The organism is Pedobacter nutrimenti (assembly GCF_032678445.1).
GTDB lineage: Bacteria > Bacteroidota > Bacteroidia > Sphingobacteriales > Sphingobacteriaceae > Pedobacter > Pedobacter nutrimenti_A.
The window spans coordinates 400,935-458,605 of the sequence record NZ_JAVTSQ010000003.1; the positions used below are offsets into that span (position 1 = coordinate 400,935).

General features: G+C 37.5%; 55 protein-coding genes and 1 pseudogene (2 of these 56 cut by a window edge). 19 read left to right on the forward strand and 37 right to left on the reverse strand.

Annotation, left to right across the window (positions count from 1 at the left end; genetic code table 11):
• From R2S08_RS06905 to R2S08_RS06920, 4 genes are all read right to left on the reverse strand, one after another.
• Positions 1 to 752 carry the beginning of a restriction system-associated AAA family ATPase gene (locus R2S08_RS06905; protein ID WP_316834464.1) on the reverse strand. The gene continues 1,075 nt to the left of window position 1, outside the view, so 752 of the gene's 1,827 nt are visible here — the first part of the coding sequence; it begins with the start codon at positions 750 to 752; its stop codon lies beyond the left edge, outside the window.
• Entirely contained in the window at positions 739 to 2,352 is a 1,614-nt protein-coding gene (locus R2S08_RS06910) for a restriction endonuclease subunit S (protein ID WP_316834465.1), read from the reverse strand. Before R2S08_RS06910 ends, R2S08_RS06905 begins: the two co-directional genes overlap by 14 nt.
• Positions 2,352 to 4,019 (reverse strand): N-6 DNA methylase, encoded by a 1,668-nt coding sequence (locus tag R2S08_RS06915; protein ID WP_316834466.1) that lies wholly within the window; start codon positions 4,017 to 4,019, stop codon positions 2,352 to 2,354. The genes R2S08_RS06910 and R2S08_RS06915 overlap by 1 nt, the downstream gene beginning before the upstream one ends.
• 363 nt (positions 4,020 to 4,382) lie before the next feature.
• Complete coding sequence (locus R2S08_RS06920; protein ID WP_316834467.1) at positions 4,383 to 7,178, reverse strand: DEAD/DEAH box helicase family protein; 2,796 nt, start codon at positions 7,176 to 7,178, stop codon at positions 4,383 to 4,385.
• 786 nt (positions 7,179 to 7,964) lie between these two features.
• Between R2S08_RS06920 and R2S08_RS28860 the strand changes: the two are divergent.
• From R2S08_RS28860 to R2S08_RS06930, 3 genes and pseudogenes are all read left to right on the forward strand, one after another.
• Positions 7,965 to 8,042, forward strand: a pseudogene (locus R2S08_RS28860) (AbiH family protein); the annotation flags it as partial.
• A 15-nt stretch (positions 8,043 to 8,057) separates the two neighbouring features.
• Positions 8,058 to 8,207: a hypothetical protein gene (locus R2S08_RS06925; protein WP_316834468.1), complete on the forward strand. Its 150-nt coding sequence runs from the start codon at positions 8,058 to 8,060 to the stop codon at positions 8,205 to 8,207.
• A 746-nt stretch (positions 8,208 to 8,953) separates the two neighbouring features.
• On the forward strand, positions 8,954 to 10,093 hold the full coding sequence (locus R2S08_RS06930; protein ID WP_316834469.1) for a hypothetical protein: 1,140 nt from the start codon (positions 8,954 to 8,956) through the stop codon (positions 10,091 to 10,093).
• A gap of 195 nt (positions 10,094 to 10,288) precedes the next feature.
• On the opposite strand, the gene R2S08_RS06935 is transcribed toward R2S08_RS06930, so the two are convergent.
• The 9 genes from R2S08_RS06935 to R2S08_RS06975 all read right to left on the reverse strand — a co-directional run bounded on the left by R2S08_RS06935 (position 10,289) and on the right by R2S08_RS06975 (position 19,991).
• Complete coding sequence (locus R2S08_RS06935) at positions 10,289 to 10,930, reverse strand: hypothetical protein (protein ID WP_316834470.1); 642 nt, start codon at positions 10,928 to 10,930, stop codon at positions 10,289 to 10,291.
• The gene (locus R2S08_RS06940) at positions 10,917 to 11,915 is read right to left on the reverse strand and encodes a hypothetical protein (protein ID WP_316834471.1); all 999 of its coding nucleotides are present in this window, start codon (positions 11,913 to 11,915) and stop codon (positions 10,917 to 10,919) included. Before R2S08_RS06940 ends, R2S08_RS06935 begins: the two co-directional genes overlap by 14 nt.
• Before the next feature lie 332 nt (positions 11,916 to 12,247).
• Entirely contained in the window at positions 12,248 to 13,054 is an 807-nt protein-coding gene (locus tag R2S08_RS06945) for a hypothetical protein (RefSeq protein ID WP_316834472.1), read from the reverse strand.
• 52 nt (positions 13,055 to 13,106) lie between these two features.
• On the reverse strand, positions 13,107 to 13,766 hold the full coding sequence (locus R2S08_RS06950; protein WP_316834473.1) for a hypothetical protein: 660 nt from the start codon (positions 13,764 to 13,766) through the stop codon (positions 13,107 to 13,109).
• Positions 13,763 to 15,931, reverse strand: a complete 2,169-nt coding sequence (locus tag R2S08_RS06955) for a hypothetical protein (RefSeq protein ID WP_316834474.1) — start codon at positions 15,929 to 15,931, stop codon at positions 13,763 to 13,765. Before R2S08_RS06955 ends, R2S08_RS06950 begins: the two co-directional genes overlap by 4 nt.
• Positions 15,928 to 16,779 (reverse strand): hypothetical protein, encoded by an 852-nt coding sequence (locus tag R2S08_RS06960; protein WP_316834475.1) that lies wholly within the window; start codon positions 16,777 to 16,779, stop codon positions 15,928 to 15,930. Before R2S08_RS06960 ends, R2S08_RS06955 begins: the two co-directional genes overlap by 4 nt.
• Positions 16,780 to 16,950: 171 nt before the next feature.
• Positions 16,951 to 17,535: a hypothetical protein gene (locus R2S08_RS06965; protein ID WP_316834476.1), complete on the reverse strand. Its 585-nt coding sequence runs from the start codon at positions 17,533 to 17,535 to the stop codon at positions 16,951 to 16,953.
• Between the two features lie 507 nt (positions 17,536 to 18,042).
• Entirely contained in the window at positions 18,043 to 19,068 is a 1,026-nt protein-coding gene (locus tag R2S08_RS06970; protein WP_316834477.1) for a hypothetical protein, read from the reverse strand.
• Between the two features lie 98 nt (positions 19,069 to 19,166).
• Positions 19,167 to 19,991 carry a hypothetical protein gene (locus R2S08_RS06975; RefSeq protein WP_316834478.1) on the reverse strand — a complete coding sequence of 275 codons (825 nt, stop codon included), beginning with the start codon at positions 19,989 to 19,991 and terminating at the stop codon, positions 19,167 to 19,169.
• Between the two features lie 602 nt (positions 19,992 to 20,593).
• Between R2S08_RS06975 and R2S08_RS06980 the strand changes: the two genes are divergently transcribed.
• The 7 genes from R2S08_RS06980 (at position 20,594) to R2S08_RS07010 (ending at position 29,565) form a co-directional block, all read left to right on the forward strand.
• A complete protein-coding gene (locus R2S08_RS06980; protein WP_316834479.1) occupies positions 20,594 to 22,279 on the forward strand; it encodes a tetratricopeptide repeat protein in 1,686 nt (561 codons plus the stop codon).
• Positions 22,280 to 22,287: 8 nt separating this feature from the next.
• Positions 22,288 to 22,956: a response regulator gene (locus tag R2S08_RS06985; protein WP_316834480.1), complete on the forward strand. Its 669-nt coding sequence runs from the start codon at positions 22,288 to 22,290 to the stop codon at positions 22,954 to 22,956.
• Positions 22,957 to 23,076: 120 nt separating this feature from the next.
• The gene (locus R2S08_RS06990; protein ID WP_316834481.1) at positions 23,077 to 24,144 is read left to right on the forward strand and encodes a type I restriction endonuclease; all 1,068 of its coding nucleotides are present in this window, start codon (positions 23,077 to 23,079) and stop codon (positions 24,142 to 24,144) included.
• Positions 24,145 to 24,434: 290 nt separating this feature from the next.
• Positions 24,435 to 26,429, forward strand: coding sequence for a phospholipase D-like domain-containing protein (locus R2S08_RS06995; RefSeq protein WP_316834482.1), 1,995 nt, complete (start codon positions 24,435 to 24,437; stop codon positions 26,427 to 26,429).
• Positions 26,429 to 27,364: a hypothetical protein gene (locus R2S08_RS07000; RefSeq protein ID WP_316834483.1), complete on the forward strand. Its 936-nt coding sequence runs from the start codon at positions 26,429 to 26,431 to the stop codon at positions 27,362 to 27,364. Before R2S08_RS06995 ends, R2S08_RS07000 begins: the two co-directional genes overlap by 1 nt.
• 188 nt (positions 27,365 to 27,552) lie before the next feature.
• Positions 27,553 to 28,152 carry a thermonuclease family protein gene (locus R2S08_RS07005; protein WP_316834484.1) on the forward strand — a complete coding sequence of 200 codons (600 nt, stop codon included), beginning with the start codon at positions 27,553 to 27,555 and terminating at the stop codon, positions 28,150 to 28,152.
• A gap of 9 nt (positions 28,153 to 28,161) precedes the next feature.
• Entirely contained in the window at positions 28,162 to 29,565 is a 1,404-nt protein-coding gene (locus tag R2S08_RS07010; RefSeq protein WP_316834485.1) for a DUF4236 domain-containing protein, read from the forward strand.
• A 278-nt stretch (positions 29,566 to 29,843) separates the two neighbouring features.
• On the opposite strand, the gene R2S08_RS07015 is transcribed toward R2S08_RS07010, so the two are convergent.
• Together R2S08_RS07015 and R2S08_RS07020 are read right to left on the reverse strand one after the other, a co-directional pair.
• Positions 29,844 to 31,118, reverse strand: coding sequence for a C1 family peptidase (locus R2S08_RS07015; protein WP_316834486.1), 1,275 nt, complete (start codon positions 31,116 to 31,118; stop codon positions 29,844 to 29,846).
• A complete protein-coding gene (locus R2S08_RS07020) occupies positions 31,115 to 32,014 on the reverse strand; it encodes a hypothetical protein (protein ID WP_316834487.1) in 900 nt (299 codons plus the stop codon). The genes R2S08_RS07015 and R2S08_RS07020 overlap by 4 nt, the downstream gene beginning before the upstream one ends.
• A gap of 208 nt (positions 32,015 to 32,222) precedes the next feature.
• Here R2S08_RS07020 and R2S08_RS07025 point away from each other — a divergent pair, with 208 nt between their 5' ends.
• Complete coding sequence (locus tag R2S08_RS07025) at positions 32,223 to 32,378, forward strand: hypothetical protein (protein ID WP_316834488.1); 156 nt, start codon at positions 32,223 to 32,225, stop codon at positions 32,376 to 32,378.
• A gap of 183 nt (positions 32,379 to 32,561) precedes the next feature.
• Here the strand turns inward: R2S08_RS07025 and R2S08_RS07030 are convergent, their stop codons facing one another.
• The 8 genes from R2S08_RS07030 to R2S08_RS07065 all read right to left on the reverse strand — a co-directional run bounded on the left by R2S08_RS07030 (position 32,562) and on the right by R2S08_RS07065 (position 36,894).
• Positions 32,562 to 33,683 carry a tetratricopeptide repeat protein gene (locus R2S08_RS07030; protein WP_316834489.1) on the reverse strand — a complete coding sequence of 374 codons (1,122 nt, stop codon included), beginning with the start codon at positions 33,681 to 33,683 and terminating at the stop codon, positions 32,562 to 32,564.
• Between the two features lie 194 nt (positions 33,684 to 33,877).
• Positions 33,878 to 34,126, reverse strand: a complete 249-nt coding sequence (locus R2S08_RS07035) for a hypothetical protein (protein WP_316834490.1) — start codon at positions 34,124 to 34,126, stop codon at positions 33,878 to 33,880.
• Positions 34,123 to 34,401 carry a hypothetical protein gene (locus R2S08_RS07040; protein WP_316834491.1) on the reverse strand — a complete coding sequence of 93 codons (279 nt, stop codon included), beginning with the start codon at positions 34,399 to 34,401 and terminating at the stop codon, positions 34,123 to 34,125. Before R2S08_RS07040 ends, R2S08_RS07035 begins: the two co-directional genes overlap by 4 nt.
• A 17-nt stretch (positions 34,402 to 34,418) precedes the next feature.
• Positions 34,419 to 34,814 carry an SET domain-containing protein-lysine N-methyltransferase gene (locus R2S08_RS07045; protein WP_316834492.1) on the reverse strand — a complete coding sequence of 132 codons (396 nt, stop codon included), beginning with the start codon at positions 34,812 to 34,814 and terminating at the stop codon, positions 34,419 to 34,421.
• Positions 34,811 to 35,224 (reverse strand): SET domain-containing protein-lysine N-methyltransferase, encoded by a 414-nt coding sequence (locus tag R2S08_RS07050; protein WP_316834493.1) that lies wholly within the window; start codon positions 35,222 to 35,224, stop codon positions 34,811 to 34,813. Before R2S08_RS07050 ends, R2S08_RS07045 begins: the two co-directional genes overlap by 4 nt.
• Entirely contained in the window at positions 35,224 to 35,697 is a 474-nt protein-coding gene (locus tag R2S08_RS07055; protein ID WP_316834494.1) for a hypothetical protein, read from the reverse strand. Before R2S08_RS07055 ends, R2S08_RS07050 begins: the two co-directional genes overlap by 1 nt.
• 10 nt (positions 35,698 to 35,707) lie before the next feature.
• Positions 35,708 to 36,313 (reverse strand): hypothetical protein, encoded by a 606-nt coding sequence (locus R2S08_RS07060; RefSeq protein WP_316834495.1) that lies wholly within the window; start codon positions 36,311 to 36,313, stop codon positions 35,708 to 35,710.
• 392 nt (positions 36,314 to 36,705) lie between these two features.
• The gene (locus R2S08_RS07065; RefSeq protein ID WP_316834496.1) at positions 36,706 to 36,894 is read right to left on the reverse strand and encodes a hypothetical protein; all 189 of its coding nucleotides are present in this window, start codon (positions 36,892 to 36,894) and stop codon (positions 36,706 to 36,708) included.
• A gap of 403 nt (positions 36,895 to 37,297) precedes the next feature.
• Here R2S08_RS07065 and R2S08_RS07070 point away from each other — a divergent pair, with 403 nt between their 5' ends.
• Positions 37,298 to 37,876, forward strand: a complete 579-nt coding sequence (locus R2S08_RS07070; protein ID WP_316834497.1) for a Crp/Fnr family transcriptional regulator — start codon at positions 37,298 to 37,300, stop codon at positions 37,874 to 37,876.
• A gap of 89 nt (positions 37,877 to 37,965) precedes the next feature.
• Positions 37,966 to 38,376, forward strand: coding sequence for a VOC family protein (locus R2S08_RS07075; protein ID WP_316834498.1), 411 nt, complete (start codon positions 37,966 to 37,968; stop codon positions 38,374 to 38,376).
• A 67-nt stretch (positions 38,377 to 38,443) separates the two neighbouring features.
• Here R2S08_RS07075 and R2S08_RS07080 read toward each other — a convergent pair whose 3' ends face one another.
• The 7 genes from R2S08_RS07080 to R2S08_RS07110 all read right to left on the reverse strand — a co-directional run bounded on the left by R2S08_RS07080 (position 38,444) and on the right by R2S08_RS07110 (position 46,103).
• Complete coding sequence (locus tag R2S08_RS07080; protein WP_316834499.1) at positions 38,444 to 39,001, reverse strand: papain-like cysteine protease family protein; 558 nt, start codon at positions 38,999 to 39,001, stop codon at positions 38,444 to 38,446.
• Between the two features lie 8 nt (positions 39,002 to 39,009).
• On the reverse strand, positions 39,010 to 40,353 hold the full coding sequence (locus R2S08_RS07085) for a hypothetical protein (RefSeq protein WP_316834500.1): 1,344 nt from the start codon (positions 40,351 to 40,353) through the stop codon (positions 39,010 to 39,012).
• 6 nt (positions 40,354 to 40,359) lie between these two features.
• Complete coding sequence (locus tag R2S08_RS07090) at positions 40,360 to 41,838, reverse strand: C1 family peptidase (RefSeq protein ID WP_316834501.1); 1,479 nt, start codon at positions 41,836 to 41,838, stop codon at positions 40,360 to 40,362.
• A 247-nt stretch (positions 41,839 to 42,085) separates the two neighbouring features.
• Positions 42,086 to 44,203 carry a hypothetical protein gene (locus tag R2S08_RS07095; RefSeq protein WP_316834502.1) on the reverse strand — a complete coding sequence of 706 codons (2,118 nt, stop codon included), beginning with the start codon at positions 44,201 to 44,203 and terminating at the stop codon, positions 42,086 to 42,088.
• A gap of 139 nt (positions 44,204 to 44,342) precedes the next feature.
• Positions 44,343 to 44,981, reverse strand: coding sequence for a class I SAM-dependent methyltransferase (locus tag R2S08_RS07100; RefSeq protein WP_316834503.1), 639 nt, complete (start codon positions 44,979 to 44,981; stop codon positions 44,343 to 44,345).
• 237 nt (positions 44,982 to 45,218) lie between these two features.
• On the reverse strand, positions 45,219 to 45,590 hold the full coding sequence (locus tag R2S08_RS07105; protein ID WP_316834504.1) for a DUF1801 domain-containing protein: 372 nt from the start codon (positions 45,588 to 45,590) through the stop codon (positions 45,219 to 45,221).
• Between the two features lie 30 nt (positions 45,591 to 45,620).
• Positions 45,621 to 46,103, reverse strand: a complete 483-nt coding sequence (locus R2S08_RS07110) for a hypothetical protein (RefSeq protein WP_316834505.1) — start codon at positions 46,101 to 46,103, stop codon at positions 45,621 to 45,623.
• A gap of 82 nt (positions 46,104 to 46,185) precedes the next feature.
• Between R2S08_RS07110 and R2S08_RS07115 the strand changes: the two genes are divergently transcribed.
• Positions 46,186 to 47,295, forward strand: a complete 1,110-nt coding sequence (locus R2S08_RS07115; RefSeq protein ID WP_316834506.1) for a DUF4375 domain-containing protein — start codon at positions 46,186 to 46,188, stop codon at positions 47,293 to 47,295.
• Between the two features lie 6 nt (positions 47,296 to 47,301).
• Here R2S08_RS07115 and R2S08_RS07120 read toward each other — a convergent pair whose 3' ends face one another.
• Together R2S08_RS07120 and R2S08_RS07125 are read right to left on the reverse strand one after the other, a co-directional pair.
• Complete coding sequence (locus tag R2S08_RS07120) at positions 47,302 to 47,829, reverse strand: hypothetical protein (RefSeq protein ID WP_316834507.1); 528 nt, start codon at positions 47,827 to 47,829, stop codon at positions 47,302 to 47,304.
• A gap of 16 nt (positions 47,830 to 47,845) precedes the next feature.
• Entirely contained in the window at positions 47,846 to 48,622 is a 777-nt protein-coding gene (locus tag R2S08_RS07125; RefSeq protein WP_316834508.1) for a M15 family metallopeptidase, read from the reverse strand.
• A 134-nt stretch (positions 48,623 to 48,756) separates the two neighbouring features.
• On the opposite strand from R2S08_RS07125, the gene R2S08_RS07130 reads away from it, so the two are divergent.
• Positions 48,757 to 49,446 (forward strand): hypothetical protein, encoded by a 690-nt coding sequence (locus tag R2S08_RS07130; protein ID WP_316834509.1) that lies wholly within the window; start codon positions 48,757 to 48,759, stop codon positions 49,444 to 49,446.
• 5 nt (positions 49,447 to 49,451) lie between these two features.
• Here R2S08_RS07130 and R2S08_RS07135 read toward each other — a convergent pair whose 3' ends face one another.
• Both R2S08_RS07135 and R2S08_RS07140 read right to left on the reverse strand, forming a co-directional pair.
• Positions 49,452 to 50,180 (reverse strand): nucleotidyl transferase AbiEii/AbiGii toxin family protein, encoded by a 729-nt coding sequence (locus R2S08_RS07135; RefSeq protein WP_316834510.1) that lies wholly within the window; start codon positions 50,178 to 50,180, stop codon positions 49,452 to 49,454.
• Positions 50,181 to 50,220: 40 nt separating this feature from the next.
• On the reverse strand, positions 50,221 to 51,246 hold the full coding sequence (locus R2S08_RS07140; RefSeq protein ID WP_316834511.1) for a type IV toxin-antitoxin system AbiEi family antitoxin: 1,026 nt from the start codon (positions 51,244 to 51,246) through the stop codon (positions 50,221 to 50,223).
• A 253-nt stretch (positions 51,247 to 51,499) separates the two neighbouring features.
• On the opposite strand from R2S08_RS07140, the gene R2S08_RS07145 reads away from it, so the two are divergent.
• The 4 genes from R2S08_RS07145 (at position 51,500) to R2S08_RS07160 (ending at position 55,183) form a co-directional block, all read left to right on the forward strand.
• Complete coding sequence (locus tag R2S08_RS07145) at positions 51,500 to 51,946, forward strand: GNAT family N-acetyltransferase (protein WP_316834512.1); 447 nt, start codon at positions 51,500 to 51,502, stop codon at positions 51,944 to 51,946.
• Positions 51,947 to 52,061: 115 nt separating this feature from the next.
• Positions 52,062 to 54,092, forward strand: coding sequence for a S9 family peptidase (locus tag R2S08_RS07150; RefSeq protein ID WP_316834513.1), 2,031 nt, complete (start codon positions 52,062 to 52,064; stop codon positions 54,090 to 54,092).
• Between the two features lies 1 nt (position 54,093).
• Positions 54,094 to 54,408: a GNAT family N-acetyltransferase gene (locus tag R2S08_RS07155; protein WP_316834514.1), complete on the forward strand. Its 315-nt coding sequence runs from the start codon at positions 54,094 to 54,096 to the stop codon at positions 54,406 to 54,408.
• Positions 54,409 to 54,607: 199 nt separating this feature from the next.
• Positions 54,608 to 55,183: a DUF4143 domain-containing protein gene (locus R2S08_RS07160; RefSeq protein WP_316834515.1), complete on the forward strand. Its 576-nt coding sequence runs from the start codon at positions 54,608 to 54,610 to the stop codon at positions 55,181 to 55,183.
• Between the two features lie 611 nt (positions 55,184 to 55,794).
• Here R2S08_RS07160 and R2S08_RS07165 read toward each other — a convergent pair.
• From R2S08_RS07165 to R2S08_RS07175, 3 genes are all read right to left on the reverse strand, one after another.
• A complete protein-coding gene (locus R2S08_RS07165) occupies positions 55,795 to 56,040 on the reverse strand; it encodes a hypothetical protein (RefSeq protein WP_316834516.1) in 246 nt (81 codons plus the stop codon).
• Between the two features lie 705 nt (positions 56,041 to 56,745).
• Complete coding sequence (locus R2S08_RS07170; RefSeq protein WP_316834517.1) at positions 56,746 to 57,459, reverse strand: DUF4262 domain-containing protein; 714 nt, start codon at positions 57,457 to 57,459, stop codon at positions 56,746 to 56,748.
• Between the two features lie 143 nt (positions 57,460 to 57,602).
• Positions 57,603 to 57,671 carry the 3' portion of a hypothetical protein gene (locus R2S08_RS07175; RefSeq protein ID WP_316834518.1) on the reverse strand. Its footprint extends 519 nt past the window's final position, so the window shows 69 of its 588 coding nt (coding positions 520–588); its start codon lies off the right edge, out of view — the gene reads right to left on this strand; it ends in the stop codon at positions 57,603 to 57,605.

The following is a 57,671-nucleotide window of genomic DNA, read 5'->3' on the forward strand; positions in this document are numbered from 1 at the left end:
ATTGGAGACAAGATTGCTTCATCTTGCATTAAGTAATTGGTTAAGAAAATAGCTTGACTGTATTGATTGTCTAAATAAACTAACCGCCCCTCAGGTTGTGAATACCCTGTTTCATTTCGCAACGCATCTTCATATTCATCATAATGAATGAATCGCATTTTGAAAAAGGGTAAGCTTAAAATTTCGTTTTCTCCTGATGAATAGCCAACAACATATTCGGGAAGAATGTCCTTCACTTCAAGTCTTGTCAACTCTAGTTCTGGGTTTTCAGAATCAAACAAGTCTTTGTTCAAACACTTGATTACTGGAGTTTTACCATCTTCTTTTGTTATCTGAATATGAGCTGTTATGTCATCCCATTTAACATCTTCCATTTCTTTGAAAGTCTTATTTACCATCTTCCACTTTACGGGAATTCTATATTCTAATTCAAACTCATTTGGTTTGCATGCATTTGAATCAAAAAAACCTTTTTTTTCTTCCGAATAACCTTCATCAACGTATCCCTCTTCGATATAGCCATTATCATCAAAACCTTCTGGCTTGTTAGTTAAATAAATACACTCGATATGATAGAAGATAGCCGCCAAAGCTTCTAGGATATTGGATTTTCCACTGCCATTTCTACCCACCAAGCAATAGGGCATAAAGTCCCATACCTTCGCCTTGTCAAAATCACGAAGGAAATGTACTTCAAAACCTGCTTGCAGGCTTCTGAAATCGGTATTCAGTTTAAGCCTAAGCAGTTTCATTGACGATTAATTCTATTTGTTTGGTAGATTCATTAAATTGTTGACGAATAAAGGCGTGTTTCTCACCTAGCCATTTGAATAGTATGCTAGAAAATTTGTCATATTCGGGCACGGTTTCAAAAGGAAACGTGGTGATTTCTTCCCATAGCTGATCAAAGGTGAAGGGCTCTTTGAACTTGCCTATTACTAAGCGGTACTTTACATAATCGTCCGAAAAAGGTATTTCACCTTTTATCTTAAGTTCTGCTTCTAATTGCCGAATAGTATTATCAATTTCATCAGGTGCTCCGGTGTGCGGTTGATTTCTGTGGAAAGCCTCAAGTTCCTTATTGATTTTCTTAATCGCGATGATTTCTTCGCTGATCTTAGGTTTAAGCTTAATTTCTCCTGCAATAAATGCTTTTTCAACGATCTTTAATTCTCCTTTTAAAGCTTTTTGAGAAAGCGTGTCCTTTAAATTATCCAATAATAGTGATTGATCATAAAAAAATAATTTGAGTGAATCAATCTTTTTAACTATCTGTTCAAACTGTTTTTGGATGTTTGTATCTGGCACCGGTAGACTTAAATCTCTAAATTTCTTCATAGAGATATTTAACATTGAATCATGCCCTCCAGAAGCTTCTTTTCTTACCACATTTCGATAGTTTTCATTCTTTAATAGAAAATTCATGAAAATGGGCCTTATCTTGGTTTCATCCACAATTAAACTCCATAACTTATCGGGAAGAAATAAAGATGGGTAGTCAGCTTGGATAATACAACAAGCTGCAACAAGCTCTTTTGTATTGGCTCTACTAATGAGAAGCATATCTTTCTTAATAGGAATAACAGCTTTTGTAATTTTTTCTTTCTTGACGGCTTTAAATTCTTTTGGGTTGAAAATTCCCTGGGTAACCGCACTTATTTTTAAAACTCCGAGCTCATCTGAGCTTAGTTTTTCTTTTTCTTTTCCCCCATAGCTTGTGCCTGAAAGAATGTCCTTAACAACAGAATTCATGCTATCAATTTTCCATTGCTTCTGATTTTGTACAGGATCGCCAAACATCTCTAAAAACTTCATTTTCAGAAATTCATCTAATAGCACAATGCTTCTCGCTCTTTTCTTAACGATGTTTGTGACTTTCTCCAACACATCCACAATTCTTTCTTGGTCCTCTAAAGAAGTTGGTATGTGCAGTTTAAAAAGTGATAAATCGCTTTTATTAAAACCCGCTTGTGCTGCTCTTGCTCCAATGTTTAAGATAAAATTCTGGAAATCTTTACCAGTTAATACATAGTATAAATAACGTTTGGAAAGTAACTCTTCATTAGGAATAGTTTTGATAATAGCCACATTGTATGCACCAGCCAAACCAGTCAAGATTTTTCCAACAGATGCTCCGTAGCGTCCAATCAGAACATCATCTTCTTCACACTTATTAAGTTTTTTTGTGTCTTTTACATAACCTACATGTTCTGCTTTATCTTGGGTAAAATCACGAATTTGGAGCATGCGTGCATAGCCTTCCCTTGGCTTAGTAATCCATTCCTCTTTGGGTGGTTGAGTGCCTCCCTGAAAATCACAGATGTCTGTTAATCTATATTCTTTGGTTTGCATCAGGCAATCATGTCTTTTAAGGTTTTTAATTCTGCCTGAATGGTTTCTTCTAACTTTTGCAGTTCTTCAAAAATCAAAGTCGGTTCTGTGTATTCTATTTCTTCAAATACTTGCTTCTGATATTTACTAATATTCAAGTCGTAGTTGTTGTCTTCTATCTCTTTTTTAGGAACAAAGAAGCACTGAGCGGTTCGGTTTGTATGGGTAGCTGTGTTTCGACTTCTGTATTTTGAAACTAGGTCTTGTAAGTCTCCATAGTTCCTAATACCCCCGTCTTTAAATTTTTCAGCACGTCTATCATTCAACTCGTAACCATCATCCTTCATTTCATAAAACCATGTGTTTTCGGTAACCCCACCTTTGGTGAAAATGAGAATGGAAGTACTTACACCAGCATAAGGCTTAAAAACTCCACTTGGCATGGTAATCACTGCATTCAATTCAGCTTCTTCTACCATTTTTTTACGCAGTTGGGTAAAAGCTTTACCTGCACTAAATAATACGCCTTGAGGAACGATGATAGCAGCTACACCGCCCATTTTTAACATTGTGAAAATGCGCTCTACAAAAAGCAATTCTGTTTTCGTAGTTTGCAGTTTCAAGCTTTCGTTAATGTCACCTTTGTCAATACTACCTGTAAATGGTGGGTTTGCCATCACAATATCGTATTGCGCATCTTCATTGTAGGTCTTGCTCAAAGTGTCTTTATAATCGATATGCGGATTATCGATCCCATGCATCATCAGGTTCATAAGACCAAGTCTAACCATGGTAATATCTATGTCATAACCGAAAAAGCTATCTTCCAGAATATGCTTCACTTCTTCTGTTAAAACAGCAGATAGCGTTCCTCTTTCAAAGCCGTCATTGTCTGTGATTAACTTGGATGGGTCCTTCTGACGGACCAAATCACTTAAGATAAACTGAAAAGCACCCAATAAAAATCCACCTGTTCCACAGGCGGGGTCGGCAATTCGTTTACCTAATTTCGGTTCTACCAAATCAGCCATCAATTTAATAATGTGCCTTGGAGTTCGGAATTGCCCATTCTTTCCAGCTGTTGCAATTTCACTCAATAACATTTCGTATACGTCACCTTGTATGTCTTGAAAAGAATGCCCACCTTCGGAGGCATCTTTCTCTATTTCCAGAAAAATTAATTCAATTTGTTTAATTGCTTCAACCAACAACAATGGTTTCTCAATAATGAAAACCGCATTCGCCATGTGTTTGGTAAACGGTGAAGTGCCACCATTTAAAGCTCTGATGAATGGGAAAACATTAAAGCGAACATGTTCCAGCATTTTTTCGGCAGGTGCCATAGTTTTGAAAAACGACCAACGCAATTCGTTTTTATCCCTTGGTTGTTTTGCATTTTGTAGAGCAATCTGAATTTCTTGATTCTCTGTAGGGTTATCTGATACTTCAAGTGGGAAACGTGCCTCGTCAACATAAGGAACGTAACTGCCACTAAATCTAGAAGTATAAGAATCACCTGTAAACTCAGCATCTTTTTCGCGCTTTGATTCCATGTCGTCCAACCGCTTCATGAAAAGCAAATAGGTAATCTGTTCAATTGCTGTTAAAGGGTTACTGATACCACCGCTCCAGAATGTATTCCAAAGACTGTTGATAGTTGATTTTAGATTTGCGTTATTTTGTAACATAAATTTGATGTTATTCCTTAGGTGTTAAATTTGTGAATATTTAAAGATTTCAAGAATCTGTCAATCTTCACAGTTTCCTCTTTTGTATTTGTTTCAATTGTTCTGTATTTCAAATTTTGCCAATTTTCAAGAACATGGTTTCGTTTGTCTTCATTATTTCGAGTCCCTGTTCCAAAGGGTTTAGGAAAGAAAGATTTCATTCGTCTACTACATGTAAATACTTTCTCCATACTGTATAAACTCATTCGGCCCAAAATCCTTTATTTGGTATACACCTGATCCTTTAGGCCCATCAATCAGTCTACAGTTTTCAGGAGATGGCATTGCTTTCCAATCTGACCACTCTAGTTTGTCCATTTCCATTTAGGCAGCCAATAATTTTTGAGTTAAACTTAAAATTTCATCAATCTCTATTGGATTGAATACCCCTCTTATGCCGTCCGGGTGAATCATAGTAAATGGTGATTCAATTAAGTTGCGTTTTTGCAATTCACCTCTTTCTATTATATAGTTTTTGAGCAAGTCCAAAAACTGCAATTGCCGACTGCTTAAATAACTGTGTGTTGTAATAAAATCTGTAAATGTTTTGGAAACGGTTTCAGGAAACGATTCAAGTATTTCAATCCGTAAAATATGTTTTATAAACTGAACCAACTGCGCTTTTCGATGGTTGTAAACTCTGCGTAGAAGGTCAATAGTTATATTGGGATGCTCTTCATAGAGTTGTTCTGCTAATTGCTGCGCTTCCACTTCTGAAATTTGCTCACCATCTTTTATCTTCTTTAAAAGAAAATTTGTCTCCGTGAGCTCGTTGATTTTTTCTTCTACCAACTCTTTGTATCTGCTGATACTTACAGATTCATGTTGAGGGCCGAACTCGACAAATTCTCTTTGAGTGATAATGTCTTGAAAATTGAATTTTGCAGGGCCATTTGTAACCACTGCTGGTTCAATGAATCGCATTAATGGAGATAACTTTTTAATTAGGTCATCATACTTATCCTCGTTGATTGTTAACCAATATTGATTTTTCTGCGCCTGGCGTATCAGGTCAATTTCTTTGGAAACTATATTGATCGATGTAGGCAATTCCATAATGGTTTCAACAATACCTTCTCTGAGTGTATCATATTTTTCTATTTCCTGATTCAATTTTGCTAATGACACTTCCACAATATCTTTTTCAAAACGCATAGCCTTAAAGTCTTTTTCAGAAATAGTCCTCAATAATGGCTTAACTACCATTCTAAGAAATTCGGTTTTATCAGTGCTTAAATAGTTCCAAAATTTTTCATCTTCTAATCGTTGTAGATTATTTTTTGCATCCATTACCACAATCGAGTTTTGTGGCAATTCATCGATTTGCTTTCTCAGTTTTATAGTCTCACGGGAAGCAATTTCGGTTTCATTGATTTGAATTGATTTTTCAATTTTATCCAAGCGTAAACCAAACAATCGAACAGGAAGTGGTATTTGTGATTTTAATTCTTTCCCTTTTGGATTGAATTTGAAATATTCAAAATTGTCCCAGCAATCCATGATTAGGAAAACGTCCTTTTCTAGACACCAAGGTTTCATCTTAGTTGGTTCTAACAGTCGAGTTCCTCTACCAATCATCTGCCAGAATTTAGTGTACGAGAATACTGGTTTAGCGAAAACTAAATTCACTAATTCGCGGATGTCAATACCTGTATCTAGCATATCCACACTAATTGCCACTCTTGGCATATCATTATGGATGAATTGGTCTAATAATCCACCTTTTCCATAAGCTCTTGGATCATCCGAAACTATCACTTTCGCCAATTCACCCTGATATTCAGGATAGAGGCTGTCGAAAATATGCTCGATCTCCCTTGCATGGCGCTTTCCAACACAGAAGAAAATTGTTTTTCCTGGTAAAACTCCATTAGGGTCTTTGATGCATTCCTCCATGAAGATTTTTACAATCAGAGCATTTGTACCTCTGTTGCTTACTGTTTTTTCTAACTCAGTTCCTTCATAATTGATTTCCTCAATTTCTTTTCCTTCAAGGATTAACCTTTTCTGGTCTTCAAGCGAAATGGTTCGTTTGCTAATTCCTTCATCTTGGAACTTTGTTTTAATTTTCATCACTTGAAAATTGCTCAGGTAGGGAGGAATATTGTTTACAGCTTCTTCATATGAATAAGCATAAGTTGGAACCCCTTCTTCACATTCAAAAAGTTCAAAAGTATTATGATCAATAACATCGGTAGGTGTAGCAGTTAGGCCAAGAGTGATTGTATTGAAATAGTCGAGTATCTCTTGATAAGTATTATAAATACTCCTATGACTTTCATCCACAATAATCAAATCAAAGAAATGAGGTGAGAGTAGGCTAGCTTCATCCCTAATTACATTCAACATAGTTGGGTAAGTAGAAATATAAATTCGCCTGTCCTGAGCTATAGATTTCTCACCAACTTTTGGCCATCTTGGTTCATTAGGTAAATGTTCTTTAAATGCATCAAGGGTTTGGTCACGCAAAGCAATTCTATCCACAAGGAATAATACTCGCTCTGCCCACCCCGCTCTCATAAGCGACTCAACCAATGAAATGCAAATTCTAGTTTTGCCTGTTCCTGTTGCCATTACGAGAAGAAACTTTCTTTTACGCTTCTCAACTGCCTCTAATACCGATCTAATGGCTCTTTGTTGGTAATCTCGGCCTGCGATTTTAGTATTAATGAATTCAATAGCTAATGCTTTCCTTGACTGCCGAAGGTTTTTATATCGTTGTAAATCATCTCTCGTCGGAAAACCATGAACTTTTCTGGGAGGATAATTCTCTAAATCCCAAAAGAAGATTTCATGTCCATTTGTGAAAAAGCAAAAGGGCAAATCTACAGCCAAATTTGCCTTGATGTTGTAACAGTATTCTTTAGCTTGTTCTCGTCCTATAGCAGAATCTACCGAAGTTTTCTTCGCTTCAACAACAGCTAGGGGTTTTCCATCCCTTCCTAGCAATACATAGTCACAGAAAGACCGACCGTAAATATTTTTTGATTCATTCAGTTCATTAGACTGGGAAGTGATAAAGAATTCTTCGACTACTTGGGACAGCTCACCAACATTCCAGCCTGCTTGTCTTAAGCGGTGGTCAATTATCTCTTTCCTGGTCTGGCTCTCGTTTTTCACTATAGTTTACTTTCTGCACATTATTACAACAGTCTATACCTAACATGGTTGGCAATTCCAGTTCTTTTGTCCACATCATTCAATACCTGATCTTTTCAACTTAAGGCTTTCCGAACGTGGCTATCTTCTATTCTGAATATACGAACTAACTATGTAACTGTTACATAACTTAGAGCCAACCTTATTGTACTTTTTCGTTCAGAAACCTCTTTGATAAATCATTTAGGCTATGTTGCAAGATGTAAATGTAATTTTTTTTTGGGTTATAATATATCATGAAGTTAGATATTTTGTATTGGCTTTTCATCTGATACTATTAAAAAAAGAATGCTTTTTGAAGATCTGGCTTCCATAGTTACAAAAACACCAACAACATTGCATGTACATATGAGTGGAAACTACTCGATACTTCTTTCCCAACAATTATCCCTTGCAGAGAAAAAATTGCAGTTTTTTTCACAAGAGATTCAGATTTTTCGATACAAAAGGTTAATCTGAAGAAAGCCCCAAGGTATTTCTTCCAAAATACGAAATTATAATGAATCCACCTGGGCAGTTGTAACTATTACTTGAAATTAAGCTATATAAGAAGAAAAGGAGAATGATGATACCGATCTTTCCCCTATCATCTAAATTAACACCCTCGTATATACCTTTTAGCCAAAAATTAAGTTAGGGCTGAGGAATTTTGATTTTCAACGAACACCATCCAGTCCGATCCTGCACCATTTTGCCAACCAATTCCTTTCTACTGAATTAGCCGACAAACTAATACGTTAAGTTCTTATCGGCAATGGTTTCGACCTTGCCAATGGAATGAAAACCAGCTACAATGATTTTCTGTTGTGGTATCTCAAAAAATGTTTCAAGCTTTCTGATATGAAGATCCATTATTTTGATCCTTTGATCGAAATCATTTGTCCATACGTAAACATGAACGAATTAGCACCGAAAGGATTAGGCAATACCGAAGAACTGTTCGACGAGCCTTACCTCAACGCGGGCTCATATCCATTTTTGACAGCATGAAGCTATGGGAGGTTCACCGCACCTCATACCATCATCATTCAACCCGGGTTCTTCGAAAAACCAATTTAGAAACGTACGATGCAAGCTGGGTCGAAATCGAGAACGAATTCTATCACGAACTCAAACGATTACAGGCACTGGATAATAATATTGATGATTGGAAGGCCTCGCTCGGTGGACTTAAACATATGCATAGATCTCATCGTCTTAAAACTGGAGAAATATCTGCTATTGCAGCCACCAGCGGATCCCATTATGAAATACCTAGGATATTAGTCGAATCGATTCGCCAGGGAGAAATACTGTGTACCACATAAACCAAAGAGGTTTATAGAGGACCAAACCGTACCCCATGATGCTAAAATAGTGGATTATACCTGAAAATATGTTAATAAAAATGGTGGCCCAGACAGGCGATTTAATGACAACAGAAAAATACCGATCTGTTTGTATTCACAATATACTTTTAGATCTGGCACAGGGATATATGAAATCATAACAACTTCAAAAGTTGATGGCTTCCATGGCTTTACAAACTTTCTTTTACAGATTGGACGTTTGCAATCAAAAATGAAGCAGGATCGCCCACCAGCACAGTTTAAAAATTTAGTGGAATAGGTATGGGATCTTAGAAAGGTTAATGATTAGGGAAAAGTAAGACGCGACGAATAGAATTGCGACTTTTACTACCTTAGAACCAGGATAAACAAAGGAGTATTGAGTTTTTATACCGACTAGACATTATAATGCCACACCTTATAACTTTGATACATGGAACATTTGCAAAAAAAGCACCCTGGACATTAGATGGCTCAGAATTTTGTGATAATTTAAAATTGCATTTGGGAAATGATATTGTGATTAAAGAATTCCATTGGTCCTGTAAAAATTCACACAAAGCAAGGGTTTCGGCCTCCTTGGATCTTGCTGAAAAATTGAAACAGCAAATGACTTCTCATCCAAATGAACGAAAAATCATTTTAGCCCATAGCCACGGTGGAAATATCGCAATGTATGCTCTAAGAGAACTTAATCTTGCTGGTGATCATAAGGAATTTGAACTGGTTACTATGGCAACACCCTTTCTAAATCCAAAAAAAGGGAGATTAATTGACAATTTAGAACCGTATGTAAAATTGATAGCCTTAAATGCCTTAGTAATTTTTGCGCTTTTGGCAACTATAGTTTTAGTTGTATTAGTTATTGCATTCTATAAGGAACATCCTATATATAGTATTGGTTTCATGGGTATTTCCACCATTTTTGGAAATTACGTATTTGTACCATATATTGAAAAGCATTTGCGACGTAAGTTTGCTCTATTACCTAAAATTATTGATCAATTAGTTTATAGGCTATCCTTCGATCAGTTAAAAAATGGCCTTACCATACTTGTTGTGATAGACCGCTGGGATGAAATTAAATTGTTCTTCTCTGGATTATCCAGGATATGGGGTGCTATTTTTAATTTGTACTTGCTATTGGTTCTTTTTGCGCGCAGATCAGCTAAATTAATTGCCCTATCATTTGTCTTAGTTTTCATCTTTTCAATAATGAGCTATAATTATCCTATTAGCTGGTTATTGATTTTTTGTGCGATGACTTTACTTTTCTGGTTTCTATTTCCAAGTATATCCTTAGCTTTTTCGTTTATACTTTATTTTTTTAGATCTAATATTTTAGCCTTGGGTTGGGAGTCTATATATGAACAGATGTTTATACTAATTAAAACATCAATAACTCCATTTGAATCTAAAAAGCTTTCATTTATCGAATATAAACTAAAAAGAAAGAGTCGATTCTCACTTAAACACAGCATATATAATCATGAAAAAGTTATTAAGGATATATGCGCCTGGATAAAAAGAGATCCTAAAATTAGGTAACATTGAGAAACTACCCATTTTATATTAGATTATTACAAAGAGTTACAAACTTATTTATTAAATGAGAGGTTTCTGAACATTCTCTTCTTGTAATGGCTGCAGTTTAAATAATCTTAAATATCTTCTTTTTTTAACCAAAGGAATTAGTTGGAATTGCATTTCTAATTGGATGATTACCTTGGCATATTTAGGAGATTAAGAGTATTCACGCTTTAAAAAAGAAAATAATGCCCCCAACGAGTATAAAAGCATTAAAAAGAAATCAAATATTAAATAGAGTATTGCAAATCTGACAACCAAAACTACCGAATTATTTAAAAACATTAAAAAAGCGCTAAAATTCATCTGGTTAGTAGATGAAATAAATTTGCTCTCAAATACATCAATAGACATATATTCTGGTAATATGAGTATTAATGACATCAAAGCTATTATTACAGTAGCAACTAAAAGATTTTTCCCCGTCACAAAGGTAAATTGCCTTATAAAGTTCCTCACTTTTTTATCCTCAATCTTCTGATCGTTATTAGCTGTAGGAAGCAGGCGTGGAATTTGCAAATATCGACCATACATAGTTATAACTAAACTTGCAAAAAGCCCAATAAAGATCGAAAGTGCCGCTATCGCATATCCAATGCATTCTGAATTTATACCTTTCTTAAGAATTAGAACAAATATCATCACAGGAACAAAAAGTAAGTATCTTTTCCTCCAACTACAGCGTTTTATTTGCTTATCGGTTAAATTAACCCCACCATTCAGAATATCTTCAAATTCCCATCTAGTTCCTTCGCTTAACAATACGGATATATAATGTCTAATTTTAAGATATTTCATCAGCTTCAGGGTAAATTTCTTCTTTTATATCATCTAGCAGCTCTAAACAAAATTTCTCCAAACTGTCCCACTTAGGACTTCCATCGACCTGAAGATCAACCTTATCATTCAAATAAATTGTTGGTTTGATATCTATTCCTGTCCCCAACTCGAACGAACTTTGATGGGAACCATTGTATAGAGTTCCTGTTTTTCTTTTAAACTCATCTAAAGTTAATGGGTTATTCTTGTCTCCAAAAGTAAATCTTTTCACATAATTTACTAGATTCTGAAGGTTACCTAAACTTTCACCATCTTCCTTTGCTCTAATTGATATATTAATCGTAAAAGCCTCAGTGGAGATACTATGATCATCATCAATATTTTCTACAACTACATCATTAGTGAACTTAAGTTCTTTTACAACACTTGTGGCTTTAAATTCTTGTTGCAGTTTTATTGGACAATATAATTCCAAATTGGGTTTATAAAAACCTTCAGCCTTTAGATTGGCTCGCAACCAACTTATAAAAACATCATTTATTTGATCGTCAGAATAACTCTGTATCATCAATATTCCTTTATTGCTACCGAAGGGAGTATACAACAGGAAATAAAACGTATCCATTACGATATCGGTTGTATTGATCTTTGTATACTTCTGGTTTGGCTTTCTTGTATAACCAATAGACCTTTGTTGGCCATATCTACCTCCTTTAATAGTCCCTGATATTATATGCTTGTTAGTCTTAATTTTTATTGATCTTTCTAAGCTTGCAGTTGAATTTTCGTCAATTCGAAGACCTTTTTTGCGAATATCATTCAGAACAAAATTAGTATCTATCGAAGTAATTAAATCCTGTAGTAGTTTATGATAAGCATCTTTGAGTTTAAAATCTTCAACTGGGTATTTTTTTTCCAAAAACCCACCAAAAGATCTATCAGCGGTCGTAGGTGTCGCACCTATATATACTTTATATACTTCTAATTTCGGTTCATGTGCCATGTTTGTTAGTTTAATTTTGACATGTATTATATTTTCTATCTCTAAATTATCCTTTAAGTATCTTTACCTAGATAGTTTCCTAACAAGTAAATATTCAAATTGCGTAAACTAAAAAAATGTAAAAACAAACACTCTGCAAAGCAGGAACAAACAATAAGATTTTTTCATGATCGAGAGTCGTTAAAATCAGTTTACACCTTGAAGTGCAAATACAATAAAGGCTATTTCAAATCTTGTTATTTTATTCCAAATAAACAATGAGTTGGAACAAATATTTTAAACAGCCAATTGTTCCGGAACGGATTTCGCGGTACCATTGAAATAAGTATCAACTAATTTTCATTGAGATCCCAAACTTTAAGTTTTGTATATCGCTTGTCACCAAATAATTCAAAATGCTCTTTAATAGCATTAATTGTATTTTCACTTTTTTGCGGATTAAAATATCCCGAAGAATAACCACGATATTCTTCCGATAAAGTGATAAGTTTACGGTTGCTGGAATCAAAATTAAGTGCAAAAGCGGTCATCCCAATGTATTTAGGCAATCCGGAAGTGATCATCCTATTCATTTGGTTCTTTATGGACAAACCCGGGAGCCAATCCATTTTAACAATCTCATGTGGATATTCTTCAAAGCTTTTGCCTGGATATGGCCCGGGATCTTTATGAAATCGAATATCAACAAGACTGCTTTCCTTTAAGGGATAACTCATACAAACATGCATTAATCCAATTAACGGGAAACCATCTTCCATCAAGCCCCGAATTTGATCAGTACCTAATGATTTAGAGCTCTTGTTTATTTTTTCTGAATGAGGCCTGGCTATTTTTACTTCCCAAACTGCCGTACGATTAAAAAACACTTGGTTTTGATTGTAGGGAATAAAAACAATATCGATATCCCCCGGAACGATCTTATTGCCTTGCCTTTCTAATTTCAATTCAGATCTTTCTATCATCGTCCCATAATAATACCCCTCATACTCTTCTATACCCTCATATCCTAAGGGATCAAATAAAAGATCGTCAAACAAACTCAGGTCATACCTCTCTTTACCAGGCCTGAAGTCGGTTATTAACTTAATTACTTCTTCTTCCGAAAGCCATTTATCGACAAAATCATGTAGCTTCTTCATATTTAGATATTAAACCACAATATAAGAAAAGCCTGTTTCAGTTGATTTTCATCTAAAATACAGTTACCGTTTTGATCACAAAACCAGAATTAGCTATGGTAACTGAATCAAGTAGTTTAATTTTGGTACCAGTCACACTATCTTTTGCTGATATGTAATATTTCCCTGCATTAAGGTTATACTGTCGAAAAAGTCCATACACATTACTTGTACTGTTAAGATATGCAAACTTTACTGAATCAACCACCGCAGCAGTCCGGCTTGTATATAGCCGGAAAGGATAATTAGATATAGGTCCTCCTTTAGAACTAAATGTTAAGGAAAGGCCATTTTTATATACAGGATAAACATCAAGTCTGACATTCATAGTTCCATCCCCTGACTTTGGGATATTAATAACCCCACTATACTTAACCTTGTTTCTAATGAAATTTGTAAACAGTACTCCTTCCTTTTTATCAAAATATACTAAGGAAAAATGCCCTAAAGAATCTGTTATTGCCTGAACCAGAAATTTACTTGTGTCATTGCCGGTATTGAAATATACTGGCATTTTACTCAGGGGACTCACTATAGGAGTGCTTAGGGTATCATGAACAAAAACATCACCAGATAATCTTGCATCAACTATGTCCTTATATTTATTACACGAAACTATAACAGTTCCTATAAAACAAATCAACAGCAGTCTGCAAAGAGTTATTTTTTTCATTTTGATAGATTTAAAAGCTTTGTTAACTGAGCAATCACAGCAACGTCAGTAGAAATTCCAAGATAAAATCCGGGCCGATATAGAGTTTGATGTGAATTCTGGACACCTCCGGAATAGGTATAATAGTCATATTTATTCCACACAGCGCCGAAATTTATCGAAATACCTGGCCATGGGTCAATTCCTGCTCCCGTATAAATATTGTTCAGTGGTTTTACCAGATCAAACGCAGCATCCAAATGAACTCGCGTCCAAAACAATGGGTGTCCATGAGCATCCTTTTGCGCAATGAAATCAGTATTTCTAATATCTATTTTATTCAGATATACTTTAAGCCCAACAAAAAAATTGGTTTTCTTTTCCGTTGTAACTAATCCTGAGCCATTTTGTGCGCCATTTGGGCTTATAGAACCAAAATTATTGAATGTATAGGCTATTCCTGCCATTGGAAATATTCTATAAAGTTTATTCACTCTATACTTAAATGTATCCACAGGAATGGATGGTGCTGTTTTATTATCAGCGACATCATTTGTAGCCGTTGTCACCGTATAAACGGCTTGCTGACTTCCGCTGGTAACGGGAGTTTTGTCTTTCTGACTATGGTAAATTTCTGAGGTATTTTTTATTTCCTCGACATCAAGCTTGGGACTGGTCTGATTAACGACGTAGTCTATTGAAAGCAAATAAGGAAGTGCAGCCTGAACCTTCGATATTTTTCGGTTAACTTGTGCGGCGAGATTTACTCGCTCTTCATCTTCCTTTCTACCGCCAAAGGTATTCGCCGTCACTCCATCTAAACCTTTTAATGTACTTGTAATTAAGTCTGCAAATTGACTTTGGTCATTTAATATTGGACTATACTTCAATGATATTATAGCTTTTTGGTTGGCTACTAAATTATGAGTAAGGATATAAACGCGGTCTGCTTCTGTATATTCCGCTTCAGTATTACTATTTAAATCTGCCCCCTGGTCAAGTGCATTATGATGTCTCATCCAAAATATCTGTTCTCCCTTTTTTGAAGCAATTAAAATCAGTTTATTTAGTGTTTCTTCTGTGGTGGAAAAATCAGAAATTTGATTTTCATTATTACTTTGGCGATCCTTAGATTTTTTATATGCCTTAATTTGTTTGCTAAGGTCAAGGTTCGAGGCGGCAATCTCTTTTATATATTGTTGAGCAACTCTTTCTGGTGTCTTTTTGTAATCGATGTTTTTTAAAAAATTTTCCTTTGCCAGAATTGACATCCTAAGTGCGGGAAGTCCTAAAGTATCTGGTAATTCAATATCCTCTTCTTTAACAAAAGGAAAGGGATTTAAAACTGGAAAATCATTTTTCGAATACCATAACCAAGACAAAACCCATTCTCTATCAGATGAAAAATCGGTTAGTTTTTTCACTTCGGCTAATACATTCAAAAGGACAGTAAGTTGTTGGTCAAATTTACGCAACTCTACCATATTAGAAATTGTATTATTCTTAACAGCTTTAACCAATACATCGAAATTGACCAATAATAGTTTCGACTTTTCGGCTAAATCTTTTAGACGTTCTCCGTCTGCTTGAATAATTGATTTTTTAAAGATTTTTCTTTTATCTGCATACCACTGATATGTTACATCATTAAAAAGATTTGTTTTTGTTAGTGTAAATGTAAGGCTATTTTGATCCGTATGTTGTAATTCTAATTTTTGAGAAAAGATTGTTGGATTGTTGGCCTTTAAGGAAATTCCAGAGTCTTTAGTATCTCCGGACTCAATTTTGTAATAGTTACTATTTACACCTATACTTGGTACATAGGTATAACCAGTTGTTGTGGGACTTTTGCTAAGCTTATCAAAATCAGCAAGAACTTTATTTAGGTCATTTGAGTCTATATTATAAATCAGTTTAAGTACATGCAGTTTCTCTGGGTCCTTCTTGAGCTTTTCAATTCGTCCGGAACTTTCTTTTATTCTGTTTAAAATTATCTTCTGTTCCTCCGCGGCTAAATCTTTACCATCGATATTAAACACCAATTTAGATTCGGTTATCAGCTTTGTTGGCAGATTACCTCTTACTTGTCCTTTCTGATTAAAAGAGACATTTACCTCTTGCCCGTTTACCATATTCGCTATTATTGTGAATATGGCTAATAGTAAATTATATTTGAAATATTTCATGCTAGGTTACTTGGGTTATTTGGTAATCCATGATACCACAATGCTATTCTGTCTATATTCGGATTAGCTGTATGCTGTCCATCCGGATTATACTTACTATGATCTGCCCAATGGATCGGCATTGGCCCAGCTATTGTATCAATCCGAATTTTATCAATGAGGGTGTAGTTATCAGGAGGATACTCCGCTGAACTTTCTATCGTATATGATTCTAAGACGACAGAACAATCTCTGGGAGCAATAATTGCCTGAAGGCAATCCATTCTTAATTCATTAATCTGCAACCTATAAGTCAAAGCTTGTCCCTCCTGACGTAGCAATGTAATAGATGCCTGTATATTATCACCTGGGTTAACAACCAAATTTGGACTCGTACAGTGAGGGTTACCATTTACCACATGTGTACAGCCTATTGTCCAAACCTGTCCGCCGCCACAAGGCGTACGTCCCCATTGCATCATACATTGAATGAGATCTGTTGAGTTACTTAATCCTATAAAGACGAAAAATAATTGTCCATTTGGTTCAGGTGGATGAGGCACAATCCATTCAGCAGTAAAAGACTTCACGGGGTATTGAGTCGGATTTCGACTACCTACATTCAAAACCCATCCATGGGGGAAATTTGAAGCAAGTTCGGTTTTCGGTTCAATGAAATTATCTGGAAGTTCTTCAATTTGTTTCTCCTCTAAATAAAAATCCATCAATGGCTCTAAAGCCTTTTGATATGCTAGTTTGTCATTTTCGTTTTTCAATTTCTGGGCAACTTCCGACCTCTTTATAACCTTGGATTTTAATGGCTTATCCAATTCTGATGTAGAAGTACTTTTTTTTGTTTTTTTACCCATGATCGAAAGCGTTAATAGATGAAGCAATAACTATGATCCAATTTCGAGAAACACAGCTCGTAAAAAAATAGCTACTTCTAGCTATTTTAATGCACAGACCGTTAGTATGTTTTAAGCATCAGTAAATTAAAAGACTTGGTAAAACTGATAGATTGGTAAGAGTTTTATAAACTAATTCAAAACGATCATATTACCCTCAAAGCTTTCTATTAATTCTTCAAGCCCTTGTGTCAGTTTCACTGCATTAACTTTAAACGGGGGTCTTTCCCAGGTTTCAAAACGATCTTTATCATTAAATCTGGGCCAAAACACAGAATCATAAAAATAATCCCATGCTTTTCTTAGATACTTATTATACGCTAAAGGCATTAAGTATTTATTGCTATCGATCTGATGAACATAATCGCCAAATAGATTAATAAAATTCGTCAAATCTTCCAGGGTTTCCATCTCAAATTCTCGAGCTTTAACAGCGGCATACATTTTAGGCATATCATAGACAGTGACCTCACTGAGGTCTAGATTTTCAAAATCATTTAGCCAGCTTTTAAGGTTCTCAAACTCATTGATGGCATCAAAATTTTGAATTATAGTGGCTTTTAGATCATTTAAGGAATGAGTGGCGAAAATCTCACCTGTTTTAAAGGTGAATAACTTATCTGTGTTTTCCTTATCAGTATCTGTATACCATAATAAAAAAACCGGGGCTGCCCCATGGAGAGGCCAGTATTTTAATATCCAGGTATCGTTGTTCATCTCGTTATTATAGATATAAAGATATAGATATTAAAATAAGCATGCCCTGACCATCCATCCTTATTCCCAATCACATAAACCCTTATCTTTAACCTAATGAGCTACGATGTTTCTTCCATTTTTTCCCTAAAGGGGAGGTATCTCCTCCCCTAATGGCTAAAGCTTCGACATCACACACTCAACAAATGCCTTCCGTGGCCTTGGGGCTTTAATTGTTTCGCAACAGGATTTAATCGCCTTTCTGATAGACTCTTCAGAACTAGATTTGTGTTTTCTAATTTGACGAACCAGGTAATCAACCTCCCACGATTCTTCGCAGGAAAAGAAAAAGCGATCTTCATAACGTTTTTTACGATTGTCATACTCTGACCAATCTTCATTTAATACTCTTTGTGGTATAAATTAATTTTTAATGTTTATAATTTTATAAATGTAAAATGTCAACAGGATTAAAAAATACGGCTTTCCGTAGCGGGGGCTAACAAAACAACTTTAGCAAGTATTCAGCTATTTTGATCTCATTGCCATGAAGCTTAAATAAATTGATTTTAATGGAATTGTCCTATTAAAATGAAGCTTGGGATAAGCACTTTTTATTTTCTTATAGCTCAGAGTTATAAAAAGAACAACTAAAAAAATCATAAGAGTTATTCCTACTGACCAGCCCAAAACGTTCAATTCGTACCTATAAAATGACGAATATTTGTTCAGCATGTACTGGCTTAAGGGTTTCACCTTTCTTGTAGTATCAACCGGGTGAGTTCCACTATCAGTAAAATATTCTAGCTTACCATTAATTTTAGAATACCATACCTTTCCAAGAGAATATTGGGTCAATGTATCAGGATATCTGATTTTCTTAAAATAATTTATCGCATGTATGTTTATTGGGACTAGAGTATGACCTGTGTTGTCGTCGCAATTTGCAGGCTCATATTTGTACCCGTCCCAATACATGCATTGTTCATTTTCGCCTGGCAAATTTGTTCGGGTAAGGTTATTTTCCCATAAAATAAGACATCCACTACCGAAAAGAAGTATACAAATACTGATTAGAGCACTTCTTTTGAAGGATAAAGATTTTGGAGGTAGAACAACTATCGGCCCCTTGGTGGTAGGAGGATCAGTAATAACAGGCGCTGTGCTTGTTCCTCCTGTTGGCTGCACTGTAGTTGGCGCGGGAGCCTCTTTCTTTTTCTGCCAATCACTATACGTATCAAAGCCTATAAGCCAGGCGAGCAGTTTTACGGATAACTCATCTCTAAGTTTAGTTCCTCTTACCAAGAAATTAACCAGCGGTCTAAATTTATCCAATTCAAATTTTTCAATGCTTCTTGCTAAATCTTCATATTCATTCGATGGGTCGAAGAACCGTCTAAGTAACTGCTCGTCCTTTGACCGATTTTTATCCTTAACAGCAATTAAGCATTCTCTTTGCAACTTCTGTCGCCCCGGATGTTCCAGGTTTTCTGAAAGCTGACCAATCGCCTTCTTATAGAATTCTAAAAGCGCCTTTTTATAATCTTCAAACATTGATTTAATACAAACTATTGTAAAAGTAAGAAGGCATTTACTGGAATATTTACGGTTTCCCGGAATTCCAGTAAATTATGAAAAGCTGGAAAACCGAATCACTTACCACTTATATATTTGACATACATATAATTAGTCAAAGGCATTAGCTTTCTTCCGTTACGCACTGGATGAAACCCCGCAGATGTAAATACATCTATCGAATCTGAATTTACTTTAGAATAAAAGATCCTACCTACAGACCATTTTGTAAGTGTATCCTGACGTGTTATTCTCTTTAAGTGCGCTAACTTAAATGTATCTAATGCAATAATAGCGGTATCTCCAACCTTCTCATTGCATGAAATAGTTTGATATGCATTACCTGTCCAGTACATACATTTCTGATCACTACTTACTGACCGCCAATATACCCCCGTGCTTACCGCAGCAATTCCAACAAAAGATATTACAATATTCTTAATCCTCGGTTTTGAGATCCACTCTTTCTTTACACCTATTCTATTTTGTAAAGGCTGAAGGGTATTGTTGTGTATTAAAGAATTCACAACTAGACCCTTATTTATAGTGACATCGGATTTCATGGAATCCTCTCCTTCAAAATTGATCAGCCAGGCTAAAAGTTTATAATTCTTCTCATGAGGCACAGCGTCTTTTTCTCCCTTCAAAAGTTTCACAAGTGACCTGAACCTATCAATATCAATCTTTTCTATATTCTGTCTGTAGTCGCCGTCTTTATCCTTAACACCAAAAAACAATCTCAATGTATTGTCATCCTTATGGCTATATCTTTCTCGATAGACAAGAAGACATTCGTCTTTTAACTTTCTGGGAGTTGGGTTATCTAGATTAGGAGAAAGAGTACGTTCATTTTTCTTCTTCTGATAGGCAAGAATTACTTCTTTTTTATAGTCGTCAAACATTTTTCAAAAGATTATTAAATAAATATAACTGGAATTTCCGGAATTTCTAGGGCATTTCCGGAATTCTATCGGAATGATCGGAAAGACCGGAATAGTTTGATAAACAACCAATTACACTACCATACATTTGCTTCAGAAATTAGTTCAAGTATCTAATAACTATCGAAACAGATTACAAGAATGATTTTCAAAGTGAGAGGAAAGAGCGGTGGTTAGTGGCCGGTTTGGGAAGCAGTTTACAAGCTCCCGCAATTGAATCTCATTACTTCCCAAAAATTTCAGAGGCGCCTCTGATTGCAACTGTAGCAACCCCCGAGATAAGGTTCTCGGGGACCTACCAAGTGATTAACCTTTAAATTTTTGACTCATGTTTTTTCAAATCATTTTAGCAATGTTATTGGGATTGGTATGTCCGCACCATAATAACAATACAAATAATCATAATGGTACAACTGTAACCGCTCAGGATACTCCTGATACACCGCCACCACTACCTGACGGTCCAGGTGGCGAAACAGGGAATAACCCTCCAAGATAATAACTGAAGAACCGGGCAAAATTTGCCCGGTTTTTTTATAAATTAGAGAAATAATTATCATTTCTTGAAAAGATATATAACGCTTCTCCTTATACTACTCACTATTGCTTGTCAGCGAAGCAAGATTACACCGGTTGTATCCAAAGGCAACCCCTATTATGATCAAGCCTGGTACTTCTCAGACCACAATCTTCCTGACAGTAGTTTCATTTACTTTAACAAAGCCAAAGAAAAATCTCTGAAGGATGGAGATAGCGTTAAAGCGGCTAAATCTCTGATCAATATGGCCATCATAAGTGGAGACCGTGGCGACTTCTTTGGAAGCCAGGAAATTTCTCTCTCTGCCATCCAGTACTTGAATCCTGAAGTTGAAAGTGAGAAAGAGATTTTGTCTACCAACTATAATAACCTGGGGAAAATGGCCAATAGATTAAAGGAATATCAGGAAGCTGCCCGATTCTATCTTAAGGCTATTGAACTCTCTAACAAGGAAAACTCCAGAAATATATACTTAAATAACCTGGGTGTGAACTTAATTGATCAGCATAAGTATGACCAGGCATTGAAATATTTCAGTAAGCTGATGACGACCAGCAGTGTACAACAGAATCCGGTTACATTTTCGAGGATATTATCCAATACTGCAAAAACAAAATGGCTGCAAAATCCGGGTTATAATCCGGTACCTGAATTTTTAAAAGCTTATCATATACGGTTAAAGGAAAAAGATTTACTGGGGCAGAATGCCAGCTTAGCCCATCTTGCCGATTTCTATATGGATAAAAAACCGGACTCGGCAATTTTCTATTCGTACAGAATGTATCTTTTGGCCCAGCATATAAAAAGCGCAGACGATCAATTATATGCATTGGAAAGGCTCGTTAAACTGAGCTCGGACCAACAATCAAAGCAATATTTCAGAACGTATAAAAAACTGGAAGATAGTGTAGAAACTGATCGTAATGCAGCCAAGAATCAATTTGCTGTTATCCGTTATGAAACGGAGAAAAATAAAGCAGATAACCTATTGTTACAAAAGGACAATACAGAGAAAAAGTATCAGATCATTAAACAAAAAATAGTTTCCATTAGTACCATCTTTGTACTGGTTGCAGCTTCTATTATCGCTGTTCTTTGGTACAAGAAGAGAAAACAGCGACTGGAATTGGAAGCACAAACGGCCATCCGGGAAAATCAACTTAAAACCTCTAAGAAAGTACATGATGTTGTAGCCAATGGATTGTACAGGGTAATGACAGAAATTGAAAACCAGGAGGAGATTGATAAAGACCGTGTATTGGATAAGATAGAGGATCTGTATGAGAAATCGAGAGATATATCTTATGAGGAGGTTAAATTTACTGATCAGAATTTCCACGAAAGAGTTTCGGAGCTCATTAAATCTTTTGCCACTGAAACAACTAAAGTAGCCTTGGCAGGAAATGATGAACAGTTGTGGAAAAAAGTAACTGCACAAGTAAAATACGAAATTGACAATATACTGCAGGAACTGATGGTGAATATGAGGAAACATAGTGGCGCCAGTAACGTGGCTGTTAGGTTTGAACAGAAACAGAATAAAATCAATATTTATTATACAGATAATGGAATTGGGATGCCTGAGGAAATGAGGTTCAACAATGGGTTGAAAAATACGGGAACCCGTATAGAAAGTATTCGTGGGGAAATTAATTTTGACACCAAAGTTGAGAAGGGGCTGAAAATTCAGATTTCTTTTCCCATTACCTAAATAGAAGAATGATGTTCGAAAGAGTTTTAATTGCAGAAGACCACGAATCTTCCAACATCTCCGTAAGGAAAACATTGGAAGATCTCGGAATAGAAATTGCCCATTATGTATTTTATTGCGATGATGCTTTAACCTGGATACAAAAGGCGCGTCAAAATGACGAGCCTTACGATTTACTGATTACCGATCTTTCTTTTGAAGAGGATCATAACAAACAAAGGATTACGGGTGGTACAGAGCTGATCAAAGCGGTAAGACAGGTACAACCTAATTTAAAGATCCTGGTATTTTCTGCAGAGAACAAAGCTGCTGTTATCGATGCGCTTTATGATGAGCTAGGGATTAATGCTTATGTGCGCAAAGCGCGTAACGATGCTCATGAGCTTAAACTGGCTATAAATACCATTTATAAATCCAACAAATATATTTCTGCTAATTTAAGGCAGGGCATCAAGGCAAAGAATGCCTATGAGTTTGCAGATGTCGACATCGCCATCATTTCATTGTTATCGCAAGGAATTCCTCAGAAAAATATTCCATTTCACTTGCAGGAAAAAGGCATCTCACCTTCTGGTTTAAGTAGCGTTGAAAAACGTTTGAACTCAATGAGAGAGGCTTTAGAGTTTTCCAAGAATGAACAATTGGTGGTGTACTGCAAGGACTTTGGGCTCATCTAACCATAGCTTCAACATTTCGTCGAAATAGCGCCCGGGGTTACGGTTTCCCGTAAGAAAGGCTGCTGCTGCCTGTCTACTTTTGGGAAATAAACAATTTAAACCCTAAAAGCGCAAGCAGAAATGGACCTTAAACTTAAGTTAGAACAGCTTCACCAAAGAGTGGTTGGATTAAAAGACCAGATCAATACCGAGGAGGCAACCAAAAATGCATTTGTAATGCCCTTTATCCAGATTCTGGGCTATGATATTTTTAATCCGACAGAAGTGATTCCGGAGCATATTTGTGACATCGGAACGAAAAAAGGAGAGAAAGTAGATTACGTTATTCGCAATAACAATGAACCTATACTCATCTTTGAATGCAAGCACTGGAAAGAAAACGCCGATGCACACAATTCTCAGCTTCACAGGTATTATCATGTTTCTAAGGCAAGATTTGGTGTATTGACCAATGGTACCGTCTACAATTTCTATACGGATCTGGAAAAGCCGAACATTATGGATGAGAAGCCTTTCTTAACTATTGATATTGAGGATCTGAAGGATAACTCCATCAAAATTCTGGAAAGCTTTACTAAAAATGAATACAACTTAGAAAGCATTCTTGATTCGGCGGAAGGTTTAAAATATATTAAGGCGATCCGAAAGGAATTTGAAAAAGAGATAGATAACCCATCTGATGAAATTGTTAAGTTACTGGTTAATAGATTTTTTGATAAACCTTTAACTGCCAATCGGATGATTGCCTTTAAGGAGTATACAAAGAAGGCTTTAACTGTTTCTATTAATGAATCTATCAGCGACAGATTGAAGTCTGCCTTGAACATCAATGAGAAGATTGAGAAAAAGGACGAGGGTAAGGCCAGTCTGCTTATTGATGATAACAATGAGGCTGGAAAAATTGTGACAACGGAGGAGGAATTGGAGGCCTTTCAGATTGTAAAGGCCATTCTACGGGAGAAGATCCCTTCCAATCGTATTGCTCCACGGGATACACAGTCTTACTTTGGGATCTTACTGGACGATAACAACCGGAAACCAATATGCCGGTTGCATTTTAATACAGCTAATAAATACCTGGAGACATTTCATAAGGGAAAAGATGCCGGTGAGAAAAAGCAGCTGGCCAGCCTTGATGAGATTTATAACTACAGGAATGAGTTGCATCAAACGGTAGATAATTATTAAGATTTAAAGGAATTGCTGTAGTAAATACAGGCAAGTTTATTAGCTCTCAGAAAAATGAAGGGGTTGCATCCAGATTTGCCATTTCTGGCATCGGAGCAATCTCTCATTGTATAAATTCAAAATACTGTATCACAAGTATTTATTCTAAAAACAGCATTACAAAAAACTCCATAAATAGCCGACAGTCTTACGGTTTCCCGTAAAAAAAGCCTCCTACAAGGCTATACTTTTGACGAGACAAATGAATACACCTTCATTGAAATTGGAAATCCTCACTCAAAAAGAAAAAAATGATAGCTCCTGCACAACCCTTTGAACAAGAAGTCCTGCACAATAACAAGGAAATTTTTGCGCGTATTGTCAAAGAACTCGAAAACGCTGAATCTGAAATTCTAATTGCCAGCTCCTGGTTTACGGATGAGGAGCTATTTGACATCCTCAAAAGAAAAACTACTCAAGGTATCAGTATTCAGCTCATCATTGCTGATAATCAGGAAAATTTAAAATTGGACTTTGATGAGCTGGTCTCACTGGGTGTTTCGGTAACCAAAATAAAAAATGTTGGTTACGGTATTATGAACCAAAAATTCTGCATAATTGATAAACAGATTGCATTACACGGTTCCTACAATTGGTCGGTCAACGCGAAAAAAAACAACCATGAAAGCATCATTGTAACCAACCATGCTCAAACAGTAGCGAGTTTGATCGCCAACTTCGATGACATCAACCAGAAGGCTTCTTTACAACGTGGGGAGATAGTTCCTGAAGTTTCGGATGAAGCTTCTTCTGCTGAAGCTAAGATTGAGAATCATAGCGCTAAAGAACATGCTATTTCTGAATTCACCAAGGTTCTTGATTCCATGATCGCGGCTGAAATCGGAAATTTCGACCGCGCAATTTTGAGAGGCCAGGGATATGAACGTTCAAAATTTAATAATGGAGATCATCAGGTACTCACCAAATCACTAGACACTGTTTACTCTGTTTTTATCAATGACATTGATGTTGTAGATGATAAAAAGCGGCGATTGATTACAAAAATCGACGAACAAGAGGTTAAAAGTCTCAATGTATTTGAAGAAAACTTGAATTTGCAGTTACAGACTGCAGAAGTTGAAGCCGAAAATGAAACCTTAAATGCGAAAAACAAACTAATTAGCCTCAAATCAGATATCGCCAAAAATAGACAGGAGATTGAAAGTATGAAAAACAACAAAATTGTTTTTCATGAAAAGCTTATTTCCGAGATTAAGGAGAAGATAAGAAATGCCCAGAGAGATTTTGTTAAGCCCAAATTCAAATGGTATGAGTTCATTCCTGTACTTTTTGCAAATGTTTGTTTGTTATCTTATCTCTTTATTTTCTACTCTTCCGCTTGCTATATTTTATTATTTGCTGTCGAAGATGCTAAGTCGGCCAGAGAAGCCGGTTTAGACGCTCCAATGGAAATATTTAACCCAAAGGCCTTGAGCCTAACTTTCGAAAAGGGAGGATCGGGAATTATTTTCATTTTACTCTTTGTGAGCATTCCCATCTTTTGTGCCCTTATAAAGTTGTTTACAAAGAATAAATGGGTAGTTTATGGCATGTTCGTGGTTGGAGCGCTATTGATTGATACTTCAATTGCTTATAAAGTATCAGCTGCTATTTATCAAATGAAATATAATACGGGAGATACCAATGAGATATGGCGAATGGGCATGGCTTTCCGGGATCCGAATTTCTATCTTGTATTTCTGTTAGGGGGACTGGGCCTTTGGATGTTGAAATTTGCTTTTGAAAAATTGATGTCAATTTTTGATGAACGCAATCCGGATATCGCCACGTTAAAAAACAACTTACTCATCCAACAGCTAAATGAAGACGCTAAGTTGGAAGAAGAAAAAGTTTTGTTGATTAAAGGAGAGATTTATACGATAGAAGGCCTAAATATTGGCCTGGAGGCTGAACATAAAATAACGGAGGCACAACTGGAATCTCTGCCCAATAAACTGAACTTGCTAAAGGAAATTAAGAAAACAGATTTAATTACCGGGAAGCAACACATTAAGAACATATCTACCATCTACAAAAGTCACGTAGAAAACGACCATCTTCCTATCTCCATTGATTCCCTTAATGATAGAATTAATATCTTTTTAGAGGGCTGGAATGACTATTTACATGAGGAATATGCGATACTAAAAGCAACCGAAAAATCCAAGGAAGCATTCGACACTGCTGTAAACTGGCAGAACGAAAAGCTACGGACTTCTCAAATAGATAAACGGGTAAAGATCTGATGAAAAAACACTTAATCATAGGGCTTTTAATATGTTCAGCGACGATTAAATTATATGCCCAAAAGCAAGTAGTCCACTACAATATTGTATTTGCTCCAGACTTATCAAACCGCTTAAACCCTAAATTATATCCTAAGGCGGTTCATGATGCAGACATAGTAGATGGTTTTCTAAAAAGAATTTGGCCGGAAATCATAAAACTCAAAAGAACGGAAGGACAACAAGACCGATTTAGCGTAGATTTTATAAATAAAGGACTTATAGGTATTTATAAAATTAATACTGACTTGCTAACGATCGATCTTCAGAGATTTGGTACCCACCAGAGTGATCGGATTGATTACATTATGTCCAGGCATAATGTAACTCAAACTCTTCCAGGGGATATCAATAAGTTTACTACTGAATACAGGAGATTTAATAACCTGGCATCGGTTTCTAATAATGGAGCTGATATCTGGACTTATTTCCAATCAGGTATTGATGCGCGGATTGCATTACCTTACGTTCAAAAGAAGAAAGTAACCGACGTATTTAGGAATATTATGGTCCTAATGACTGACGGTTATATTGAAGCGGGTATTTATCAGAAAGGTTATGATTTGAGTGCTGCCAAGGTTGGTGAATTTAGGAAAGCTTTTTTGAAGTCGAAAGAAAGTAATATGGAAACTTTCCTGGCCAAGAATCAAAAATTCAGGATTAATCCAGTCAAAAATTCATTTCTAAACAATTTGGAAGTGATTGTATTGGAAATGTACGACCGATCGCTTTCAAGAACTGGTGCTGCAACGACGCATCCAACGGATATGGAAATTATGAAATTGATTTGGTCGGATTGGATGAGGAATTCAGGGGTTAAAAGGTTTGAACTTAAACCTATTGCCAGCAATAGAGATGAAGCTGTTAAATATATTCTTGACTTCGTTAAGAAATAAATGTGGTCGGCTAAACGGAAATACTTAAACATATGTATCAAAATGGCGATGCCAGTCAATCATTTCCAAACCAATCGGCTATCTCTATAACTATCTTAGAGCAAACCAAATAGTTTGTCAAACGGATCTTTACATCTACATATGTTTATATCTATATATAATAATATAAACTAATTGAATATTAAATAATGAGACATACCTTTCTTAAAACACTGTTTTCGGCAATTATTATATTGACATTTTCCTGTTCGCAATCAGGGAAACCTAAGAGTGCCACAAAGATTGAAGATAGATTGCTTCCTGGAGCTTCTGCGATCAACTTAAAGAACCAGACTTTCGTTGCAAAAGTAATCCGGATTATAGATGGGGATACCATGGAGGTTCTTTATCAAAATACCCCTAAAAAAATACGTCTGGCACATATTGACTGTCCGGAGAAAAGAGGTTCCCAGCCTTTTGGAAATAATGCAAAAGAAGCCTTATCTGATTTATGTTTTGGACAGGAGGTTACTGTTTACGGGGAGAAATACGACCGCTACAGGAGGTTGATTGCGGTTATTGTTAACGATAAGGAGCAGGTCGTTAATCAGGAAATGATAAAGCAAGGTATGGCCTGGCATTTCAAAAAGTATTCCACAGATCCCGTTTATGCTCAGTTAGAGATTGAGGCGAGAGAAAACAAGGTAGGGCTCTGGCAAGACCCCAACCCTACTCCACCCTGGGAGTGGAGGAATCATAAAAAGATCAAGTTACAAGTATCTAATTCTATATCAATAACACATAATTAAAGCCTCATTATGGGATTCTATTTTCGAAAATCATTTACATCCGGAATTTTCCGTCTCAATCTGTCTAAGTCAGGATTCAGCTACTCAATTGGCGTTAAAGGGGCTAGAATTAATACAGGCCCACGAGGTACATATGTGAATATTGGATCAAATGGTATTTATTACCGGCAAAAAATTAGCGGTACTGATACCCGGCCTCGGGTAAGTGAAGTCCAGCCTATTGTTCCCGATTATAATCATCCGCATACCATAACCTCATCTAATATTGATAACCTAACAGATGTTGATTCCAAAGATTTTATTAATGAACTAACGGAAAAGGCGAATAAAATATCTTATGTCAACTGGTTTGGAATTTTACCTCTTATTATTTTTCTCGTCTTCCTTTTTGGAAGCTCATTTGAAAATCATACCACAATTGTAAAGCCTGAGGGTCATCGTGTTGTTGCGATCATAAACTCTGATGTTGGTTCCAATATCAGAGAATTCCCAAATGCAAAGTCCAAAGTTGTCAGGGTAGCAAGCGATAGAGAGGAATTTGCCTTATTGGATTCAGCTAAAGGGAAATGGCTAAAGATACAATTCGGGGATACAATTGGGTATGTGAATAAAAAGCTCGTAATTATCAATCATATAAACGATCCTCAGCAGAGTAGTGACGAACTGAATTTGATTAACCCCTATTTTTATTTTGAACTTATTTCTGGTTCCGTCTTCTTTGTTTGCTTATTGTTTTGGTTGCATAAAAAGGATAAAAAGAGATTTGCGATGGAGATTTACTATGAAATGGATAAGGATATGTCTGTTGTCTATCAACAATTTGCACAGCATTTCTTGAATTTTAATACATGTGCACGCAAATGGCAATACCTTCATTCTACAGCGAATAACGATTGGAAGAGAAATGCTGGCGCTGGCCAATTGATTAGTAGAATTCCCATATTTGGAATATCCTCACATCAAACCCCAAATAAATTTCTGAAGACAAATGTGCAGATCCCCTATATTCATCTTAGAAATACAGAGTTATTTTTCCTTCCTGAGCGTCTGCTGATTAAACGGGGGAACAAATTTGCCGCTGTTTTCTATAGTCATCTGGAGATTTCAAGTGTAAACTCGAGGTTTATCGAAGATCAAACCGTACCCAGCGATGCTAAAATTGTAGATTATACCTGGAAGTATGTTAATAAAAATGGTGGCCCGGACAGGCGATTTAATGACAACAGAAGAATACCGATCTGTTTGTATTCACAATATACTTTTAGATCTGGCACAGGGATATACGAAATCATAACAACTTCAAAAGTTGATGGCTTCCATGGTTTTACAAACTTTCTTTTACAGATTGGAAGTTTACAATCTAAAATGAAGCATGATTGCCCACCAGCACAGTTTAGAAATTTAGTGGGATAGGTATGGGGCTTTGGAAAGGCGTTACGGTAAATTACAATGGCAACATATATACTGCTGGTGATATAATTAGCAACACAAAATGTGATACTTTCGATCTATTGGATAAGTCTAATGATCATTTTTACATTGTAACTCGTTTAAATAACGGATACTAAATTAATGGGCGATCACCTAAGGAGTAACTACTCTAAAAATAGCTGTACGATGCAGAAAATCTAACTATGGACATCATCATATCTCCCCGCTTAAATTCATCGGCATGGGAACTACATATACAGCTAGATACAATTAGAGGTGTTTTTCTCTAACAGAATTACTGCCGCATATCGATTAAAGATATTTCTTTTATCACCTCTAAGTCCAATTTCAACTAATTTAAATTTATAATTATTTCCGTTGTATGAAAAGCACTGACTTTCTCCTCCAACTTTCAGAAATAAATCATCCTTAATAAGCTCTCCGGTATTCACATTGTTTATTTTAAACGTTGCCCTTTGAGTATTCACATTTAGATAATTACAGGATATACTAAGAATATCCTTTTCAGTTTTATAACCTGACTTTATCCAAAATGAAAATTTGCCGACCTTATCTATGTCATCAGCAGCTCCAGTAGTAGATCCTGTTTTAGGGTCAAGATATTCTGTACTGTGGGAAACTATATAAGCATCAAATACAACCCTTGGATTTTCTATCAAAGAATAATCCATCCAAATAACTCCCTTATCTCCACTATCTCCTCCTCTCCAATCGAGCACTTTAAATGCATTTCTCGAATCATCAAATCCTACGACCAACATTGCATGCGCAGTCTTCCCATCGCTTACACCTGGTTCTACCCATTTACCGCCATTATTGCATGCTCTGTCATATGCGCTTGAAAGAAAAACACCAATACAAATTGGATTAAAAGGTGTATCGACTAATAAAGTTTTAAAGATATCCTTTTTCACGAAAGGCCTTTGGAAATTTCCAATACGCATATTTTTAGCTTCTTTATATGCAACTTTATTCGGGTAATATGTAATGTGACAACCATCGGATGTCGTTTGATATGGGCAGGTCTGGATAGTAGACAGACCATCATTTTTCACAACCAAATAAGCGTCTATAAAACTAATGCCCTCCTGGCAAGCACTTCTAAATGGATCCCTATATTTACTTTTGGCTATGTTAAAAATAAATGAAGGACTATATTGCACTAGTTTATTGCTTCTTCTTAACAACCAATTATCAATGTTTCTTTGAATCGATACCGCAAAAGCTACAGCAAAAGAAGTACATGATCCTTGATTGCCCTGTCTATATTTATTCCAATCTGACGATAAATACTGGGTGGTTAGATCCCACTGCTTATACTTTTTCAAGTCTATATCCTTATTTTTCGTTCCTCCGGCTGGTGCAAGGTACATTGTTATACGATCGTCACAGTCTCTAATTAACCCACCTATAAACTTAGATGTATTTGATTTTGCGGTGTCGGTAATTTGACCTAACGTATTGAAAGCTCCTAACAGCAAAATGATTATTATAAAAAATGATTGTTTTTTCACAGTTTAGGCTTGATTTTATTCACTTTTTGCAACATCCCAATCACATAGCTTTTACCCGTAGCATTCATCTTGATTGTACCATTAGAACCGTTTGAAAACCCTATTTTAACACCATTTCGTGTACTATCAGCTCCCACAGATGCTGTAGGTGCAGATATTCCTTTTTGCAATTCAGCTTGCAATCCAGCATCTAATTTCCTATTGCTCTCAATTTCAGCAGAGAAATTTTCTAACACCAAAATTTTCGTTATAATGAAATTGTCCTTCATTGTTAAGTACTTCTTATAATCGATGACAGCAGAATCTTTTGTGGCATCCATATAGGAATTAAAATCTCCCAACAAAATCTCATCAATTCTCCATTTTCCTGTAAGCATTTTAATGCTTTTTCGATCTTCAATTGCAAGTTTTAGATTAGCATCCACATTTTGAGCAGTACCATTTAGTAATACGCCTAAATAATTGTTCAACAACTCATTCTTATCACAATTATCTGCAGGATTGGTACTGGGTGCACAAAATTTATTCATTTCTTTTTCATTTCCATTTAATACCTTTTCCAGACTCTTCCAGGTGATTTGTTTATCATTAGACAAAATTGCACCTAAATATTTTGAGTTAGTTGGTCCAAGATATATGATCCCCTTTGTAAAAGTTTCATCTTGAAAGCAATCTTTGAATGTTTTCATAAAAGATGTCCATAAGCTGCCTTTGGCTGCATTCGTTATTATTCCACTTTTTGAGGTATCCGATGACGCAAGAGCCATATTAATGGAATCCAGCTTACTACTTGGAATATCTTCAAAAGTATATTGCTCTTTTACCTTTTTTTCTTGGCAAGAAAAAAACAAAACACTAATAAAACATGAGAGATAGATTAATTTCGCGATTTTCATAATTTATCTTTTAAGATTAACGGAATTGATTCACCTAAGAGTCAATCGATTACACACTACAATTTCGAGAAACACAGCTCATAAAAAAATAGCTACTTCTAGTCATTTTAATACACTGGTGGTCAGTTTGTTTAAGTGCAAGTAATTTAAAAGACACGGTAAAATTGATCGATTGATAAAGAGACTTGTTTCACCTGTTTTTAAACTTATGAGCTACGATGTTTCCTACACGGAACTCTCGCCTCAGGCTGAGGCCGCCTGGACTGCTTTGCTCCGCGAAAACACTTATAACAAGGGCGATTATTTTGTTACTGAAGGCCAGACGGCTAAAAACGTTGCCTTTATTGTCAATGGTTTAATGTGAACATTTAGACTACTGCAAGCTCAGAATATATCGCCTGATCAGGGCAACGCCCGCTGTATCGATAACGGTAGTGCCTATTTTTGGCATGTGGTATTCACCCATAGCAGGTTTTGGCTCTTCCCCTTACGGATGGATATGTGGACGGCCCCAATGGTGGTTTTAGTATTTCAAGTCCTTTTTAAGTCAATCTGGAATGATAACACCAGGGTCCAATTCCATAGCTTTGTTAAAGTGTTGCTCTGCCAGTTCAATATGATCAACTTTTTTATAATAAATACCCAAATGTAAATAAGCCCCAGCCAAATTAGGCTTGAGTTTTATAGCTTGTTCTAATAGCATCTTACCTTCCTCCAGTTCACCTTTTAAAATTTTCAAGTGACCTAAGTTATCATGTGGCTCAGCTAGGTCCGGGGCTATTTCTATGGCTCGTTTTAATAAAGAACCGGCTTTATCATAATTCTCTTTAAGAATGAGCTCATATCCGAGATTATTAAGGGCAATAGGCTGTCTCTTATCTATTGAAACTGCCCTTTCAAAGTATTTAAGTGCCTCTTCCCGCTTTCCTTCGATTGATTCAATGCAGCCCCTATTGATACAGTCGACAACAGTAAATACGGCATATTTTTCAAGAAATTCTACACATACTCGTGCTTCCTCGAACCGCTTTAACTGTAATAAAGAAACAGACAAAGGGCGGATAATCATTTCTTGATAAGGAAACTTTTCATTAAGCCTAATAAATTGTCCTGCCGCTTGTTCAAAATGTCCTTCACCAAACTGTTCTAGGGCAGCAACATATTCAGCATAACTACTTTTAAGTTTATAAACAAATCTTAGTTGCCTCCCATCATTATACAGGCCACTGGAAAGCGTTCTTGGTACAATGTTTTGAAAGCAGCTCATGAACGAACAGAGGAGAAGAACAAATGCATACAGTTTTATTGCTCCATGGAGTTCAGTATTAAATATGACTGCCCCAATTACCACAGCAAAAAGAAAGGAAATGATTGGTCCAGCTAGCAAGATAATGCTCTGTTTAACATAATTGCCTTCGATCTGAGACGGTCGACACATTCCTCTGATGTTGAAGGTTGGATTTATATTAACGTAAAATTGCAGTTTACCAATTTTGAACCTTGCCGGAGTATTTTGATTTCCGTAAGAACCAATGTAAACATCTACTTGATCCGTTTTTGTAAGTGCAACCATAGTAAGCGCATGTCCCAATTCATGAAAAACTGTAATGACGGGAGCGGTTAGGTACATCCCAAGAGCTAAGGAAATAATAATGGAGAGAAAGATCATGAAAACTTTATATTGAGATTTGGTACTAAATGTAACAAAACCCAGTAAGAAAGCGAGGACCTGTATACCATAAAGATGAAATGATATTGCACAAAACTAACCTATAACACAGCTAGAACTAGCTGTTTTTATAGGTTAGCGGAGGTATGAAAAATTGTAGTTGCTAAAATTCAAGATTTTGAACTAGTAGAGTTTTAGTTTACCGGAGCTAACTTGCCCGCTTTTGTTGCTACAGGGGCAACTTTAGAAGTAGTTGCATATTTGATGGCTGGAGCAATCTTTACACCCTTATGCTCAACAGTTTTACCCGATTGATTAATTGCTTTACTTTTGACAAGCGTATCTACTTTTGGCTTTACTGTTTCTTTGTGTACAGTTGCCTTTTGTGCTTTAAGGCCAGTTACAATTAACAGGGCGCTTAAAAGGGTTAAAATATTTTTCATCTGTGTATCGACTTAATTTCCAGGTTTGATAGCTGCTTTGCTTGTATCAGGAACCGAAGGTGGCAGGGTATTTTCTCTCCCACTTTGTTGATGGTCTTATCTGTAACGTTGTCTGCGGTTTTATTGATGGCCTGATCAACAACTTTGTCCGTCGAACGATCCACAGAAATTTCTGTAGCAGTTTTTGCTTTTGCTTTGAGTTTGCCCAAAATTTGTGCTTGCGCCATCATTCCTACACCTAGGGTGAGGAAAAAGACTAAAATTAATTTCTTCATGGTTTTGATTTTTATGATCAGATGGGAACTATCCTCCTGTCTGCAAACCACTTGCTATAATCTTTGCCATACTCGCCACCATAATTAATGCATATTTCCGTATGTGCCTTTATTTGTTCATGAGCTGTAAATACCATCTCTCTTTTTTCTCTATCAAGTATATAAACGGCATTAGGATATTGCTTATGGTTGTACATAGAGCCGAAGCCCATAGTTAAAGAAAGTGTATTTGCCTCTTTATCGAAATAAAAGCTGTAATCCATCAGGCCTGTAGCATTTAATGCTGTAAATTCAGCTGCCGGAACTACAATAACAGGACAAACCTCTATCACTTCTCCCTCCGCAATGGTTGCAGTACAAAATACGCCTCTGCCCTTTGCTTTAATCGTTTTTAAATACAGTTTCTTCTTCATGGCTCATCTGAATTGGGGAAATAAACCTCGCTTTTATCGTTAGGCTTACCATTATAGTTGATCGTGATCTCGCTACCTACCTCGATGGTTCGATAGGCATAAACATTAAGGGTATTCCGCTTTCGAGAAAATGTGTAAAAAGCATTAGCCTCCGACGAATGATTGTAAAACGAAGCATAGCCAAAACTAAATGCAGTCTGTTTTTCGGCATTGCCCAACAAAAAATAATAATGATAAAGTTTGGTAAACCTTAGGGTTTCTTTTTCAGTACTCGACAAGAAAATAATGGGAGCCTGTTCGATAAGGCTCCCTTTTCTTATTTTGCTTTTGGCAAATACACCACGCCCATGAAGCAAACTTTCCTTCACCTCAATGTACTGGGGCTGATCAATATATTTATTGAATAGCATTATTTTCCTTTGTGCAGTATATTGGCATCTTTGGCTGCTCTTTCTTTTGCCGCTTTATCTGCTGCTTCCTTTTTAGGATCATAACCCGCCGCCTTTGGGTCTTTAGCAGGTAAGGTTTTGGGATCAACATGTTGGGCAATTTTTGCATCCTTGGCTGCTCTTTCTGCGGCCACTCTAGCTGCCTCTTCTTTTTTAGGATCATAACCCGCTGCCTTTGGATCTTTTGCAGGGATGGTTTTTGAATCAACATGTTGTGCATTTTTTGCATCCTTGGCTGCCCTTTCTGCTGCCAACTTAGCTTCTGCTTCTTTTTTAGGATCCACATGGCCTGCTTTAGGGTCTTTGGGTGGCGCCTGCACACTAGTCGTTTGACCGCTACCTGGATTTACAGTTTCTTTTTTTACCTCGGTAGTTTGTGCTCTTACTGCTGTTACCAACAGCATTGAGCCTAAAATGGAAAGGATTTTTTTCATCACACTATTCTTAATAAAAATTATCTACGGTTACAGAGATGGTATTATTGCTTAGATTCTGATCGCCGATTTTATTGAGGGGATCTATCTTAATGGTATATATCCTATGTGGACCTAGCCCCACAAGATTGCGTTCCCAGACGATATTATCAAAGGCCATAGCATAAGCAGACTCTCCTGGCTTAAGGATGGTATTGGTATTTATAGTAAAGACCCAACCTGCGTTAGGGTCTCTGCTTGTAACAGCAAGCACATAAGTTTTACCTGATAAATAACTATTGAGCAACTTTAGGTTTTTACCATTTTCTACTAATCCGGCCGGAAGCTCTGTTTCCAGGTCGTAGGGAATATTTATTGGAAAAGAATATTCTCCAAAGCCGGGATCGGATGTAGACACCGCAGTACCCAAAGTATTTGGAGCGCCATGGGCGTAATAGGATAAGAGATTCAAGTCAATATCAGTAGTCCCAGCATTAAATATTCTGCATTTAAGCGTATAGCGTTTCAGCATGGGTTCATATGATATCTGAAACTGATCAATGGCCAAATCCTTTGAAAACGTTTGATTAAGCACCTTTGATGCTATATTTAGTTTTAAAGGTTTTATTGGTATCATCTTTGAATTTGTTTGTACTGATTTCGAACCTGCTATTGCAGCAGGGGTAATTGGGCTTTTAACCTGCACCTCCCTTTTTATCAAAAGCGAATCACCTTTTTTTTGCGCATACAACATTGTATAGCAACACATCAGTAAAATAATTGATAGTTTTTTCATTGCTTAAAGGTTTATAACGTAAAGTTATATGGCTAGTACAGCTCGGGCAATCATTAAAAAGGATGATTTTCATAGTTACAAGCCTAAAAAAACCATTAAAAAAGAGGATGAAAAATATAATTTTGCACTAAACTGAATACCCTGCCACAGCTTTACTTGGATTGTTGCGTCAATATTGAAACAACTTCTTTATCAAACTAAATCTTATAAGCATTAATTACATTGAATAGATTTTATTGCAGTAAACTTTCCAGGTATTCAGGAGTTATTTCTGTAATGTCTACTTTTTCACCTTTGGCTTTTAGCTTTGCAATAGAGGCGTTCATTTCCTCCAGATTGTTACTTAGCAAATTAAACAACTGACTCGATATCTTAATCTGATCTGCAGACTTCAGGTCTGAAACATATCTTCCGTTTTCCACACGAACAGTTTTATAGTAACGGTACACCGCATCGCACGCCAAATTGACGCGATGAATGACTAATCGTACACTATTTTTGCTGAGTCATATCTACTGTCGTAATTGAACACATCATAGATTAGGCGAGCAAGTATGATTTTAATTTCCAAAGCATCTTTAAACCGATCAAAAAAATAATGATACACCCACGTTTTTTTATTCGCTCGTTAGGAGCGCAAAGAGAGTTATGTACTTATTATCAAACAAAGCTCACAATACATAGTGTCTACATGTTTAAATTAGTAAGACTTAAAATACAAAAAGCTATATAAATTTTAGATGCTTGCCGCCAGTTCATTAAAATAAGCATGATCTGACCATCCATCCTTATTCCCAATCACATAAAACCCCTATCTTTAACCTAATGAGCTACGATGTTTTCTTCCAAAAAATAAAAACTTACACGGAACTCTCGCCTGAGGCTGAGGCCGCCTGGGCTGCTTTACTCCGTGAAAACACTTATAACAAGGGCGATTATTTTGTTACCGAAGGCCAAACACCTAAAAAGGTTGCCTTTATTGTCAATGGCTTAATGTATCAATACTACGCCGCCGAAAACGGCGACATGGTGGTTAAATATTTCTTCCCGGAGAACCGGATTGCAGGTTCCATGACCGCAACGCTCACACAATCGCCGAGTACTTTTACCATAAAAGCCCTGGAGGATACCCATGTGCTCGAATACAATTTCCTGGAATTTAAAAAACTGGTGAGCATTTATCCCGATATCTCCGCTTTTTATACCCGCTATATCGAGCTGCATTGGATCATCGAAAAGGAACCTTATGAAGTATCACTCCGCTATGAATCAGCGAAAACCAATTATGATAAATTTCTGCGTAATTATCCTGGTTTAGTGAAAAGGTTAAAGAAACAGCATATTGCTGCCTATCTGGGCATTACCCCTACGCAGCTCAGCCGGATATTTTTTGCGAATAAGTGAATTTTTTTTGGTTTTCTCAACATATGTAAATTTTTTTCGAAAATGGTTGCCGCAACTTTGTGTATCAATAAACACAAAAAAATTAAATCATGGCAACTAAAATCTTCATCAACCTACCTGTTAAAGACCTGGAAAGGTCAAAGGCATTTTTCAACGGACTTGGCTACAGCTTTAATCCGCAATTTACAGACGACAATGCGGCTTGCATGGTCATCAGCGAGCATATTTATGTAATGATGCTGGTAGAAAGCTATTTTAAAACCTTCACCAAAAAAGAGATCAGTGATGCACACCAGACCACTGAAGTATTGCTGGCACTTGACGCGGAATCGCGTGAGGAGGTACAGCAGACCATAGCGAAAGCAACCGAGCTTGGGGGTTCCATCTATTCTGAACCGCAAGACCATGGCTGGATGTACCAGCACAGCTTTGCAGACCCAGATGGACATCAATGGGAAATCGTGTATATGGACGCAGCGAATATGCCGAATTGCGGTTGAGGCTGAATCTGGTTGGGTTAAGAGCAAAGGCTACTCTACTGTGGGTGGCTTTTGTATTAAAAAATAGTTAATCCACCACAATAGCAGCTCTCCATATCTGAAGAAGGTTATCAAATGCTATTGGCTGCGTATAAATCGCCATCGGATCATTCACATAAAAAACAGCTTTGGGACCTAAAGGTGTATTTATCCAGGCCATTCCTCTTAAAACAATAAAGTGGCCTATGGTAGGCGAAGTTTGCAGATAGAGAATAATGGCTTTACCTTGTTGCAAGGCATTGAAAATGACATTCGGATTTGCTGGGGGTGCTAAGGATGAAGGTTTACCGATATAAGCCGCAATCAAAGATTGAACATTTTGAAAATCTCCGGGAACATTGCATTGTTGTGGATTCATGCAGCAATACTGGGCATTTGCATTTTTTGCTACAGCCACCAGCTCACACTGGTTTGGTGCGGCTCTCATTTTCCAGAAAATCACTTGCTGTGCTGCCGCAGCCCAACACCACATAGATTGTTCCTGCCGGATATTTTGTATGCCAAGATCTATAGCTGTACCCTGAGCTTTTGTATGTAGCCCATACAAATTAAGGAGAAGAATAAACAGGAGGAGTTTTGATTTCATAACGTTGGTTATCTACTAAGTGTAAAATATATGCTGTTATTGCAGGTTACATTGTCTATTGCGTAGCCCTGATGAAGCAAGTCGTTTAAACTTGAAACATCGCTCCCATTAAAACTTCTGACCGACCAGCTGGTTGCACCTGGTTTTCTGGCCATGAAACTAAACCAGACAGGGCCTATATCCTTTAATAAATACATGTAGTTATAGCCATTGGCATCTTGCTGTTGATACCATGTCCTCAGATCATTGAAGGTATTCCGGAAAGCAAAGCTATAGGAACTAACAGAATATTGCTTTGAAAATAGGACTAAATAGGTTGAGGAACTATTTTGAATGATATTTTGAACCAAATAACTCTTATTGCAGTAGTCAGAAATTTCATTGACAATGTTATTTATATTGAATGTTCGAATTTGTTGATCAAAAGAAACATTGTCCTTTATCATCACCACAAACCATTTTTGATTCATTTTCTCTATAAATTTGATATGATAACCCTGATTAAAATAACTTTGGATATCGGCAGTTGGATATTCATCGTAATTCCACCGGACCATAAAGCCTGATGCATTAGGCACAGTATCCCAATAGATCCAGTATTTGTTGTTATAATACATAATGGAGCATGGAATCTTATGGCTTTCTTTGTTGTAGGCCTGGATATCATACCAGTCCAGTTCTCCTGCATACTCAAACAGCCCTACAGTTCCAAAATCTGGTAAATGGTTTTTAAATTTCTGAGTGATTACCGGAGCAGGTAGAACTTCGAAACCTCTTTCTACAGCTGCAAGTCTCTTTTCTAGTGTTGGATGATCGGAATAGGTATCATCTTGCGGGTGCTTAAGGGCATATAAGGCGATTTTACAATCTTCTTTGGTTCCTCCCATTTTTTTAATCAGTGAGGCGGCATATTCATCGGCCTCCAGCTCCAGCTTTCTTTTATTTTCATTGGTAGCTATAGCAGTGGCATTGAAGTGGTTTTTCTTAATGTGTGCAAACTCATGTGCTACGATAAAGACATGTGAGAAATAGCTGTTTGTTAAATCGTTTAGCTTCTCTTCATTAACCAGGATATAGTAATGATTTTCTGACCTGTCCCAGTAAGCCATTGCTGAGTTTTTGAGCTGATTGCATTTCATCACTTCTATATGTTCTCCGGAAAGTCCGAGGCTGCTGTAGATCTTACTCAGGTCTTCTTTAACAATTGTGGCATCAATGGCGAATTGTTTAGTGCTTGCCATTAAACAAATGTCTTTGACATTTTCTTCTTCGTCTGCTGGCAATGCCACTATCTGAGCCCGCAGCATAAATGGAAAAAGAAGAAAAAGAGATAACTGAATAATTGTTTTCATTTCCACTTAGGTTTGTTGTAGGTTAATGTATAGTAGAACAGGCTTTTGTGTATCTGGAATATTGACCTCTACTTGGTTGGTGTTGAAATTTTGCGAAGCCACATCTGGCTGGGCATCAAAAGAACTTAACAGATATTGGTACATGCCCTGGCTATTGTAATGGGCCATTGCACTGAGAAATTTGGTTTCAAAATCGGGTATTGGTTGTTGAGACAGCAGAATTATAATGTGATCTGATTTCTGGTTAAATGCCAGTACAGACTTTTGGGGAATCACATAGCTTAAGTTGTTTTTGTAGATATAAGGGTTTTCATTCGTGTGGGGAAAGTGAACCTGTGCCTTTTTGTTGGCGTCGTAACTCATTACATAGGCATAGTAGTTATTAGGGAGATGAGAAAGGTTGATTTTAAACAACTGTCCGTTTGCCAGTGTGGCTTCATAGTATTTGCCGTTAAATTTTACTGGAAGATCATTGGCTTCTTGCTGAACTACGCCCTCTACCCTTTTAAAGGCTTGTAGTTTTACGTCAACCAAGGGTTTTACTATGTTAAGCGAGGCTGGGGTATTGTACATGACTCCTGCATAAACCACGTATTTCAAAAAATCGTTAAAACTTATTTTACAGAATCCGTTATCGGCCCAGTCATTTCCCCAGCTATTGAGCAATTCAAAATAGCCTTTGTCCAGATCGTACCCGACCACCACCATGGCGTGTGAAAAATTTCTATTTGGTGTTGCATATGGTGGCGGTACCCACCAGCCATTCTGGAAATACATTTTTTCAGAAAAAAAGGTAAGGTCTCCTGTTTTTTGTGGTAGGAATATGCTGATGAAAACAGGGTTATTGGATAGGATCTGATCTGCTACCCTTTTGATTCTGCTATCTCCCGAGAATGCATATTCAGGATCGAAAGTATTAAAAACTGTAGAGCTTGAAGTGATTCGGCTTGCTCTTGCTTTATTCCAAAGTTCGTCGGGGTAATTGCCATTGCAGGAAAAATCATTGACCTGGTTGTGTGGGATGTTACCGTACTTAGTCAAAAAATTAATAGCATCGGTGAAAGAAGATCCGCATGCGTTACAAATGTCTGTGGACTGACATCCATTCTGGATTTTGATGTGGTTGAATACAAACATGCTGGAAAAGGCAGATTCATCTATTTGCTGCTGGCTTTCTAAGTTGTTGTAGATTGCATTTTTGATGGTCAGAATACCGTAGCCAATTGCCCAGCCGGTACAGGATCCTATTTGCCCTTGGTTCAGTGGGCTTGGGCAAAACTTTTTCAGGCTGTAGGCGGGTTGGGCGTCGACAGCAAAGCCCTGGAACTCGGGCATTACTTTTATTTTCAGTAGGCTGTCGTTGACTATGCTTCCGTAGGTGCGTACTTGTGAAAAGGTTGCCTGGGTGCTTATTAAAAGGAACATGATCATCATGAAGGCAATTTGCCTGTTCCTGATATTGTTTTTAGGAGCGAGATGTTCCATCCTGGTGGGCGTAATTCTTTAACAGCAATATCGAGAAATCGCATCCGGGATAAAATAGCTAGTTCTAGCTATTTTATCCGTATCTATATACCATAATAAAATTAGTAAAACTCCATTATTTGATCACCTGTCGTTTCACTATGTTATACATGGTGCCTTCATGGGTAACTCCTCAAGCGCAGTAATGGTATGTTTTTTCATATAAAAATGTAAGTATTAAAAATCGGTCATCTCGAAATATCCAGAATCAGGGCGCTTTTTTAAAGCCCTCCCATTTAACTACCCAGGAACCATCTTTAGGCCAGCCGGGCTCAGGAATGTTTTTATCACCATCCCAACCCGCAGTCATCAATGCGATCGCATATAACAAGCCGCCGTTTGTGGGAAGGTAGGGGAATGGGTTACCTCCGCCAACAAAGCCATGCTTGTCAAATCCGAATTTCTTGGAAGGGTGTAAAAGCATGTCGACAGCCTGTTCGGGATGCCCAAGCCTGGCAGCAGACATGGCCATCATTGGAAAGTCCCATCCCCAGCCGGCATCATATTTCCACACCGCCTGGATTTTTTGATAGGTTTTTTCCATGATCTGCCGGTCTGCACCATTACCGGGCAGCACTCCAAATATTCCCGCTATGGCGGGATGTTCAAAATTGAATTTGGTCCACATGTGATCTATACCTTCCCATTGCTCGTAAAGACTGTCTTTTACAGGTATCGGCGCTAAATTTTTAAGCACTTTTTCCCATTCTGGCTTGGCCGGCAGCTTCAGCTTCTTTCTCCATTGCTGTGCAGTTTGCAGGCCGAACCGCCAGTAAGCCAGTTCGAAGGCGGGGTTCTGTGTACTCAGTGGCTCATTGTTTTCCGGAACTGTTTTTATGGGCGGGCCTAAAACATATTGTTTGCGGGCCGTATCCAAAAAGGCATAGGAGGCTAAAAAATCTGCTGTTTTTTCAACGATCTTATCCCATTTTTTTAGTGTTTGCAAACTAGGGTGTGCCCTATAATCAAGTTCAGCAAAAAAGATGGGGTGTGGCTGTTGCCAGATCAACCATGCATGGGTGACATCCGGCCATTCCCTGCCGTCTGGACCGGTGCATTTTGGCCACCTGGCTCCGGCATAGCCTTGCAATTTTGCCCGCTTAAGCGACGAGGCCAGGTTGTCTGAATAGACATGAAGGCTTTTATTCAATAGCGGCCACCGGTCCCAGAGCGCATAGTGGGCGGCGTGCCACCAATACATTTCATAATGAAAACGGCCATACCAGCTGTTGTTCACCAGGCCGGTTTCCTGCGGTGGAAAATTGCCTGCGGCGTTGATGGCCATCACATATTCGGAGAGTATGATCCGCCGTTCCAGTTCAAACCAGCGGGGATCTTTACTTTGAGACAGATCTATGGCTGCACCGCTTTTCCAGAATGCCGGCCAGTGCTGAGCGCTTTTGGCTTTGATTTCCGCAAACGAGGGTAAGTTATAGCCAGTTTTATCCGGAGAAAAAGCAAAGACATATTCTACGCTCCTGTTTTCTTTACCGGGATAAAATGAATATCTGTGTTCGCTTTGTTTTTTCATGCTTCCACTCCCCGACCACTTACAGGCGACCTGATAAGTTGTGCTGTCCAGGTGCCGGTCAAAGACGACCGAGTTGAGGTTTTTTAACCTGATGCTGGTTTGATGCAACAGGGGCTTTTTATAATCTGAGCCGTTACTGAAATATTTTAAACTTGCATAAGGAAAGTCCAGGAAGAGCCCTAACCTGCCTTTGGGTATTAAATCAGATTCTATTTTGAAACTTAAAATATCCTTAACCGGATCACAGATGGTGGTCACCTTCACTTTTTGCCCTTCTACTGTGAAATTGCTTTCAGCGATACCGGTCCAGAGGTCCAGGTATTGAACCGGATGTTGCAGGTCATCTGGCTGCGCCGTACTTCCATCCTCCTTGTTTAGGATCAGGCCGATCCTTCCCAGGTTAAACCGGTGTGGGTTGCTGGAGAGCCATTCCGTCAGTTCAGCCTGGTCGGGATCTGGCAGGTCATAGCCCACCATCCGGCCGTGCGTCTCAACAAGTGTTTGTTTGAAGTCTGAGGGCTTCATGCCTTTTGGCGGTGGCGTGCTGTGCCAGCTCCACTGTGACATCGTGGTCAGTTCGTCATTAAAGGTTTGCATGCCGGTGATATCAAACCCGTAGGCAAAATTACCATTCCCAACCTGCGTTGGGCCAGGTTCACTGACATCGCTAAGCCGGAGGTTGTGGCGACTGACCAGGGCCTTACGGTCAATTGTACCGGACTTTTGTTCCTGTCCGAAGACTTGAATAGCCAGAAAGCCGATCCATAGGGTACTCAAAAAAAACTTTATCCTCATATAAAAAGTACTTTAAACATGTATCAATAACCTTTATTTTGCACGATCGAGCCCTGGCTTTCCAGGTATCTGCTTCTGAGAGCTTATCCAAGGGCTTCAATTCGAGCTTATTGCATGATGCGCTTAACAGCCATGAAAACTAGTTTTTCTCTGCCCAGATATAGCCTCGCGTGGTCGGGAATGACATGTTTTCATTCGGACGTCTCTCTATGGCATCGATGACTTTAAAACCTGTTTTATGAAGTAATTCTATAATGTCGTCTGTTTTAAAGAAATATAGATCAATGTCGATTTCTTTGCCGTGTGCTGTATCAAAATGAACGATTTCTTTGCCTACGTGATAGGAGAATAAAAAATCTCCGCCTGTTTTCAATACCCGGTTTATTTCGCCGAAACACTTCTGTACTTGTTCGATAGGAAAATGAACTATGGAATAGAATGCCACTGCGCTTCCAAAATGTTCTGGCGAATAGTTGATGTTCAGCAAGTCTCCGGTTTCAAAGTTAACTTCAGGTGAAAGTTTCCGGGCTTCGTTGACCATTTCTGGTGAAAGGTCGATGCCAACGATGTCTTTTAAGCCGTTGTCGTACAAAAACTTTGTTGATCGTCCTGGCCCGCAGCCAAAGTCGGCACATGGCCCCTTGTCTTTGTTTGAAGCGGCAAATTCCTTCATCAGCAATAGGTCAATAGGTTTTCTTGAAGGTTCTTCCCCGGTTTTAGCCGCGTGGTCTTCGGCCACTTTGTTGTAACAGTCTAGTACTTTTTGCTTTGAATTCATTTTATTCTTGTTTTTTCAACACCAGGCGAGTTTGGGTTTTGTATGGATTTGCGTAGACAACTCCATGAATTTAAATATTTTAGATGTTCTTTGCAACCTAAATGCTTTGTTTGCATTCGTTGGTGAACCTTATAGACGAATGATTCTGGTCTTTTCGCTGGTTAATTATTATATCGTAAGAGCTTTACTTGGCAAGCCTAAACTGAGCAAGGTCTTGTGATGTGCCTTTTTGGTTGTCTATTTTTCTTTAATTTTTATCGTTCCGGTCTTATACAGGGAGAGTGCTTTTTGTACAATGATTTTTATGGTTTGTAAGGGTAAATCTTCGTTTTGGTCAAACAACATAATTTTCATTCTGCTTCGGCCTTCTTGAATTAAAAAGGGTTCGTCAAACCGTTTTCCTTCTACAATTCCAATGTATGGTTGTTTGTATTTTTTGTGCATCCACAAATAGCAAAACATTTTTCCTTTGTAGCAGAAAAATGGCATTCCGTATTTCAAAACATCTGTAATGTCTTTGTCTTGTTGCAGGATAATTTCTCTCAATGCAAGTAGTGTCCCTCTTATAGGTTCGTCTTGTTGCAGGTAAAAGTTATCTAATTCTCTCATTGTTTCCAGCATATAGTTTATATCCAGACATTATCCTTTATCAAATTGATACTCATTTCCCGAACCTTTAGTACATTCAATGAAGATCTTTTCAGGAATACCTCGCGTTAAATCAATAAAGAGGGAAGATCTGTAATTACATTCTTTTGTATTCTTGAATCTTAGCTTTCCTTTTTCCATCTTAAAAGGCAGGTCATCAGCCATATTGATTTTATAGTTACCAAGATATCGGTTTTGATGATCAAAAATCAGAATTCTATTGGTTGCTCGTTTAGACAATCCCCATAACCATACAGAAGTAAGAATTTTATAGGTTTGCCCATTGGTAGTTTGACACTTTCCAAGATATGTTAAATGGGTTTCACCTCGATTCTCTGGTGTCCACGTACCAAAAATGTACTCATGCCCTATCGCTGCCTTCTTAAGCACCTGGAGTTGTTCCTTTTCCTGAGCTTGGATTTTTAAATTGGCAAGACCTACAATGCAAAAGAGTGTGAATAGGATGTTCTTCATGTCTCCGATTATCATTATCTTAAGATCTTCAATATATATAAATGAAAACAATAATCAGAAACATTATTTCCAGTAAAACCAAATGGTGGCATTAGAAAACTTATATATGCGTCTTCTCCTATTGATCACATTATTATTGTTTGCAGGCAGAACCACAGGACAAACTGCAGGTTTTAAAGAACCGACACCGAAGGAAGAATTCATTATTGAGCTCGCAAATGAGTGTTTCAATACCAATACATACAGTCCATCCAAGCGGTTAGCGATTTATCCGTTCAACAAGGCCAGGAGCATTAAACTAATTTCTTTTAAAGAGGACGAGTTCATTCCAGTTCAAAAGAAAATTGTTGATTATTCAAAAGTGCTGGAAAGTCATGTCCTTGGTGCTGACGAAACTAATGAATTGACCAAGATTTTATATAATATGGGTTACAATCCTCATATCAAACCCATATTCCGCATAGAATCAAATTACAAATGCTATGAGCCTAGAAATGGTATTTTATTTCTGGACGCAGCAGGAAAAGCTTTTGAATTTATTGAAATATGTTTTGAGTGTCACCGTACTAAAGCTTCTTCTAACAAAGTCATTCAGGGCACCTTTTGTGGCCAAAAAATCAGCCTGATAAAGGATTTTTTCCACCGTGCGGGCATTCAATACGGAACCTCTTCAAGGTATGGTAAAACAACGTATGCTGAAATACTAAAGTTAGATTCCGTTGAGATGCTTCAGGCGCTTCAGGAAAAATTAGAGGATAAGGTAATCAATGGCGACAATGTTGAACAACTCAATGCTATGGAAAAAAAGCTGATGATTCTTTTAAATTCAAGGGCATTATATCGTGCTGATATTCAAAATAGTGGCTTCGCTACTTTTTATTTTAAATATACCGGAGGTTTTTACCCTCAAACCGCAGCCTTACTTGCAGAAATTGGAGCAACAGAAACACTGGCTGCCTTTAAATCTTCCTTACAGCAATGGCCAGGAGGAATCGTTCCTTCCGACAGGCCAGCCAGACTAAAATTGCTTTTAAAAATTGCAGACAAGGCCGTACCAAAATGGAAAGATATAGAAAAGGGGCTTTACACTTATAAAATGGATACAAACGCACAGGTGTTAACCTGTAAGGAAGATCTGGATGGTTTGATATTGAAGTATATCATGGCACATAAAAACGATCTGCAAGATTAGCCATTCTTAATGACCACGAACGGTAACTGGCTGCTCTTCTGACGGAATATGCTTATATATTGCTCCACTAGCTAAATCCTTCAAATAGCTCACTTGCATGTTTTTGTCGTAGAAAATTTTTAAAGACAGGGTTCTCTCTCCCTTGAGTATGACAACGCCATTTGAAATTTGTGCATCGTAGTAACCAACCCTGGTGATCTTTTTAGGAATCTCGATTTCCGGAACAGCTTTGCCTGGCTTTGATTTTTTTAGTGTTAATGGCTCCAGGCTATAATCACCATTAATTTCGGTCTGCCCGTAAGTCAGCATAATCAATTCTTTAAAAACGGTATTGGGTTTAAGGGTGGTATCTGCATTCATTTTCCATTGGAATAAAATCGGTAATGCATACTGCTGCAGCGAAAGTGTATCCCTGGAAAATTCTACTATACTTGCTTTGGGTGGCGGAGGTGGAATGGGCCTTGCTTTTTTCTTTTGACTGTAGCTGCTGAAGTGAAGGCACACCAAAGCTAAAAAAATGATTAAGTTTTTCATGGTTGATTTTTGGTGACTATAACAGCTTTGCGATTTCAAAATGCATGCCATCAGGTCTGCGGAAATGGCCTCCCCAAAAGAATCCGAGTTCATTAGCGGCTGGAACAAGTTCGCGCACGCTTCCTGTATTGCCGACCAGTGCGGGCAGTGTATGGAATTTGTTCCATTTTTCATTGATGTCGAAGGCGGTGCCAAAGGCGTGGTTGCTGAGCACGGTTCTGCTATTTCTTTCGAAGCGCGGCTCGTAGGATCCCTCCCATGACTTAACCAGGTCAAGCATTCCGTCTCGCTCCCACCTCGCCCAAAGGGCAATAAGCTGATCTTTTGCTGCTTTATGGAATTGAACTTCTGGTCTTTTGAGTATTCCTTTTAGTTGCGGGATACTTACGGTGACGATATTCTGTGCCCAGTTATTGGTGATTTTGATGTGTTCGGGGTTACCTGGCTCTGGTTGGGAAATGTATTCCATTTTTCCGAACATTTGCTGCCGGATGGCATTGCTATTTATGGAGGGGAAATTGGGTTTTGGCGGCCAGTTGGCGCTTTCTTTTATATCGCGATCGTCCTGGACTTTATTGAAGCCTTTGAGCATGGCGGCTCCGTAGGTCTGATTTCCGACTATTCCATCTGCTTTAATGCCGCTGAGCTTTTGAAAGGCGACGGTGCCATCATAGGTATGCTGACCGAATATTCCATCGGCAAGGTCGGAATAGAGGTTTTGACCGGACAGAAAGAATTGCCAGTCTTTTACGGCTGCCCCCCTGCTGCCTCTTTGTATGAGTTTTAATGCCATGAGTGTATGCGTTAGTTTACTATTACAATATCGGGATTATTATTTTAAAGGGAACCAGGTTTATGAACTTCTTCGGGCATTATGTTCAATTTGCCCAAAAGCTATATATTTAGGAATAATTAACCAGAGTCAAGATGAAAGCCAAAATATTCTCCCGTGATCGATGTATAGGTACTACAAATCTGCATGTGGGTGATGAAAGTATGGGCGGGCTTTATGGTAATTTTTTACCAACGGAGGCTTATTACAAATACGTTCAGAAAGCGGTTTGGAAATTCTGGTCGGCTGGCAAGCCTGATTATGACCAATGGGAGGCTTTGAAGCTGAGTGTTCAGTTGGAAAATGGTTGTTTTCTTTTTGCTGCCGGCGGGTTTACTCTTCATGATTTAAAGGAGCGTTCTGATGAGGTGAAAAGAATCGATATCGCGGGCGTAGACAGGTATGTTTTGGAGGATTTCTTTCTGGAGAAAGAACCGAGATCTTTTCTGGAGGAGCCTTGGGAACCGGTTTCCATTGAGGAAAAACTGGCCTATGAAAAGGAGGTAAAAAAAGAGGTGGGTGTTTACAGATCGTTTTTCGGTTTTTATAGCCTCTGGCCAAATGAACATGTTTTAGTGGGTTTTGAGTTGTTGGCCTTGGGCTTTGATCAGAGAAGTCATGATGTGCTGTTTGTTACCAGGAAAGAGGGTGACAGCAGGGAATTTGCGGTGGTGCATTTGACCTGGAAGGGAGCTAAGGAAGTGAAGGGCTTTCCTCAGGTGGAGTTTTATAAGAGCTTTGAGGAGTTTAGGAGTAGCAGGATGTATCCGGATAAAGGAGATTGAGAGGATTAGGGGACGTCATCTATTCCAGCAGTAAGTGCCTCCGCCCAATCTTCTTGTCGTTTTTCCAAAACTGATTTGATCAGAATACGGAGATCTTCTGATTCTTTTAAAATTACCTGCATTTTTCTACCGATTACCCTCGCTGAAACCAATTGTAAATAATCGCTGTTTTCAACTGAATATATATTCATCACATCGAAATGCTCTTCGTAAATATTTTCTTCGCTGAGCTCAAAATAAACTGCAATGATATGTTCTATATCGGCGATGTCTTTGGTACGTGACGGACGGTCTCGGTAAGCAATAAGTTTTAGTATGACTATTCCTTCGACGGTACAAATTTTTACCGATAAGCCATCATCAAAGGATACTTCTTCCACAAAGGGATATATTTCTTTGAATCCCGGCATGTTTAACGTGAACATATTGGGAGGCTGGAGAAAGATAAAGCCATTTGCAGATTCAATTTTCCCGAAAGGTATAAGATCCACTTCCAATCCCTTTTTATAGTAGAGTTTGATATGTTCGGAGGGGTCTGCAGTAAAATTTCCTGATTCTATTAAGGCATCCTTAATTTGATTGAACTGGCCTGCATCGTTAAGCATAATTGCCAGGTCAATATCATTTGTTTTCCTTAAAGCAGCAGTTTCCTCTTTTGCAGAAAGATGGTAGTCGCGAGCAGCGGCCCCTACAACATAAAAATCTACTTCAAATCCTCCAAGGATCGCTTCCATGTCTTTTAGCATGGAAATAAATACAGGTTGATGTAATGGGTTATTTGTCAAGATATTTCACTTTAATTCGCTCAGCTGCTTCCTGACAGCGGCTGTCAAAGCTAGTGATTAATTCAGCATAAGCCAATAAGACTGGAACCGTTCTTACTATCAAATTTGGCTGATATGTATCTTCCCAAAATTGCTCCAGAATTTCAACCTTTCCGTTCTTATCGGGAACCAGCTTTAATTCCTTCATCAATTTTGATGTACTTACTTTAGTATAAATTGTAAATTTTTCGGGTGACAAATGGTTGGTCAATAATGCTCCGGCGTTTTCTGCTCCCCACAAGAAATCTCCCTGTTCTATGCTTTCCCAGTTACTGTAATGCTCTTGATTCATGAACCTATAGGTCCCTTTAAATAGTTTATGCCGAAGATTAGTTCTGAATAGTTCGGCCCATTTCTGAATCAATCGGTCTCGTTGTTCAAGGAATTTGCGAGGTTTTGTTGTCCCTGCACCACTTGCCTTCAGATAGCCCTCATTTTCGAGTTCATTAATTAGGGTGCCAATAGTTCCAAGTGCTATTCCTGAATAATGAGCAATTTTTCTATAAGGCTGATTGATAAGATCTGGAAATTGCAATATGGCAAACAGGAATTTCAGACCTGTCGGATTCCATAACTTACCTTCTGCTGGAAGTCTGACCTCAGTTACAGGCTGATCATTTATAAAGATGAATATCTCTTCTGTTTTGATGGAAGCGTTACCTGCCACTTCCAGATAGTTCACTTTCAATTCTTTGAGTTCCCGTTTAAGCGGCTTTGGAATGTATTGGCTGACAATAAGTGGTGCGTATCCCTTGACCAGGTCGAGTTGACGCAATATATGAGGGAGCTGAACGCTACGAAGTTCATGTTTTACTTCTACCTTAAATTTGCTCTTCTGCTTACCGCCGCCGATAGAGATTAATGCGTCAATCTGATGCCTCAGCTCAATTTCCTCAGTCTTTAATACTTCATAGTCAAGACCCGTTAATTCGTTTAACTTATCCAGAGCAGCATATAGTATTCCTTGTTCACTCATAATGTAGTGTTCATGATTCATGAACATTCAAAAATAATGAACAAATATTGCATTTGCAAGCAAATACTGTTATTTGTTCACAAACTATACTTGTTCATGAATCATGAACTATAAAAGAAACATTCCCCAAATTGATAACAAGGTGGGAGAAACTTAGTTTAATATTTCCCTATTTAATTGTGTCTAAAGTAGGAGAAATTTAGTTATCGCTTATTGTTCTAAGTTGTTTGTTAAAGTTTATAAATTCGTGAATATGGTTTTTAGAGTTGCGGAAATTTCGGATGTTAAACAGATGCAGGTGGTGAGACATCTGGTGAAAGAGAATACACTGAGCAATCCGGATCTTGTTCCTGATAAAGATGTAATATTTTACATTTCCGAAAAAGGAAAGGGATGGGTTTGTGAAGTAGAGGGCCAAGTGGCGGGTTTCTCCATTATTGACTTAAGGGAGAAGAGTGTTTGGGCATTGTTCGTAGATCCGGAGTTTGCGGAAAAAGGGATTGGAAAGGAACTGCATAGACTAATGATGGATTGGTATTTTGAACAAACCAAAGACAATGTTGAATTAGGCACAGCACCAAATACACGTGCAGAGCGGTTCTATCATCTTCAGGGTTGGACCAGAGTTGGCAACTATCCTAATGGTGAGGTTAAATTTGAATTGAGTTACCAGAGATGGGTTGAAAGGACCGGTCATTAACAGCGTAAGAAGTTATAATGGCAAAAATGTCTATGCATAAAAGAAATCACCGCTAATTTTCAATTAAATAATTCATTTTTGTAGCACAAAACATTGTATTCTAATAAAACCATCAATGAGAAAGATATCACTACTGCTTTTGTTCATCATGCCGCTCATCCTGTTTGGTCAGGAAAAGAATGTGATGACACCTGAATTACTTTGGTCCTTAGGTAAAGTCGCCACTTTAGGTAACAGTCCGGATGGTAAAATACTTTTTTATAAAATAGGTAAGACTGATTTGACTACCGAAAAGACAAGCAACCAATACTTCCTTCTGAATGTTGATAACGGACAACAAACAAAGACAGATCTATTGGGTGACAAAACGTTTGTTCAATGGGATAAAAATGGTATTTATGCTATAAAAGGCGCAGAACTTTTCTTAAGCACGGATATGGGGAAAACCTGGAAAACAGTTTCGTCGCAATTGAAAGATGCTGAAAATGTGGTTGTTTCTCCTGATGGTCTATGGATTGCATTTTCTAAAACCATCAGCTTTTCTAAGGTTTTGGGTAAGGAAATTTATAATGACGTTCCGAAAAGTACAGCGCAGGTTTATACTGATTTAAACATCCGCCATTGGGACGCCTGGAATGAAGGAAAGGTTTCTCATGTTTTCGTTTCAAGCACCAATAATACGGGTGCGCCTGTTCGCGACCTCTTAGAGAACGAACCTTATGATGCGCCTCAGAAACCATTTGGTGGTGCAGAAGATTTCATCTTTAGCCCCGACAGTAAATCGATCCTATACGTTTGCAAAAAGAAGATCGGCAAGGCCTATGCTCAAAGCACCAATACCGACATTTATGCTTATCATATAGGAGATGCAAAAACGACCAATCTTACAGAAGGGATGATGGGATATGATATGGCTCCTGCTTTCAGTAAAGATGGCAAAAAACTGGCGTGGTTAAGCATGAAACGTGATGGCTATGAAGCAGATAAAAATGACGTCGTGGTTATGGACTGGGCCACCAAGGTTAAAATGAATGTGACGTCTGCATGGGATGAAACTGTTGACGGTGGCTTTTCCTGGAGTACCAACAGCGACCATATTTTCTTTAATGCTGCAATTAAAGGAACGAAACAGTTGTTTTCGGTAAAAGTTCCTGCAAATCTTATGGCTCGTATCTCGCCCCCGGTTACACAAATTACTAAGGGTGCTTTTGACATTACAGGTATTTCTGCACAAAATGGAGATCATTTAATTGTATCCCGTACGGATATGAATCATGCAACTGAATTATTTAACGTGGATTTGAAGTCTGGGAACATGAAGGCTGTTACCCATGCAAATGATGCAGATTATGCGCGTATTGCCATAAGTGATACTAAGCTGCGTATGGTAAAAACGACTGATGGCAAGGAAATGGGTGTATGGGTAGTTTATCCGCCAAACTTTGATCCTGCTAAAAAATATCCGACGTTATTGTATTGTCAGGGTGGGCCGGAATCTTCTTTAACACAGTTCTACAGTGTTCGGTGGAATTTTCAGTTGATGGCTGCAAATGGGTATATTGTTGTGGCTCCTAATCGCCGTGGTATGCCTGGATGGGGTGTTGAATGGAATGAGGCTATTGCTAAAGACTGGGGTGGGCAGCCTATGCAAGATTATCTTTCGGCTATTGATGATGTATCGAAAGAGAGTTATGTTGACAAAGATAGATTGGGTTGTGTAGGTGCGAGTTATGGTGGGTACAGCGTATATATGCTGGCTGGCATCCACAATAATCGTTTCAAAACTTTTATTGCTCATGATGGGTTGTTTGATATGAAAAGCTGGTATGGTACAACCGAAGAGCTTTGGTTTGCTAATTTTGATCTGGGTGGTAATTACTGGAGTAACCCTGTGTCTAAAAGCTATACTGAATTTAACCCTTCTAATTACATCAGTAAATGGAATACACCGATTATGGTTATTCAGGGTGGTATTGATTTTCGTGTTCCGATTGAACAAGGGCTGGAGGCTTTTCAGGCTGCGCAGTTAAAGGGTATCAAAAGTAAATTATTATATCTGCCAAATGAGAACCACTGGGTATTGCATGCGCATAATGGACTGGTATGGCAAAGGGAATTTTTTAGCTGGTTAAAAGAGACTTTGTAGGATGGATAATGTAATGATCAGGGCTGCTAAATCTGCAGATTTGGATATACTTTGTGACTTTCAACAGGAGCTGGTGGATGCCGAACGTCCTTTTGATCCGACCATAAAGGAAGGTAAAGTGATTTATTATGATATAGCTGAATATAGGGGTCAGGGTGTGAATAGTAAGGTTATGGAGACTCTTAAAGCGTGGTCTTTATCGCATGGGGTTACTGAAATACGGCTGGAGGTTTATGCTCAAAATAATGCCGCGCTAAAAGCGTATTTAAAATCTGGGTTTAAGCCGCATGTGATGGAAATGAGGATGGAGTGCTAATTTTTCTAATCGATTTCCCTTTACATTTTTTTGATTACCGTGTAATTTAAATATTAAATATCAAATTTGCACGGATGATTAAAAGAAGAGTAGAAAAGCAAGTGGAGGAAGCACTCAAAAGAAGTGCCTCAGTAGCACTGATGGGACCTCGTCAAGTTGGAAAGACTACTATCGCTATTAATATCAGCGAAGTAACACCATGCTGGCACATCTTCAGGGAGGAATGACCAATGCTTCACAAATTGCTAAAAGCCTTGAATTAACCTCCACAACAATTAGCCGGTATCTGGATTTAATGGTCGACTTATTGTTGGTACGCCGTTTACAACCTTGGACCGGAAATGTAGGAAAACGTTTGGTAAAAACCCCTAAAGTGTACGTAAGAGATAGTGGAATTACACACGCATTACTCAACATTCAAAATTATAATGATTTGCTTGGGCATCCTGTAGCTGGCGGTAGCTGGGAAGGATTTGTAATTGAGAACATTTTATCAGTTGCTCCAGAAAACGTTATCCCATTCTACTACAGAACTTCTCACGGTGCAGAAATTGACCTCATTCTAGAGTTTTCCGGCAGCAAAAAGTGGGCTATTGAAATTAAACGGAATTCTTCACCAAGTCTTTCAAAAGGATTTCATTTAGCCTGTCAGGATATCAATCCTGAAAAGAAATTTGTTGTTTATTCCGGTCAGGATAGGTTTTCTATGACATCAGACATTATTGCCATATCTCTTACCGGGTTAATGACGGAACTACTGCAAATACAGTCTTAGTAAAAATTTAGTATAGATAAACCACAGTAAAATGATCCCTTCTCGACAATTCTGAAGTGCCCTCCTTTGGAGCTTATACTCAATACATCAATTTGTCTAATACTTTTCTGAAAAGTCTAATCCATCAAAGCAGCGACCCTAATGAATCACCGCCTTGATAGTTTATTTTACATACCCTAATGATATATTATCTAATTACCTGAAACAAAGATCCAATCATCCTGTTTTGAATTTCTAAGCGCCTCAAAGCCTATTTCAAGATTGCCTAGCAAACTAAGACTTACATCTAATGAAAGAATTTCACCTAAAGAGATGACCCTATAATCTTCATCAATTAGATTTTCTTCTGGCCCGCTAAACTGCCAACTCCCTTAACTCCTTTTTTTGATTGCACTGGAGGATCTAGCGATTTTCCACTAATATCACTTTTTAAGGTACCTCCATTTTCTAATTTAAATGGAGCACAATTATTGCTATTGATGGGCCCTGTTCTTTATTTGATAAATGGAGTATTTATTGTTGTTAACAGTATAAGAAGTTATAATGGCAAAAATGTCTTTTATAAGCCTGCGTTTAGGTTTTTAAAATAATATGCTTTGGCTGAAGTTATACTATTGTGGTGTTTCGGGATCAGGGTTATCTATAACTTCAGCATATACTCCATAAACCTCTGCCTGACTTATAAGGTAATCAACCATTTCAGCTTTAGCACTTATCACTATAGTCTTACCATCTACAATTTCGTCTTTGATTTGTTTTGCTTCTTTCAAGGAAATTCCAGCTTTATGATGCAATAATTGAATAAACTTGATCTTATTCATTCCTTTTTTCCAGCCCGTAAATTTGATTTTCTTCATCTCAATAACCGTACTTTTAAGTTACATAATTGCCCGGATTTTTCGAGTTTTCAGTGTACGATTTTTCGGGGGGAGGTCACTTTATAATTGTACTTGTTCCTTTTTTTGCATAAAAAATGCCCCCAATTAGTGTCTAACTATTTGGGGCAATGCAATCACGGGATTTGTTAAACATGCTGAAGGTTTAACTTTTAATATTGTATCTCTTAAAGTGACTTATCATTACAGCAATAGATGTTCCCAAGTAAAAAATGAGTGGGTATACCTTACATATCCTATGGAATAGCATACCTGAACTCTCATTAAAAAAATATAAATTCAACATTGCTGTAAAGTCCATGAATGTGGGGACATTTTTATGCGTCGAATTAAAAAAGTCAAAGACACCATATATACAAATTATAAACAATATGGCCCATGTTAGCTTGCTTCTGTATAATAGGAGGAAGATTATGATCAACATTAATAAAATATGACTGTAACCAACACTCAATTCTTTAATAAAAAGCATATATGTCTCAGCCACTATTATTGCTATAAAAACACTAATTGAAACAATCTTAACAATTTTCATCATCTAGCTATTTTCTACTATAATATTTATAATGTTGCCATATTCATTTTTTAGCTGAAGTACTGTACATAAGCTTAGTTTTAGCTTTTACTGAGATTTTATCATTCTCCTATGCAACAAGCCTAGCTTTTTTATTCCCATTTATTCCAATTCAATTCAAGAGATTCTCTCCACAATCCTTCACCAACAGCCAGATTTACAATTGGTCCTAACGTATTGTCAATTCCCAAGATTGTTCCTAATGAAACAATTCTTATATCCTCTTCTTTTACATCTGGCCCTGGCCCTGAAAACATTTCCCATACACGATCTTCCCACCTGGTAAGTTCGGTTATTGTTTTGCCTTTAAGTGCATCGAAGTCTGTTATTACATAAGAATTTACTGGTGCTTTTACATTCCAATCCATATCAAGCCATTTCCAGATAGGATCATTTGGCATGAATGCTTCCGACATTAATGGTATGTCCAATGTTCTGTCTACTGGAGTAATTTGATAAGCCTTGATTTCATTTACGTTATAATAATCATAAACACCTAGCATTAGTTTTTTACACCAAGATGAATCTACCTTGCTTAAATAAAAAACATGATTCTCAGACAAGGAAAACTTAGAATCAACCGCTTGTCCAGTTTGCAATTTCAGATATATGTATTCAAATATCGATTCGTTCTCTTTTATAGTAACAAATCCACCTCCTCCAACAATCAATTCAAAACCTAATTTTTCAGTTAATCCAATAGAGTAAGAAAAATCTGGGTGCTGTCCACCATTAACGAGTGTAATGTGAAAGCCACGTTCATCAATATTCGATTGGATAATATCTAAAAACTCGTTATTTGTCATTATTATTTATTTGTTTTATGTAAATACCTATGACATTTTCCACCATCTGCGTGTCTCGTTGGATAATGATGTGATCTTGTGTCTTCAGCTTTTTGTTTAGCTATAGGCTCCTTTTCTGAGTTTCCTTGCTGTACCTCTTGGGTTTAATGAACATTATCTTTTTTCACTCTTTTAATAGCTATTAAATAATAAGTCAACATTGAAGAATTTTT

Coding starts and splice junctions, on each gene's coding strand:
- R2S08_RS06910 (WP_316834465.1), bottom strand. CDS start 2,352: ATGCAAACCAAAGAATATAGATTAACAGACATCTGTGATTTTCAGGGA.
- R2S08_RS06915 (WP_316834466.1), bottom strand. CDS start 4,019: ATGTTACAAAATAACGCAAATCTAAAATCAACTATCAACAGTCTTTGG.
- R2S08_RS06925 (WP_316834468.1), top strand. CDS start 8,058: ATGAAGATCCATTATTTTGATCCTTTGATCGAAATCATTTGTCCATAC.
- R2S08_RS06930 (WP_316834469.1), top strand. CDS start 8,954: ATGCCACACCTTATAACTTTGATACATGGAACATTTGCAAAAAAAGCA.
- R2S08_RS06935 (WP_316834470.1), bottom strand. CDS start 10,930: ATGAAATATCTTAAAATTAGACATTATATATCCGTATTGTTAAGCGAA.
- R2S08_RS06940 (WP_316834471.1), bottom strand. CDS start 11,915: ATGGCACATGAACCGAAATTAGAAGTATATAAAGTATATATAGGTGCG.
- R2S08_RS06945 (WP_316834472.1), bottom strand. CDS start 13,054: ATGAAGAAGCTACATGATTTTGTCGATAAATGGCTTTCGGAAGAAGAA.
- R2S08_RS06950 (WP_316834473.1), bottom strand. CDS start 13,766: ATGAAAAAAATAACTCTTTGCAGACTGCTGTTGATTTGTTTTATAGGA.
- R2S08_RS06955 (WP_316834474.1), bottom strand. CDS start 15,931: ATGAAATATTTCAAATATAATTTACTATTAGCCATATTCACAATAATA.
- R2S08_RS06960 (WP_316834475.1), bottom strand. CDS start 16,779: ATGGGTAAAAAAACAAAAAAAAGTACTTCTACATCAGAATTGGATAAG.
- R2S08_RS06965 (WP_316834476.1), bottom strand. CDS start 17,535: ATGAACAACGATACCTGGATATTAAAATACTGGCCTCTCCATGGGGCA.
- R2S08_RS06970 (WP_316834477.1), bottom strand. CDS start 19,068: ATGTTTGAAGATTATAAAAAGGCGCTTTTAGAATTCTATAAGAAGGCG.
- R2S08_RS06975 (WP_316834478.1), bottom strand. CDS start 19,991: ATGTTTGACGACTATAAAAAAGAAGTAATTCTTGCCTATCAGAAGAAG.
- R2S08_RS06985 (WP_316834480.1), top strand. CDS start 22,288: ATGATGTTCGAAAGAGTTTTAATTGCAGAAGACCACGAATCTTCCAAC.
- R2S08_RS06990 (WP_316834481.1), top strand. CDS start 23,077: ATGGACCTTAAACTTAAGTTAGAACAGCTTCACCAAAGAGTGGTTGGA.
- R2S08_RS06995 (WP_316834482.1), top strand. CDS start 24,435: ATGATAGCTCCTGCACAACCCTTTGAACAAGAAGTCCTGCACAATAAC.
- R2S08_RS07000 (WP_316834483.1), top strand. CDS start 26,429: ATGAAAAAACACTTAATCATAGGGCTTTTAATATGTTCAGCGACGATT.
- R2S08_RS07005 (WP_316834484.1), top strand. CDS start 27,553: ATGAGACATACCTTTCTTAAAACACTGTTTTCGGCAATTATTATATTG.
- R2S08_RS07010 (WP_316834485.1), top strand. CDS start 28,162: ATGGGATTCTATTTTCGAAAATCATTTACATCCGGAATTTTCCGTCTC.
- R2S08_RS07020 (WP_316834487.1), bottom strand. CDS start 32,014: ATGAAAATCGCGAAATTAATCTATCTCTCATGTTTTATTAGTGTTTTG.
- R2S08_RS07025 (WP_316834488.1), top strand. CDS start 32,223: ATGAGCTACGATGTTTCCTACACGGAACTCTCGCCTCAGGCTGAGGCC.
- R2S08_RS07030 (WP_316834489.1), bottom strand. CDS start 33,683: ATGATCTTTCTCTCCATTATTATTTCCTTAGCTCTTGGGATGTACCTA.
- R2S08_RS07035 (WP_316834490.1), bottom strand. CDS start 34,126: ATGAAAAATATTTTAACCCTTTTAAGCGCCCTGTTAATTGTAACTGGC.
- R2S08_RS07040 (WP_316834491.1), bottom strand. CDS start 34,401: ATGAAGAAATTAATTTTAGTCTTTTTCCTCACCCTAGGTGTAGGAATG.
- R2S08_RS07045 (WP_316834492.1), bottom strand. CDS start 34,814: ATGAAGAAGAAACTGTATTTAAAAACGATTAAAGCAAAGGGCAGAGGC.
- R2S08_RS07050 (WP_316834493.1), bottom strand. CDS start 35,224: ATGCTATTCAATAAATATATTGATCAGCCCCAGTACATTGAGGTGAAG.
- R2S08_RS07055 (WP_316834494.1), bottom strand. CDS start 35,697: ATGAAAAAAATCCTTTCCATTTTAGGCTCAATGCTGTTGGTAACAGCA.
- R2S08_RS07060 (WP_316834495.1), bottom strand. CDS start 36,313: ATGATACCAATAAAACCTTTAAAACTAAATATAGCATCAAAGGTGCTT.
- R2S08_RS07070 (WP_316834497.1), top strand. CDS start 37,298: ATGAGCTACGATGTTTTCTTCCAAAAAATAAAAACTTACACGGAACTC.
- R2S08_RS07075 (WP_316834498.1), top strand. CDS start 37,966: ATGGCAACTAAAATCTTCATCAACCTACCTGTTAAAGACCTGGAAAGG.
- R2S08_RS07080 (WP_316834499.1), bottom strand. CDS start 39,001: ATGAAATCAAAACTCCTCCTGTTTATTCTTCTCCTTAATTTGTATGGG.
- R2S08_RS07085 (WP_316834500.1), bottom strand. CDS start 40,353: ATGAAAACAATTATTCAGTTATCTCTTTTTCTTCTTTTTCCATTTATG.
- R2S08_RS07090 (WP_316834501.1), bottom strand. CDS start 41,838: ATGGAACATCTCGCTCCTAAAAACAATATCAGGAACAGGCAAATTGCC.
- R2S08_RS07095 (WP_316834502.1), bottom strand. CDS start 44,203: ATGAGGATAAAGTTTTTTTTGAGTACCCTATGGATCGGCTTTCTGGCT.
- R2S08_RS07100 (WP_316834503.1), bottom strand. CDS start 44,981: ATGAATTCAAAGCAAAAAGTACTAGACTGTTACAACAAAGTGGCCGAA.
- R2S08_RS07105 (WP_316834504.1), bottom strand. CDS start 45,590: ATGAGAGAATTAGATAACTTTTACCTGCAACAAGACGAACCTATAAGA.
- R2S08_RS07110 (WP_316834505.1), bottom strand. CDS start 46,103: ATGAAGAACATCCTATTCACACTCTTTTGCATTGTAGGTCTTGCCAAT.
- R2S08_RS07115 (WP_316834506.1), top strand. CDS start 46,186: ATGGTGGCATTAGAAAACTTATATATGCGTCTTCTCCTATTGATCACA.
- R2S08_RS07120 (WP_316834507.1), bottom strand. CDS start 47,829: ATGAAAAACTTAATCATTTTTTTAGCTTTGGTGTGCCTTCACTTCAGC.
- R2S08_RS07125 (WP_316834508.1), bottom strand. CDS start 48,622: ATGGCATTAAAACTCATACAAAGAGGCAGCAGGGGGGCAGCCGTAAAA.
- R2S08_RS07130 (WP_316834509.1), top strand. CDS start 48,757: ATGAAAGCCAAAATATTCTCCCGTGATCGATGTATAGGTACTACAAAT.
- R2S08_RS07135 (WP_316834510.1), bottom strand. CDS start 50,180: ATGGAAGCGATCCTTGGAGGATTTGAAGTAGATTTTTATGTTGTAGGG.
- R2S08_RS07140 (WP_316834511.1), bottom strand. CDS start 51,246: ATGAGTGAACAAGGAATACTATATGCTGCTCTGGATAAGTTAAACGAA.
- R2S08_RS07145 (WP_316834512.1), top strand. CDS start 51,500: ATGGTTTTTAGAGTTGCGGAAATTTCGGATGTTAAACAGATGCAGGTG.
- R2S08_RS07150 (WP_316834513.1), top strand. CDS start 52,062: ATGAGAAAGATATCACTACTGCTTTTGTTCATCATGCCGCTCATCCTG.
- R2S08_RS07155 (WP_316834514.1), top strand. CDS start 54,094: ATGGATAATGTAATGATCAGGGCTGCTAAATCTGCAGATTTGGATATA.
- R2S08_RS07160 (WP_316834515.1), top strand. CDS start 54,608: ATGCTGGCACATCTTCAGGGAGGAATGACCAATGCTTCACAAATTGCT.
- R2S08_RS07165 (WP_316834516.1), bottom strand. CDS start 56,040: ATGAAGAAAATCAAATTTACGGGCTGGAAAAAAGGAATGAATAAGATC.
- R2S08_RS07170 (WP_316834517.1), bottom strand. CDS start 57,459: ATGACAAATAACGAGTTTTTAGATATTATCCAATCGAATATTGATGAA.